This window comes from Allobosea sp. P5_A5, from assembly GCF_056400625.1.
In genome coordinates, this window is the sequence record NZ_JBFUKY010000018.1 from 1 (window position 1) to 44,720 (window position 44,720).

Annotated in this window: 43 protein-coding genes; 8 read left to right on the top strand and 35 right to left on the bottom strand. The window is 66.2% G+C overall.

The window, feature by feature from the left end; genetic code table 11:
• A partial coding sequence (locus AC1DR6_RS22070) for a transposase (protein ID WP_476831038.1) occupies positions 1 to 177 on the bottom strand: 177 nt, incomplete at its 3' end.
• Between the two features lie 106 nt (positions 178 to 283).
• On the opposite strand from AC1DR6_RS22070, the gene AC1DR6_RS22075 reads away from it, so the two are divergent.
• Positions 284 to 955 (top strand): ABC transporter permease, encoded by a 672-nt coding sequence (locus tag AC1DR6_RS22075; protein ID WP_476831422.1) that lies wholly within the window; start codon positions 284 to 286, stop codon positions 953 to 955.
• A 66-nt stretch (positions 956 to 1,021) separates the two neighbouring features.
• On the opposite strand, the gene AC1DR6_RS22080 is transcribed toward AC1DR6_RS22075, so the two are convergent.
• The 10 genes from AC1DR6_RS22080 to AC1DR6_RS22125 all read right to left on the bottom strand — a co-directional run bounded on the left by AC1DR6_RS22080 (position 1,022) and on the right by AC1DR6_RS22125 (position 10,909).
• A complete protein-coding gene (locus AC1DR6_RS22080) occupies positions 1,022 to 2,455 on the bottom strand; it encodes an NAD-dependent succinate-semialdehyde dehydrogenase (RefSeq protein WP_476831423.1) in 1,434 nt (477 codons plus the stop codon).
• 141 nt (positions 2,456 to 2,596) lie between these two features.
• Positions 2,597 to 3,406, bottom strand: a complete 810-nt coding sequence (locus AC1DR6_RS22085; protein ID WP_476831424.1) for an aspartate dehydrogenase — start codon at positions 3,404 to 3,406, stop codon at positions 2,597 to 2,599.
• 2 nt (positions 3,407 to 3,408) lie between these two features.
• A complete protein-coding gene (locus tag AC1DR6_RS22090) occupies positions 3,409 to 4,536 on the bottom strand; it encodes an alpha/beta hydrolase (protein WP_476831425.1) in 1,128 nt (375 codons plus the stop codon).
• Positions 4,523 to 5,224 carry an ABC transporter ATP-binding protein gene (locus tag AC1DR6_RS22095; RefSeq protein ID WP_476831426.1) on the bottom strand — a complete coding sequence of 234 codons (702 nt, stop codon included), beginning with the start codon at positions 5,222 to 5,224 and terminating at the stop codon, positions 4,523 to 4,525. The genes AC1DR6_RS22090 and AC1DR6_RS22095 overlap by 14 nt, the downstream gene beginning before the upstream one ends.
• On the bottom strand, positions 5,224 to 5,979 hold the full coding sequence (locus AC1DR6_RS22100) for an ABC transporter ATP-binding protein (RefSeq protein ID WP_476831427.1): 756 nt from the start codon (positions 5,977 to 5,979) through the stop codon (positions 5,224 to 5,226). Before AC1DR6_RS22100 ends, AC1DR6_RS22095 begins: the two co-directional genes overlap by 1 nt.
• On the bottom strand, positions 5,976 to 7,004 hold the full coding sequence (locus AC1DR6_RS22105; RefSeq protein ID WP_476831428.1) for a branched-chain amino acid ABC transporter permease: 1,029 nt from the start codon (positions 7,002 to 7,004) through the stop codon (positions 5,976 to 5,978). Before AC1DR6_RS22105 ends, AC1DR6_RS22100 begins: the two co-directional genes overlap by 4 nt.
• The gene (locus AC1DR6_RS22110; protein WP_476831429.1) at positions 6,997 to 7,911 is read right to left on the bottom strand and encodes a branched-chain amino acid ABC transporter permease; all 915 of its coding nucleotides are present in this window, start codon (positions 7,909 to 7,911) and stop codon (positions 6,997 to 6,999) included. The genes AC1DR6_RS22105 and AC1DR6_RS22110 overlap by 8 nt, the downstream gene beginning before the upstream one ends.
• 146 nt (positions 7,912 to 8,057) lie before the next feature.
• Positions 8,058 to 9,227 (bottom strand): ABC transporter substrate-binding protein, encoded by a 1,170-nt coding sequence (locus AC1DR6_RS22115; protein ID WP_476831430.1) that lies wholly within the window; start codon positions 9,225 to 9,227, stop codon positions 8,058 to 8,060.
• A gap of 119 nt (positions 9,228 to 9,346) precedes the next feature.
• Positions 9,347 to 9,898, bottom strand: a complete 552-nt coding sequence (locus AC1DR6_RS22120; RefSeq protein WP_476831431.1) for a 3-hydroxyanthranilate 3,4-dioxygenase — start codon at positions 9,896 to 9,898, stop codon at positions 9,347 to 9,349.
• A gap of 30 nt (positions 9,899 to 9,928) precedes the next feature.
• Positions 9,929 to 10,909: a dihydrodipicolinate synthase family protein gene (locus AC1DR6_RS22125; RefSeq protein ID WP_476831463.1), complete on the bottom strand. Its 981-nt coding sequence runs from the start codon at positions 10,907 to 10,909 to the stop codon at positions 9,929 to 9,931.
• A 200-nt stretch (positions 10,910 to 11,109) separates the two neighbouring features.
• On the opposite strand from AC1DR6_RS22125, the gene AC1DR6_RS22130 reads away from it, so the two are divergent.
• Positions 11,110 to 12,027, top strand: coding sequence for a LysR family transcriptional regulator (locus AC1DR6_RS22130; protein ID WP_476831432.1), 918 nt, complete (start codon positions 11,110 to 11,112; stop codon positions 12,025 to 12,027).
• A gap of 88 nt (positions 12,028 to 12,115) precedes the next feature.
• Here the strand turns inward: AC1DR6_RS22130 and AC1DR6_RS22135 are convergent, their stop codons facing one another.
• The 11 genes from AC1DR6_RS22135 to AC1DR6_RS22185 form a co-directional block, all read right to left on the bottom strand.
• Positions 12,116 to 12,487, bottom strand: coding sequence for a hypothetical protein (locus AC1DR6_RS22135; protein WP_476831433.1), 372 nt, complete (start codon positions 12,485 to 12,487; stop codon positions 12,116 to 12,118).
• Positions 12,480 to 13,355 (bottom strand): undecaprenyl-diphosphate phosphatase, encoded by an 876-nt coding sequence (locus tag AC1DR6_RS22140; RefSeq protein ID WP_476831434.1) that lies wholly within the window; start codon positions 13,353 to 13,355, stop codon positions 12,480 to 12,482. Before AC1DR6_RS22140 ends, AC1DR6_RS22135 begins: the two co-directional genes overlap by 8 nt.
• A 181-nt stretch (positions 13,356 to 13,536) precedes the next feature.
• Positions 13,537 to 15,015 (bottom strand): alkaline phosphatase family protein, encoded by a 1,479-nt coding sequence (locus AC1DR6_RS22145; RefSeq protein ID WP_476831435.1) that lies wholly within the window; start codon positions 15,013 to 15,015, stop codon positions 13,537 to 13,539.
• Positions 15,012 to 15,953, bottom strand: coding sequence for a sugar phosphate isomerase/epimerase family protein (locus AC1DR6_RS22150; protein WP_476831436.1), 942 nt, complete (start codon positions 15,951 to 15,953; stop codon positions 15,012 to 15,014). The genes AC1DR6_RS22145 and AC1DR6_RS22150 overlap by 4 nt, the downstream gene beginning before the upstream one ends.
• A 33-nt stretch (positions 15,954 to 15,986) precedes the next feature.
• On the bottom strand, positions 15,987 to 16,859 hold the full coding sequence (locus tag AC1DR6_RS22155; RefSeq protein ID WP_476831437.1) for an ABC transporter permease: 873 nt from the start codon (positions 16,857 to 16,859) through the stop codon (positions 15,987 to 15,989).
• Between the two features lies 1 nt (position 16,860).
• Positions 16,861 to 17,796: an ABC transporter permease gene (locus tag AC1DR6_RS22160; RefSeq protein WP_476831438.1), complete on the bottom strand. Its 936-nt coding sequence runs from the start codon at positions 17,794 to 17,796 to the stop codon at positions 16,861 to 16,863.
• Positions 17,796 to 18,803, bottom strand: coding sequence for an ABC transporter ATP-binding protein (locus AC1DR6_RS22165; RefSeq protein ID WP_476831439.1), 1,008 nt, complete (start codon positions 18,801 to 18,803; stop codon positions 17,796 to 17,798). The genes AC1DR6_RS22160 and AC1DR6_RS22165 overlap by 1 nt, the downstream gene beginning before the upstream one ends.
• Positions 18,800 to 19,798 (bottom strand): ABC transporter ATP-binding protein, encoded by a 999-nt coding sequence (locus tag AC1DR6_RS22170; RefSeq protein ID WP_476831440.1) that lies wholly within the window; start codon positions 19,796 to 19,798, stop codon positions 18,800 to 18,802. Before AC1DR6_RS22170 ends, AC1DR6_RS22165 begins: the two co-directional genes overlap by 4 nt.
• Positions 19,799 to 19,802: 4 nt before the next feature.
• Positions 19,803 to 19,943, bottom strand: coding sequence for a hypothetical protein (locus AC1DR6_RS22175; protein ID WP_476831441.1), 141 nt, complete (start codon positions 19,941 to 19,943; stop codon positions 19,803 to 19,805).
• A gap of 104 nt (positions 19,944 to 20,047) precedes the next feature.
• Positions 20,048 to 21,688: an ABC transporter substrate-binding protein gene (locus tag AC1DR6_RS22180; protein ID WP_476831442.1), complete on the bottom strand. Its 1,641-nt coding sequence runs from the start codon at positions 21,686 to 21,688 to the stop codon at positions 20,048 to 20,050.
• Between the two features lie 108 nt (positions 21,689 to 21,796).
• A complete protein-coding gene (locus AC1DR6_RS22185) occupies positions 21,797 to 22,930 on the bottom strand; it encodes an NAD(P)/FAD-dependent oxidoreductase (protein WP_476831443.1) in 1,134 nt (377 codons plus the stop codon).
• A 183-nt stretch (positions 22,931 to 23,113) separates the two neighbouring features.
• On the opposite strand from AC1DR6_RS22185, the gene AC1DR6_RS22190 reads away from it, so the two are divergent.
• Genes AC1DR6_RS22190 through AC1DR6_RS22205 form a run of 4 tightly spaced genes read left to right on the top strand, consistent with a single transcriptional unit; the run spans position 23,114 to position 28,885 of the window.
• Positions 23,114 to 25,183, top strand: coding sequence for a hydantoinase/oxoprolinase family protein (locus tag AC1DR6_RS22190; RefSeq protein ID WP_476831444.1), 2,070 nt, complete (start codon positions 23,114 to 23,116; stop codon positions 25,181 to 25,183).
• A 5-nt stretch (positions 25,184 to 25,188) separates the two neighbouring features.
• The gene (locus AC1DR6_RS22195) at positions 25,189 to 27,177 is read left to right on the top strand and encodes a hydantoinase B/oxoprolinase family protein (RefSeq protein ID WP_476831445.1); all 1,989 of its coding nucleotides are present in this window, start codon (positions 25,189 to 25,191) and stop codon (positions 27,175 to 27,177) included.
• Positions 27,174 to 27,479, top strand: a complete 306-nt coding sequence (locus AC1DR6_RS22200; RefSeq protein ID WP_476831446.1) for a (2Fe-2S)-binding protein — start codon at positions 27,174 to 27,176, stop codon at positions 27,477 to 27,479. The genes AC1DR6_RS22195 and AC1DR6_RS22200 overlap by 4 nt, the downstream gene beginning before the upstream one ends.
• A complete protein-coding gene (locus AC1DR6_RS22205) occupies positions 27,476 to 28,885 on the top strand; it encodes an FAD/NAD(P)-dependent oxidoreductase (protein WP_476831447.1) in 1,410 nt (469 codons plus the stop codon). Before AC1DR6_RS22200 ends, AC1DR6_RS22205 begins: the two co-directional genes overlap by 4 nt.
• On the opposite strand, the gene AC1DR6_RS22210 is transcribed toward AC1DR6_RS22205, so the two are convergent.
• From AC1DR6_RS22210 to AC1DR6_RS22235, 6 genes are all read right to left on the bottom strand, one after another.
• Positions 28,860 to 29,762 carry a LysR family transcriptional regulator gene (locus AC1DR6_RS22210; protein WP_476831448.1) on the bottom strand — a complete coding sequence of 301 codons (903 nt, stop codon included), beginning with the start codon at positions 29,760 to 29,762 and terminating at the stop codon, positions 28,860 to 28,862. The genes AC1DR6_RS22205 and AC1DR6_RS22210 overlap by 26 nt on opposite strands.
• A gap of 60 nt (positions 29,763 to 29,822) precedes the next feature.
• Complete coding sequence (locus tag AC1DR6_RS22215) at positions 29,823 to 31,139, bottom strand: NAD(P)/FAD-dependent oxidoreductase (protein ID WP_476831449.1); 1,317 nt, start codon at positions 31,137 to 31,139, stop codon at positions 29,823 to 29,825.
• Positions 31,140 to 31,150: 11 nt separating this feature from the next.
• On the bottom strand, positions 31,151 to 31,885 hold the full coding sequence (locus AC1DR6_RS22220; RefSeq protein WP_476831450.1) for an amino acid ABC transporter ATP-binding protein: 735 nt from the start codon (positions 31,883 to 31,885) through the stop codon (positions 31,151 to 31,153).
• Positions 31,882 to 32,538 carry an amino acid ABC transporter permease gene (locus AC1DR6_RS22225; RefSeq protein WP_476831451.1) on the bottom strand — a complete coding sequence of 219 codons (657 nt, stop codon included), beginning with the start codon at positions 32,536 to 32,538 and terminating at the stop codon, positions 31,882 to 31,884. The genes AC1DR6_RS22220 and AC1DR6_RS22225 overlap by 4 nt, the downstream gene beginning before the upstream one ends.
• A 21-nt stretch (positions 32,539 to 32,559) precedes the next feature.
• Entirely contained in the window at positions 32,560 to 33,306 is a 747-nt protein-coding gene (locus tag AC1DR6_RS22230) for an ABC transporter substrate-binding protein (protein WP_476831452.1), read from the bottom strand.
• 129 nt (positions 33,307 to 33,435) lie between these two features.
• Positions 33,436 to 34,761: an NAD(P)/FAD-dependent oxidoreductase gene (locus AC1DR6_RS22235; RefSeq protein ID WP_476831453.1), complete on the bottom strand. Its 1,326-nt coding sequence runs from the start codon at positions 34,759 to 34,761 to the stop codon at positions 33,436 to 33,438.
• Positions 34,762 to 35,014: 253 nt separating this feature from the next.
• Between AC1DR6_RS22235 and AC1DR6_RS22240 the strand changes: the two genes are divergently transcribed.
• The gene (locus AC1DR6_RS22240) at positions 35,015 to 35,497 is read left to right on the top strand and encodes an Lrp/AsnC family transcriptional regulator (protein ID WP_476831454.1); all 483 of its coding nucleotides are present in this window, start codon (positions 35,015 to 35,017) and stop codon (positions 35,495 to 35,497) included.
• A gap of 7 nt (positions 35,498 to 35,504) precedes the next feature.
• Here the strand turns inward: AC1DR6_RS22240 and AC1DR6_RS22245 are convergent, their stop codons facing one another.
• The 7 genes from AC1DR6_RS22245 to AC1DR6_RS22275 form a co-directional block, all read right to left on the bottom strand.
• Positions 35,505 to 37,169 carry an ABC transporter ATP-binding protein gene (locus AC1DR6_RS22245; protein ID WP_476831455.1) on the bottom strand — a complete coding sequence of 555 codons (1,665 nt, stop codon included), beginning with the start codon at positions 37,167 to 37,169 and terminating at the stop codon, positions 35,505 to 35,507.
• Entirely contained in the window at positions 37,169 to 38,020 is an 852-nt protein-coding gene (locus AC1DR6_RS22250) for an ABC transporter permease (RefSeq protein ID WP_476831456.1), read from the bottom strand. Before AC1DR6_RS22250 ends, AC1DR6_RS22245 begins: the two co-directional genes overlap by 1 nt.
• Before the next feature lie 2 nt (positions 38,021 to 38,022).
• Positions 38,023 to 38,973: an ABC transporter permease gene (locus AC1DR6_RS22255; protein ID WP_476831457.1), complete on the bottom strand. Its 951-nt coding sequence runs from the start codon at positions 38,971 to 38,973 to the stop codon at positions 38,023 to 38,025.
• 116 nt (positions 38,974 to 39,089) lie between these two features.
• A complete protein-coding gene (locus tag AC1DR6_RS22260; RefSeq protein WP_476831458.1) occupies positions 39,090 to 40,703 on the bottom strand; it encodes an ABC transporter substrate-binding protein in 1,614 nt (537 codons plus the stop codon).
• 63 nt (positions 40,704 to 40,766) lie between these two features.
• Complete coding sequence (locus tag AC1DR6_RS22265) at positions 40,767 to 41,483, bottom strand: HAD-IA family hydrolase (protein WP_476831459.1); 717 nt, start codon at positions 41,481 to 41,483, stop codon at positions 40,767 to 40,769.
• Between the two features lie 269 nt (positions 41,484 to 41,752).
• Complete coding sequence (locus tag AC1DR6_RS22270) at positions 41,753 to 43,129, bottom strand: aminotransferase class III-fold pyridoxal phosphate-dependent enzyme (protein WP_476831460.1); 1,377 nt, start codon at positions 43,127 to 43,129, stop codon at positions 41,753 to 41,755.
• A 73-nt stretch (positions 43,130 to 43,202) separates the two neighbouring features.
• Positions 43,203 to 44,048, bottom strand: a complete 846-nt coding sequence (locus AC1DR6_RS22275) for a GNAT family N-acetyltransferase (protein WP_476831461.1) — start codon at positions 44,046 to 44,048, stop codon at positions 43,203 to 43,205.
• Positions 44,049 to 44,366: 318 nt separating this feature from the next.
• On the opposite strand from AC1DR6_RS22275, the gene AC1DR6_RS22280 reads away from it, so the two are divergent.
• The coding region (locus tag AC1DR6_RS22280) for an HAD family hydrolase (protein ID WP_476831462.1) at positions 44,367 to 44,720 on the top strand (354 nt) is incomplete at its 3' end.

Here is a 44,720-nt window from a genome sequence, read left to right on the forward strand (position 1 = left end):
GCGCGGCCCGTAATCGGGCGGCGCATCGATCCAGCGCCCGCCTGACTTGAGGACATGGACGATCCCGCTGATCACCCGGCGGTCATCAACACGCGGTTTGCCACGCGTGTCCGTCGGCAAATGCGGTGCGATCCGCGCGAATTGCGCATCCGTGAGCCAGAAACGATCCCGATTCATCCGGGCCTCCTCCGGGAAGCCGTGAATCATACAGAGCCAGCGGTGCCAACCTCTTTATGGGTCCGAGCCCTACGTCAAGTTCTTCACCGACCCTTACTATCTCAACGTGCTCACGCGCACGGTCAGGGTCGCCGTAATCTGCACGATCGCCTGCCTGGTGATGGGCTTTCCCCTGGCCTATGTGCTGGCCCGGACGCAAAGTCGGTTCAAGAACCTGCTGGTCATCGCAGTGGTGCTGCCGCTTTTCGTCGGCAACGCCGTGCGGGCGGCCGGCTGGATGACCGCTTTCGGCAGCCGTGGCGCTCTCAACGCCTCGCTGATGGGGATGGGGCTGATTGACCATCCCCTCGAGATCATGTTCACCGAGACGGCGGTGCTGATCGGCATCGTCGCAGTCAACCTGCCATTCATGGTGCTTTCACTGCAGAGCGTGATCGAAGGCATCCCGCGCAATGTCGAGGAGGCCGCGTTCAGCCTCGGCGCCGGGCCGGGCGCGATGTTTCGCCGGGTGCTCTGGCCTCTGGCACTGCCGGGTATTCTGGCCGGGACCATCCTGACCTTCATCCTGGCGATGAACGCCTATGCCACGCCGGTCCTGCTCGGCGGGCCGAAGTTCCAGATGATGGGGCCGCTGGTCTACGGGCAATTCGCCCAGCAGAACAACTGGCCCTTCGGCGGCGCGATCTCCTTCATCCTCATGACGGCGACGATCCTGCTGACCGCTGTTGCCCATATGATCGTGCAGGGTCGTTATAGCCGGAGCCGGGAAGGGGTCTGACGAGACCCTCGCCGGCTGGAGGCTCACGCCGGCTAGAGGCTCATGCCAGCTAGAAGCTTATGCCAGCTAGAAGCTTATGCGGTGCGAGACCGTCTTGACCGCCATGTAATGGTCGAGGCCTTCCGCGCCGCCTTCGCGGCCGTAACCGCTGTCCTTCACCCCGCCGAAGGGCACCTCGGCGACCGAGGCCTCCAGCGTGTTGATGGAAACGTTGCCGGCTTCGATCCCTTGCGCGATCAGGTCGGCGCGCGCGGCGGAGTGGGTGAAGCTATAGGCCGCGAGCCCGAAGGGCAGGGCGTTGGCCTTGTCCAGCGCTTCCTCCACGGAACGCACCGGGTTGATGATCGCCATCGGGCCGAACGGCTCCTCGCGAAGCGCCCGCGCATCGTCCGGCAATTCCGCCAGCACTGTCGGCGGAAAGAAATAGCCGCGATTGCCGACGCGCTCGCCGCCCGTCAGCACGCGCCCGCCGCGCGCGCGCGCATCGCTGGCCAAGGCTTCCAGCGCCTCGATGCGGCGGTGATTGGCGACCGGCCCCATCTGCGTGCCGGCATCCAGACCGTTGCCGACCACGATGCTGCGAGCCTTTTCGACGAAACTGCGTGTGAACTGCTCGAAGATGGCTTCCTGAACGAAGAAACGTGTCGGCGAGGTGCAGACCTGGCCGGCGTTGCGCATCTTCCGTGCGGCCGACAGCTCGGCGGCCAGTACCGGATCGACATCGTCGCAGACGATCACGGGCGCATGGCCGCCCAGCTCCATCAGCACCGGTGTCATGTGGCGCGCCGCCAGCTCGGACAGATGTTTGCCCACCGCCGTCGACCCTGTGAAGGCGACGAGGCGGGTCTGTGCCTTGGGGATCAGATAGCTTGAGATCGCCGCCGGCACGCCGAAGACGAGGTTCAGCACGCCCGGCGGCAGGCCGGCATCGTGCAACGCCCGCGCGATGTGAAACGCGCCTGCCGGCGTCTCCTCCGCCGCCTTGATGATGATCGAGCAGCCGGCAGCCAAGGCACCCGCGATCTTGCGGGCGGGTTGGCTCATCGGGAAGTTCCAGGGCGAGAAAGCCGCAACCGTGCCGACAGGCTGGCGGAGCACGACATAGCGGATGCCCGGCTCGCTCGGCACGACCCGGCCATAGGTCCGCTGGCCCTCGGCCGCATCCCATTCGAAGAATTCGCAGCCGCGCACGACTTCGAGGCAGGCCTGGTCGAAGGGTTTGCCGTGTTCCAGCGTGATCGCGTAGCCGATCTCCTCGGCGCGAGCGCGCATCAGCGCGGCCGCCTTGAGCATGATCTCGCCGCGCTGCCGAGGCGAGACGCGGCTCCAGACCTTGAAGCCCTCGGCAGCCGCGGCCAGCGCATCGTCCAGATCGGCATGGGACGCAACGGGCACGGCGCCGATCACAGTCTCATCGGCCGGATTAAGGACCGGCAATTCCTCCGCGGTCTTGCGCCACGCACCGCCGATATAAAGCTTGAGATCGGGATAAGCGGTCATGAAGCCCTCGGCTGGCTGCTCTTTCAGCGGGTTTGCGAGATCAATCCGCCGTTCTCGCCAACGATAGAGGGCGCCGCATTGTGCGATCCAGTCGGCTAAATCCGATAAATTCAGACCGGTTAGGTTATGAATGCGGGATCGTCAGCACACCAAGGTCCGTGCGCGATTTTCGATCAGCCGTACCAGGCCGAGCGCCGTCATTTCGGACGATTTCGGGTTCGCGGCCAATGGCCGGTTCTCGATGGCGATCTCGAGTTTGCCGAAAGCGCCCCGCGCGCTGAGTTGGTGGCCGTTGCCGGTGGCGGCGGGGTCGGCGACAAGCTCGACTCGTGTCCGGTCGAGCCCGATGCCGGCCAGCGCCGAGATTACCGCGACATTGGCGTTCTGCGGGAAGCGCGCTGCTGCCTCCCTTGCCGTCCCCCGGAAAAAGGCTGTCGCTTCGCCCAGGCCGTCGAGGTCGACCAGAGCCTCTGCCGGGGTGCCACGCCACGCGGCCGGTGGCTTGACGATGCGGTGGACGACCTCCTCCAGCGGCAGGAGAGAGGCGGCGGCAATGCCGTCGATCCCGGCCAGCGCGCCGGGCGGGATCAGAATCTGGCTGCCGTGATCGTCCGCAACGGCGACAAGCCGGTTCAGCATCGCGTCGTCGCAAAAGGCGCTGGTCGAGGCGACCGCGAAGGCCTTGGCATGTTCGAGCGCCGACGGACCCCAGATCCCGACGGCGTCGCGCCCAGCAGCTTCGACCACAAGGTCGAGTTCGAACCCGCCGAGATCGTCGGGCGCTGTGATCCATCTTGCGCCGACCGGTCCGTCATGGGGGGCGGCGAGAGTGCGTACGGCCACCGCCACAACGGTGATGTCGCCTTGCCGCTCGCTCAGCAGTTCGGCCACGCGACGATTGATGGCGCCCCAGCCGATCAAGGCGATGCGCAAGGGCTTCCGACGAGGCATGCTCAGCGGCCTTCCGCCGTCTGCAAGGCGAATTCGAGCAGGGCGCCTCCGTTCAGACCTTCGAGCATGCTGAAATGGTGCCCGGGGCAGACCAGCGGTGCCGGCATCTGCCATGCCTCGGCCAGCGCTGCCGATTGCGCCTTGAAGGCATCGCTTTCACCGTCGCCAACCGCGAAAGCGACCCGTGTGTTTTGCGGACGCGGTTGGGCGATCGGGCTCAGCCGGATCGACCGCTCGACATCGTCCAGACCCAGCAGGCGCCCGAGCGGAAGATGGCCGAGTGGTTTGAGATCGAACAGCCCCGACAGCAGCAAGGCCGACGCTATGGGCGGGGCATCCCGCGCGCTGAGCACCATCGCGGCGAGGTGACCGCCGGCGGAATGGCCGCAGATATGCAGCCGGGTGGGATCGAGGCCAAGCGCCCTGGCCTCGTGCACCAGGAAGTTCAGGGCTGCCACGCTTTGTGCGATGCAGGTCTCCAGCGCCGTGTCGGGCGCCAGCCCGTGATTCGGCGTGGCCACGGCATAGCCGGCCTGGAGCAGGCCTTGCGCAAACTGGCTGTGCTGGACCTTGTCGGAGGCCTGCCAATAGCCGCCATGGATGAAGACAAAGATGGGAGCGGCTTTTGCGCCCTGCGGCCGGTACAGGTCGAGCGTCTCGAAGCGGCCGGCGCCATAAGCCAGATCGACGCCGTTGTGAGCCGCGCGGAACGCCTCGCCTTCCCGGCTCCAGCGACGAAACAGCGCCTTCATGTCGGCTTGCAGCCTCGGGCTGTATTGCCGCCCGAGTTCCCGCAGCGCGTAACCGTCGACCATGATGTCGGGCAGCGGCTGCGGGCCGATGTGACGGGCGCGGATGGTCAGGCCCGGCTCTGCCTTCGGTCGGAGGGTTATCGACGGCCGGAAGCCGGCGAAAACCTCGCGATAGGCCAGCTCGACCGCGTGGCGCGACAGATGAAAGGCTTCGGGCTTGTCCGCTTCCCAGATCATCTCGCGCAGGTGATGGGGGCCGCAACCGGCCGCGATCAGCCCGTTCAGGATTTCGGTCAGGACATCGCGGATGGCTTCGATCGGATCGGGATCGGCGCTGCTTGCGACGATCTCGGAGAGTGGCTGTTCAGACGCCGACATAGCGATGGACCAGTTCCGCATTGGCCGCGAGATCCGAGCTGGAGCCAGACCAGACCGTGCGGCCCTTCTCGATGATGTAATGCCGATCCGCGATGCGCTTCAGCACGTTGATGTTCTTGTCGATCAGCAGGATCGACTGGCCCTGCGCCTTCAAGGTCTCGATACAGCTCCAGATCTCGGCTCGGATGACCGGTGCGAGGCCTTCCGTGGCCTCGTCGAGGATGAGCAGCTTGGGATTGGTCATCAGCGCGCGGCCGACTGCTAGCATCTGCTGTTCGCCACCAGAGAGGGTCCGGGCCGACTGGCCAGCGCGCTCTTGCAGACGAGGAAAGAGCGCGTAGACCCGCTCTAGGGTCCATGGCGAGGAGCGCTTCAGGCGGTTCGAGGCGGTGGCCACCAGATTTTCGCGAACGTTCAGGGTGGGGAAGACGTGGCGGCCTTCCGGCACCAGGCCGATGCCGCAGCGTGCGATTTTCTCGGGTGCGATACCGCGGACATCGCGGCTTTCGAAGCGAATGGAGCCGTCCCTGGGCGCGAGCAGTCCCATGATGGAGCGGACGGTCGTGGTCTTGCCCATGCCGTTGCGCCCGAGCAGGGTCACGACCTCGCCCTCGGCGATATCGAGTTCGACATCGAACAGGACCTGGCTTGCGCCATAGGCGGATTGGAGCTTGCGGACGCTCAGCATCACGCGTCTCCCTCGCCGAGATAGGCGCTGCGCACCTCGGGATTGTCGCGGATCTGCGCGGCCGTGCCGGTCGCAATGACGCGGCCATAGACCAGGACGGAAATCCGGTCTGCGAGCGCGAAGACCGCGTCCATGTCGTGCTCGACCAGCAGCATCGTCACGCGGCCCTTCAGCGCCGACAGCATCGTCACCATCTGCTCGCTCTCGGCGTGACCGAGGCCGGCCATCGGCTCGTCCAGCAGGAGAAGGCGCGGCTCGCAGGCAAGCGCGATCGCGAATTCGAGCTGTTTTTGCTCGCCATGGGAGAGGTCGGCGACCTTGGTTTCGGCGCGATGGGCGATCCCGGCCTGTGCGAGATACTGCCGGGCGCGCGCTCGCAGCGGCTCGTCTTGCCGCGCAGGGCGCCAGAACCGGAAGCTGTGACCCTCATGCGCCTGTACGGCGAGCGCGACATTGTCGAGCATCGTGAGATCGGGCAGCAGCTGATTGATCTGGAAGGTGCGCGCAAGGCCGCGCCGGACGCGCTTCGCCGTCGGGAGCATGCCAATCTCCTCGCCTTCGAGCAGGATCGCGCCTTCGTCATGGCTCAACTCGCCGAAAAGCTGGGTGATCAGCGTGGTCTTTCCGGCTCCGTTGGGTCCGATCAGCGCATGGATTTCGCCTTTGCGGATGTCCAGATCGACGCCATCGGTGGCGACAAGGCCGCCAAAGCGCTTGCGCAAACCACGCACGGAGAGGAGCACTTCGCCGCTCATGGCCCGCCCTTGCCGAGACCGAGGCCAAGACGAGAGACGAGGCCGTTCAATCCGCCCTGCGTGAACAACACCACGAGAAGCAGGATCGGCCCGAGCACGAGCTGCCAGTGTTCGGTCCAGCCGGTCAGCACGGTCTCGAGGATCACCAGGGCTGCGGCGCCGAGCAGCGGGCCCAGCAGCGTGCCGACGCCGCCGAGGATGACCATGATCATCAGCTCGCCGGATTTCGTCCAGTGCAGCATGTCGGGGCTGACGAAGCGCAGATAGTTCGCCATCAGCGCGCCGGCGAGCCCGGCGCCCATGCCTGACATGGCGAAGGCGGCGAGCTTGTAGCGATAGGGCGCGATGCCAATCGCGGCCATGCGTCGCTCGTTCTGGCGGATGCCGGTCAGCACCATGCCGAACCGGGAGCCGACGATGCGCCATAGCACCAGGAAGACCAAAGCGGTCAGGACGAGGCAGATGAAATAGAACGTCGTGTCGTCGCGCGTGTTGAGTTCGAAGAGCGCATTGCGGCGCCGGATCGTCATGCCGTCATCGCCGCCATAAGCCTTCAGCGAGACGAAGAGGAAGAACAGCATCTGCGCGAAGGCGAGCGTGATCATGATGAATTGCACGCCGCTCGTGCGCAGGCACAAGGCCCCGATCAGCAGGGCGACAAGGCCGGCGACGAGAATGGCGGCCGGCAGCGTCACCAGGAGCTGGTCGGTCCCCGGGACGAGGCCCAGAAAGAGGCCGTCGTCGACCATCGTTCGATAGAGGATGCCGACGACATAGCCCCCGACGCCGAAGAAGGCGGCATGGCCGAAGGAGACCATTCCGCCGAAGCCGAGCGCCAGATTGAGCGAGCCCGCCGCGATGGCATAAATCAGGACGCGCGTCGCCAAAGGGATCAGCGCGGGCTGCCCGATGGCCTGCATAAGGAAGGGCAGGGCGATCAGCGCCACGGCCAGCGCCGCCAGGGCCAGCGCCCGGCCCGGATGCGGCGTTACCGAACCGATCGGGGTGGCAGCTTCGTCAGACATGGGCGGGAAACAGTCCCTTGGGCCGCACCAGCAGCACGATCGCCATCAGCAGATAAATCCCCATCGAGGCGAGGCCCGCGCCGAGCGCATCCGCGTCGGACGCGCTCATGACCTGCCGCAGCAGTCCCGGCGCAAAGGCCCGGAGCGAGGTGTCGACAAGGCCAACGATCAGCGCGCCGAAAAAGGCGCCGCGAACCGAGCCGACGCCGCCAATTACGACCACGACGAAGGTCATGATCAGGATCTGCTCGCCCATGCCGACCTGCACAGCGAGGATCGGGCCGGCCATCAGCCCCGCGAGGCCCGCCAGCAGTGCGCCGAGCCCGAAGACGGCGGTGTAGAGCAGGCGGATATCCACGCCGAGCGCCCGGACCATCTCGCGATGGGTGGCGCCGGCGCGGATCAGCATGCCGATGCGCGTGCGGTTGATCAGGAGATAGAGACCAAGCGCGACAAGCAGGCCGACCGCAATGATCGCAAGGCGATAGACGGGATAAATCAGGCCGGGCAGGAGCTGGACCGAGCCGTTCAAGGCCGGAGGCACCGAGACGAACAGCGGCTGTCGCCCGAACAGGATGGTCACGCTCTGGTTGAAGATCAGGATCAGGGCGAAGGTCGCCAGCACCTGATCGAGATGGTCGCGCGCATAGAGCCGGCGCAGCACGACGAGTTCCATCACCATGCCGATCAGCGCCGCTGCCGCGAGGCCGGCGAGCACCGCGATCAGGAACGAGCCGGTCTGCGCGGCGGCAAATGCCGCAGCATAGGCGCCGACCATGTAAAGCGAGCCATGGGCCAGGTTGATGACGCCCATTATGCCGAAGATGAGAGTCAGCCCGGCCGCGAGCAGGAACAGCATCACGCCGAACTGCAGGCCGTTGAGCAGTTGTTCGAGGATAAGCGTCATCGTGGCTGAGGCCGGATTTCTCTAGGTCGGATCCAAACGCTGCCGTCACTCCGGAACTCCGGGTGACAGCAGGCGTGGATGGTCGGGACAAGCCCGACCATGACGGTGACGTCAGCGTGCGCGGACTATGGCCCGGGTTTACCGGCTCAGAGCTTGCAGTCCTTCGCGTAGACGTCGGTGTGATTGCTCAGCACCTTTCCGGTCGTCTTCAGGATCGGGGTTCCATCGGCCCCCTTCTCGACGGTCAGCGCGTACCAATCCTGCACCGGGTGCTGGTTCGTGCCGAACTTGAAGGCGCCACGGACGGACTGGAAATCCGCCTTGGCGAGTGCGGTTCGCAGAGCCGGAACATCGGTCTTGCCGCCGGTCGCCTTCAAGGCGGAGGCGATGGCGAGTGCCGTGTCGTAACCCTGGCTCGCATAGTAGGTCGGCACGCGATTGTAGGCCTTGGTCCAGGCCTCGACGAATTTCTTGTTGGCCGCGTTGTCGAAATCGGTGTTCCAGTGGGCGGTCACGCTCAAGCCGAGGGCGGACTCGCCGACCGCCTTCAGCGTGGTGGCATCGAGCGAGGGCTCGGCCAGCACCATCGGCACCTTTCCGAGCAGGCCGGCCTGCTGATACTGGCGCAGGAAGGCGATGCCCAGGCCGCCCGGGTGGAACTGGAAAACGACGTCGGGGTTGGCCGAGCGGATCTGCGCCATCTCAGGCGCGAAGTCGGTCTGGTCGAGGCGGGTGTAGACCTCGCCGGCGATCTCGCCCTTGAACATGCGCTTGAAACCGGTCAGCGCGTCCTTTCCAGCCTGGTAGTTGGGCGCCAGGATGAAGGCCTTCTTGTAGCCGAGATTGGTGGCGTACTGGCCGGCGCTCTCATGCAGGCTGTCGTTCTGCCAGGACACGACGAAGTAGTTGGCGTTGCATTCCTTGCCGGCGAAATTGGACGGTGCCGCATTGGGGCTGACGTAGAGCGCGCCGGAGTCGACGATATCGGGCACGGTCGCGCCTGCGACGTTGGAGAACACGATGCCGGTCATGATCTTGATGCCGTCCGTCTTCAGCATCTTCTCGGCGATCTGCTTGCCCTGACCGGGCTTCAGCGCGTCATCCTCGACCACGAGCTCGACGGGCACGCCGCCGAGCTTTCCGCCCTCCATATCCATTGCGAGCTTGAAGGCGTCGCGGATGTCCTGGCCGAGGTAACCGCCTGGGCCCGAAAGCGTGGTGATCATGCCGATCTTGACCGGCTGCTGCGCCAGCGCCGGCAAGGCGACGGAAGCCGCCAAGATCAGTCCCAGGCCTAGTGATTTACGGTGCTGCATGGTTCCCCTCTTCCGATCGTTGAGCGTCGGATTGGTTGAATTATTTTAAGCTTAAAGCAATCTCGGATCGGCGCGCAAGTGGCACGAAGGCGCCGCGAAAGCGACGCCCTCGTCGGCGCTCAGAGTGCGACCCAGCCGGCCGGGGGCTTGCGGCCGGGATGCAGCGCGCCGCAATGCTTGCAGGTGCGGGCCTTCTCATCGGCGAAGAAGGCTTCGTAGAGCGGCGGCAGGTCCTTGACGAGGTCCTTCACCTGCAGCTCGATGCGGTGGACGAGGCCCTGGCACTCAAAGCAATACCATTCGAACCCGTCGACCTGGTCGGGGTGGCGGGCAGGTTCGACGACGAGGCCGATCGAACCCTCCTGCGGGCGCTGCGGGGAATGCCGCACATGGGGCGGCAGCAGGAAGACGTCTCCCTCTCGGATCGTGACATCGTAATGCTTGCCGTCATCAACGAGCTTCAGCATCATGTCGCCCTTGAGCTGATAGAAAAACTCTTCTACGGGATCGTCGTGATAATCGGCGCGCTGGTTGGGGCCGCCGACGACCATCACGGTCATCTTGCCGTCGTCGAACACCTTCTTGTTGCCGACGGGCGGTTTGAGCAGATGCTCATGCTCCGCGATCCACGCCTTGAAGTTGAAGGCCTTGAGCCGTCCTTCGGTCGCCATGTGATGCACCTCTTCCCGTGATGATCGCGCTCAGCCGGCCTTTGCTAACGGCGCCGGATCGCGCTTCAAGCCGCAGCTTTCGAAGGCGGCACGCGTTGCCGCCTTTTCGCTTTCGGTCAGTTCCAGCATCGGCGCGCGCACCCGGCCACCGACCTGGCCGAGCAACTCCTGCCAGTATTTCTGGTGCGCGTGCGGCTTTTCACTGGGACGCGTGCCACGCAAAGCCTCCCGCACCGGGTTCAGGCTGTCGCGGATGGCGCGCGCCTTCTCGGCTTCACTGCAAAACGCGAGGTCGGTGTATTCGCGCATGCGCAAATCGTTCGCGGTCTGGATCAGGTAGGGCGGCGATGAGCAAAGGTAGAGCTGCCAGCCGAGCTCGACGATATTGTCCAGCCACTCTTCCTCTGAGGCGGTGCTGACGAGGATGCGGTCACCGGCAAGACGCGTCAGCTCGGCATACATCGGGCGGGGCACGCTGTATTTGATGGCGACCACATTCTCGATATCGGCGAGCCGATTGCAGAGCTGGGGGCTCATCAGATAGCCGGAATCGGGGTGGCTCCAGAGCGCGATCCCGATATCGACCTTCTCCGCGATGGTCCTGTAGTACGCGAAGACCGTCTCGTCCTGCGCCTTGAAGAAATGCAGCATCGGCGCATGGACGACGATATAATCGGCGCCGACCCGCTGAGCATGGCGGGCAAGGTCGATGACCACATCCATGTTCTGATCGGAGCAGGACATGATGGTCTGGCCGCGCCCGGCCGAGGCCTCGACGGCCAACTCGAAGCTGCGTTTGCGCTCCTCGATCGACATCGAGAAGAATTCGCCCTGCTTGCCGGCGATGAACAGCCCGTCGATCTTGAGATCGTCGAGCCAGTGCCGGATGTTTGCTGTGAAACCGTCCTCGTCGATGGCGAGCGTATCGGTGAAAGGGGTCAGCGCCGCGGCCCAGATGCCCTTCATATGGGCGCGGGCGTAAGCCTTTGCGTCCTTTTTGGCGTATTTCATCCCAACGACCCCGAGCTCGGTCACGGGCAGAGCACCGAGGACGCCGTCGGACATGGCCGATCTTCGACGCCGTCACGTTCCGCTGCCGGACCCGCCACGCAGACTGTGGCGATAAGAGATGATGGCACGATCGGCGGGGTATACGGCAACTCGTTACATTCCTATGAATTGGGAACCTGTCCTTATAAATCGGCTGCGCGATGGCGATCACTCTGCGTCAAGTCCAAGCTTTCCTCGCGGTGACCGAGCAGGGCACCTTCACTAAAGCGGCAGAGCGCCTGCACATGGCGCAGCCCGCCTTGTCACAGCTCGTGCGGGATCTGGAGCGGGAACTCGGCATCCGCGTGCTCGACCGGACAACGCGGCGTGTGGAGCTGACCGAGGGCGGACGGGAGTTTCACGGCGCGGCGCTGAAGATCGTGCAGGACCTGGATACCGCGGTTCAGAACGCCAATGGCCTGGCAGAACGCCGGCGCGGCCGTATCGTCGTGGCCCTGCCACCTTTGCTTGCCGCCGTGATCATTCCGCCGACGATTGCTGCGCTCAACGCGAAGCATCCTGGCTTGCAGGTGGCGATCATCGATGCCCGCAACGATCTGGTGGTCGACGCCGTGCGGTTCGGGAAGGCGGATTGCGGTGTGGGCACGTTTTCCGCGCTGGAAGACAACATCGAGCGCTCGCCGCTGGCGCGCGACAGCCTGATGCTGTTCTGCGCCAAAGTCAGCCGGTTCGCCGGCCAGCGCGGCGCGATCTGGGGTGATCTCGCGGACGAGCCGCTGGTCACGCTCACCCGCGACAGCGGTATCAGGCTGCTGGTCGAGGTCGGTTACGAGACGGCCGAGATCGCACTCAAGCCGGCCTACGAAGTCTCCCAGATCACGACGGCGCTGGCCCTGGTCGCGGCCGGGCTGGGCATTGCCGTGCTCCCGACCTATGCCCGCGCGATCGCGCCGGCAGGGGTGATCGCGATGCCTCTGAGCCAGCCCTCGATCACCCGTGAGATCGTCATGATCCGCCCAAGCGGCCGCTCGACTTCCCCGGCGCTCGCGGCTTTCGAGACCGTGCTCCGCCGCAATGTGAGGGGGCTGGTGCCGAGCGACGACAGCAGCGAGACCTAGCGCCGTCTGAACGTCGCATCCGCCTTTCCAAGCCAGTTCACGGCGAGGCGACCGTGATTTCACGGTTACGGCACGACGCCCGTCGCAGTCAGTGTGCCAGTGCCGGCCAGTCGAGATCGCTCGGGGTTCTCCCGGCATGGGTGTTGTAGTCGGCGGCGTCCCGCATCACGGTTTCGATGCCGATGCGCGAGCCGCTGCGCGGGCAGCCATAGGCCTCGTCGGGCAGGCCCTGCTGCCGCAGCCAACCGACGAATTGCTCCTCGATGGTGTGAAGCGAAGCCTCCGCCCGAAAAGCGCGCGACATCTGGAAGATGTGGCGCTCGTCGGCACCGACATAGCAGTATCGCCAATCCTCGGCGCGCGCGGTGGCCGGCAGCATGAGAGCGGCCCATGCAAAGCTGAGCAGGAGAGTTTTGGGAGCGGCGCAGATCAGCATGCGGTTGCCGCCGCTCTCAGGCAAGCCAGCCGCCCGCCACGGCTGCCAGGAGGAACAGACCCATCGCCGCCCGATAGATCACGAAGGCCCAGCTCGACATCTTCTCCAGGTAGCGCATCAGTCCCCAGATCGCCGCGAAGGAAGCGATCGAGCCGGCGATCAATCCAACCGCGAGCAAGGAGACGGCATGGGCGCCGATTCCCACCTTGGCGATTTCATAGATTTCCTTCAGCCCGGCGAGCGCGATTGCAGGCAAGCCGAGCAGGAAGGAGAGGCGGGCGGCTTCCGCCCGCTTGAAGCCGAGACCGAGCGCTGCGGTCAGCGTCGAGCCGGAGCGGGATACACCGGGGATGAGCGCGCCGACCTGCGCAAGGCCGACGAGCACGAAGTCCAGGGCGCCCGCCTGTTCGACCCGCAGCCGATGTTTGGCGAGCCATTCCGTCGCCGCCAGCAGCAGCGCCATCACCAGCGAGGCCGCGCCGATAACCCAGAGCGCCCGAAGGGGAGAGCCACAGCGATTGAGCAGCGGGGCCAGCAATACGCCGGCGATGACGATCGGGATCGTTCCGAGCACGATGCCCACCGCGATCCGTGCACGGCTGCTCGCCACGCGTCGCGTCTTCACGACCTCAAGCGCGCCGAGCGTGATCTCCGCCACGTCGCGGCGGAAATAGCTGATCACGGCGGCCAGCGCAGCCAATTGCATCAATGCCGAAAAGGCGGAGCCGGGATCAGGCCAGCCGAGCAGCGCCGGGACGATCCTCATATGCGCGGTCGAGGAGATCGGCAGCAACTCGGTGATGCCCTGGACGATGCCGAGGACAACCATCTGGCCATAATCGAGCGCGGCGAAACCGGTGTCGAGCCCGGCGGAACAGGCGGAGGCGGCCATGGCGAAGCTCCGAATCGTCAGGATCATGGCTTAGCGCGCAGGACGCCCGCAGCGCCACCGCCATCAGCGCGAATGCAGGCGAAAAGCGTTCATGCCGCGCGAACCCGTCATCCGGTCGGACGCCCTCTGCACGGCGGGCTCGAAGATCCGTCCAATCAAACGTTCAAGGTCTGCCCTCGCCTCAGTCGACGCGCCTGCCCTGAAGCAGGATGCGGGAGCCGTCGCGTTCCGCGAGCTCGAGCCTCTGGCTGAAGCTTCCCCGGCCCGCCTCGCAGATCCTTGCGGCCTCCGGTTCCGGTGCAGCGCCGAGCAGCGAGCGACCCGTCATCGTTGCAGCCGGTGCGAGGCCAAGCGCCGCGAGAACGGTCGGCGCGATATCGATGATCCCCGTGGGACGCGCGTCGAGCAGCCCGGTTGTCAGACCGGCGCCGCGCATGATCAGGGTGGTGTTCAGCTCGTACCTGTTCAGGCCGCCATGCATGCCGCCGCCGATCGGCACATCACTCTTCGTCATCAGGCCGAGGCCTGAATTTCCAAACGGATCGGGGTCGTCGTTCGAGCGAAGCGTGAAGACGAGTTCCGGCGCCCGCTCATGGTCGAGGTCGACGAGTGAGAGAGAGAACGTGCCGGGCAGCTCGCCTTCGATGCCGTTTCCGCCGGGTGTGAACAGCATGCCGGTGAAGTCCTGCTCCATCAGCCAATGCGCGATGGCGTCGCGACGGGCCGTGCCGCCCTCCAGGATGCGGATTTCACCCATGTCGCCGCCTGTCATGGCGAAGCTGGCGCCTTCGAGGGTGCGTTCGGCGGCGCGTCGGCCGTGATGGCCCGCTTGCCGCAGGAGTTCGGACAGCGGCAGCGCGTCGTTCATGGTGATCTGGCCATGATCGGAAGCGGCAATCACGGTATAGCGCTCTGCGTCCGGCTGCGTGTCGATCCAGGTGAGAATGCGGCCGAAGGCGTCGTCGACCGTGCGGATCACGTTCAGCGTCTCGGGCGTGCCGAGGAAGCGGTAGTGGAACGAGGTATCGGGCTCGTTGAACCAGATCAGCGCGACATCCGGCTTAAGCCGCTCCAGCACATGTTCGCGGAAGACGCGCTCGGCATAGTCCGTCTCCTCGAAGCGTGGCAGGCGGCGCGGCGGCAGCGGGCCAAAACGCGCGATCACCTCGTCGACGGCCCCCGGCGTGCGGGTGTGCTCGCGGCCGAGGAGAGAGAACGTCCAATGTCCGTTCTCGCGGACGTTCGGATTGATCAGGTAGGCGGACCCTGCCGAGCCGGTATGGACCACCGCCATGCGCTTGCCGGCGCGGGCCAGCACATCGCCCATCGGTTCGGCCGTGACGAAGCGCCCGCCGGTGGCTTCGATCGCCAATGAGATATCGTCCCAGCGACTGAGATCGAGCGCGTGCGCCTGCGTCGCTTTGGGAAAGTAGAAGGCATTGCCGACGATGCCGTGGACGCGCGGATGCGCGCCCGTGGCGACCGAGGTGGTCGCGACGCGCGTCATCGACGGAAAGACGCTGCGCGCCTCGCGGAACCAGGTGCCCTGTCCGGCGAAGCGGGCGAGGTTCGGCATGCGCTCGGGCGTCACGAAATCGGGCCGCAAGCCGTCGAAGACGCAGATGACGACGCGATCGGCGGCGGCTTGCGGGGTGGTCATGCCGCGGCCTTCAGGGTCTGCGTGCGCGCCTTGGCGGCGAGCGCCTTGGTCGTCGCGATGCACTCGTCGACGGCGTACCAGTAGCGCTGGTTGAGCTCGATGTTGAACATCACGCCTTCCGGGAAGATGCAGGCCGCCATCAGTTCGTCCCACGGAATGGCGCCCCAGCCGACCGGCAGGTGCAGATCGCCATGGCCGAACGCGACCTTCTCGCTCTCGTGATACATCCAGATCGCATCGGCCCGGCCGAAGGAATCGTGCATGTGGAGGTGGCTGGCGAAGGGGGCGAGCGCCGCGATCTCCGCAACGAATTCCTCCGTGCCGAATCCTTCCGTGCCCTGGAAGCCGGCGCGCAGGAAGCAGTGGCTGAAGTCGAGCGTGGCGCGGATATGGCTGTGGTCGATCGCCGCGAGTTCCTGTGCCAGCCGCTTCGGCGAGGAGCAGTGCACAAGGCCCTCATGGCCGCCGAACAGAGTCTCGACGCAGACCAGCGGACCGAGATCGGCCGCGACGTCACCGGCCTTGGCGAGCCATTCCCGCTGGCGGGCATAGGCACCTTCCAGCACCGGGGCCTCAGCGACCGGGTGCAGGCCGGAATGGAGGACGTAGTTCACCGCGCCGACTTCCGCCGCGATTTCGAGCGAGGCTTTGAGCACCTCGAAATGGCGCGGCAGGCGGGCGGGGTCGTCGAAGAAGTTGATCGAGAGCGGCCCATGCACCGAATAGCGCACCGAACGGCCGGCGCAGGCGCGCTTCAGCATCTCCAGATGCGGACGGTGGATGCGCGCGCCGATGATGAGGTCGGCCGAGAAGGTCGGCAGTTCGATGGTCTCGACGCCGAGCGCTTCGACCCGGTCGAGGATCGCCGAGAAATCCGAGAGGTCGCCCTTGGGATAAGGGGCAGAAATGCCGGTGCCGAGGACGCCGTTGGGCAGCATGGGACTATCTCCGCAGGTTAGCGCAAGCAAAGGTTAGCGCAAGGTGGGGTCGAGCTTGTCGCGCAGCCAGTCGCCGACGAGGCTGACGGCCAGCGTGGTCAGGACGATGGTGCAGGCCGGCGCCAGCATGATCCAGGGGGCGCGGGTAAGGTATTCGCGCCCATAGCCGACCATGTTGCCGAGCGAGGTCATCGGCGGCTGAACGCCCAGCCCCAGGAACGAGAGCCCGCTTTCGAGTAGGATCACTTCCGGGAAGGTCAGCGTCATCGAGACGATCAGCGTCGAGGCGATGTTGGGCAGGATGTGGCGCAGATAGACCCGCGCCGGCGAGGCGCCGATCTGGCGCACGGCCCCGGCGTAACCTTGCGCGCTGGCCGAGATGGCGAGGCCGCGCGCGATGCGGGCATAGCGCTCCCAGCCATAGAGCCCCATCAGGCCGATGAAGAGTGTCAGCCCGTTGCCGAAGAACGCTAGCACCGACAGCGCCAGGATCAGGAAGGGCATCGCGGCTTGGAAATCCGCCAGCATCAGCACGATCTGCTCGACCCAACCGCGGAAATGCGCCGCCAGAAACCCCACCGTCGTGCCCAGCACCGACGAGATCAGCGTCGCGCCGAAGGCGACGAGCAACGAGATGCGGACCGAGACGATCAGACGCGAGAGCACGTCGCGGCCGAGTTCGTCGGTCCCGAGCCAGTGCAGCGGGTGGAAGGGCGGCGCCAGGCGGTTGCGCAGGTCGTAGGACGTAAAGCGGTAGGGCTGGATCCAGTCGGCCGCGAGCGCGACGACCAGAATCAGCACCAGCCATGCCAGCGCGATCCAGACGAAAGCGGGGATGCCCGGCCGTGACGCGGGCTGTGCCGGGTTTCCAGCGACGACGACGGACGAGGCTGGCACATCTGCCATCTCAATGCGCTCCGGCCTTGGCGCCGCTGCGCAGACGCGGGTCGAGCACGCCGTAAAGCAGGTCGACGATCAGGTTCGAGGAGACCATGGTGACCGCGACCAGCAGCAGGATGCACTGAACAACCGCGAGGTCGCGATTCGCGACTGCGACGACAAGCAGTCGTCCGACGCCCGGCCATGAGAAGACACTCTCGACCACCACGGCACCGGCGATCAGACTGCCGACCATGAAGCCGACGATGGTCACGGTGGGGACCGCCGCGTTCGGCAAGGCGTGACCGCGCACGACACGCGCCCAGGGCACGCCTTTGGCACTGGCGGCGCGGATATAGGGCTGTCCCAGAACCTCGAGCATCGCCGAGCGGGTGAAACGCGCAAGGATCGCCGCGCCGCCGACGCCGAGCGTCACGACGGGCAGGATCGCGTGGCGCCAGCTCTCCTGGCCGCCCGAAGGCAGCCAGCCGAGCTGCACCGAGAACACCAGCACCAGCACCAGCCCGAGGACGAAACTCGGCACGGTGAAGCCCGCGACCGCCGTCACCATGACGACCCGGTCCATCAGGCTGTTGCGGTGGAGCGCCGCGTAGATGCCGGCGGGGATGCCTATGCCCAGTTTCAGCGCCAGCGCCGGCAGTGTCAGAGCCAGCGTTGCCGGAATTCGCTCCAGCACGAGTTGGAGTGCCGGCCGGCCGTCGCGCATCGACTGGCCGAGTTCGCCCTGACCGATCGCGGAGAAGTAGCGCAGATATTGCAGCCAGATTGGGTCGTCGAGCCCCCACGCCTTGCGGAAGGCGGCGATCGCTTCCGGCGGGGCATCGACGCTCATGATGATCAGCGCGGGGTCGCCCGAGAGCCGCAGCACGATGAAGGCGAAGGTGACGACGAGCGCGACCGTCAGCGCCGCCCGGCCCAGCCGGATCAGGAGGAAGCGCAGCATCAGCTCGCGGCTTTCAGGAAATGCGCCTGGTCGTGCGCGACATGACAGGCGGCGAGCCGGCCATCCGGCAGCGGGAGCAGTGCCGGCATCTCGACCTTGCAGCGCTCGCGTGCCGCATGGCAGCGCGGGTGAAAGGCGCAGCCGGAAGGCCGCGCTGCCGGGTTGGGCGGGTCGCCCTGCAGCACGATGCGCGGTCGCGCCCGGCGGCCCGGCACGGGCGAGGCGGAGACCAGGGCCTCGGTATAGGGATGGGCCGGGGCGTGAAGCAGCAGGTCGGCCTCGCCCTCCTCGACGATGCGGCCGAGATACATCACCGCGACGCGGTGGCTGACCTGCCTGACGACCTTGAGGTCGTGGCTGATGAAGAGCAGCCCCAGGCCCAGCTCCGCCTGGAGATCGACCAGTAGGTTGACGACCTGCGCCTGGATCGAGACATCGAGTGCCGAGACCGGCTCGTCGCAGACCAGCAGATCCGGCCCGGTGGCGAGTGCACGGGCGATGACGGCGCGCTGCCGCTGGCCGCCCGAAAGTTCATGAGGATAGCGGCCGCCCTGATCGGCGCGCAGCCCGACCGACTTCAGCAATGCGAGGGCTTGTTCGCTGCGCTCGTTTGGCACTCCGATCCCATGCACGTCGAGCGGCTCGCGGACCTGATCGAGGATCGGCAGGCGCCGGTCGAGCGCGCTGAGCGGGTCCTGATAGATCATCTGCATGCGCGAGCGCATCGCCCGCCACGCCGCCGTGCCGTCCTTCGGCATGGCCGAGCCCCTGAACAGCACGTCGCCGCGATCCGGTAATTCCAGCCCCAGAGCGAGCCGTCCCGTGGTGGATTTGCCCGAACCGGATTCGCCGACGACCCCGAGCGTGCGCCCTCGCTCCACGGTGAGCGACACGCTGTCGACCGCATGCACGGCCGTCGCACGCCCGAGCAGGCCCTGACGCATGGTATAGCTGCGGCTGACATCGCGCAGCGCGAGCAGGGTTTCCTGCGGCACAGGTCCGGTCATGCGAACACAGGCTCGCGCTGGGCCGGAAGTTCGGCCGGCGTCACGCGGATGCAGGCGGCGCGGCGCAGCAGTGCCTTGTCGGCCAGCGGTGGTGCACCCTCGTCGCAGGCAGAAACGGCGCGCGGGCAGCGCGGCGCGAAGGAACAGCCCGGCGGCAGATTCCAGGGCTCCGGCACATTGCCGTCGATCGGCGAAAGCCGGCGGCGCACGCCTTCGAGCGGCGGCAGCGCCTCGATCAGCCCTTGCGTGTACGGATGCAAAGGTCGCTCGAACAGCAGCTCGGCCGGCGCGGTCTCGATGATGCGGCCCGCATACATCACGCAGACGCGCTCGCAGGTTTGCGAAATCACGCCGAGATCGTGACTGATCAGCACCAGCGCCATCCCGGTCTCCTTCCGGATCCGCGTCAGCAGTTCGAGGATCTGCGCCTGGATCGTGGCGTCGAGCGCTGTGGTCGGCTCGTCGGCGACGAGCAGGTCGGGATTGCCCGCAAGCGCCATCGCGATCATCACGCGCTGGTTTTGCCCGCCCGAGAGTTCATGCGCGAAGGCGTCGAGCCGGCGGGCGGCATCGGGAATGCCCACGAGTTCGAAGAGCCGCTTCGCTTCGGCCCTGATCGCCGAACCCGATAGACCCCGATGCAGCGCCAGCGCCTCGCCGACCTGCTTGCCGAGCTTAAGCACGGGGTTGAGCGCGCTCGCCGGGTCCTGAAAAATCATGGCGATGCGTCCGCCGCGCACATCATCGAGGATCGGAGGCGCGGCGCCCAGTAACTCCTGGCCGCCAAGCCGGACGCTGCCTGTCACCTTGGCCTTCTTCGGCAACAAGCCGAGCGCGGCGAGCCAGGTCACCGACTTGCCGCAGCCAGATTCGCCGACGAGCCCGAGCGCCTCGCCAGGCGCCACCGTCAAATCGATGCCGTGCAGCGCGCGCACGCCGTCGAAGGAGACGGCGAGGTCCTTGATGGAGACGAGGGTTTCCGGTTTTGTGACCATGGCCTCAGACTATGTTGCCGGCGGCGATCTCGCGGCCCGCCATGCCCCTGATCGTCGGCAATTGGTTGGACGAACCGTCGGCGATGAACAGCGCCTTGCCGGTGGCGGGCAGAATGGCGCCGAGGCGGGTCATCGAAACGGACATTTTCGGTCTTTCTCGCTCCGAAAGGAGGCCCGGCCCTGTCACCGAGGCGGCGGCAGGGCCTAATGCGAAAAGCGCTGTGGGCGCCTGGCGGCTCTTCGGCAGGCTCAGCTGCGGCCGCCCCAGTTCTCGGCGCGGAAATCCATCGCGAAGGCGGGCGACGCCTTCCAGGGAAGCGCTTTCGGCTTGGCAGTGAAGGTCGCGTTCTGGTGGAGCACCGTGTAGGCGGGGTCTTCGCGCTCGGCGATTTCCAGCATGCGGCGGAAGACCTGCTTGCGCCGGGCCTGGTCCATCGAGGTTTCCAGCTCGACCGAGAGGCGGTTGAGCTCGTCGTTGGTCCATTCGCCGATCTGCTGCTGCTGCCCGTTAGGTCCGTGCTGGCTCACCATCGATGAGACCGGGTCGTTGAACGGCGCGGAGTTCGACCAGTCGCGGACCCCGCGGGTCGGTGTGCGCTCCAGCACCTGCTGCCAGTTTTCCTTGACCTGGATGTCGACGTTGAGCCCTGCCTCCTTCCACATCTCGACCAGCACCTGTGCCGTCGGCACCTGGTTGGTGTAGTAGTTGTTGAGCAGGCGATACGGGATCGGATCCCCCTTGTAGCCGGACTGCTTGACGAGATCCTTCGCCAGCTTGAGATCGAAGGTTGGCACCGACCAGTCCTCGACGAACATGTCGCCGTAATAGGGCCATTGCAGCCCCTTCGGCACGACCGTGCGCCCGGCCCAGAGCGAGTCGACGATCGCCTGCCGGTCGATCGCATGCGTCATCGCGCGGCGCACCAGCGGGTTCGCGAGCTGGGCGTGGTTCTTGTCGAACACGGTGAGGCGGTGGTTCAGGATCGTGCCGCCCTGAACCTCAAAAGCCTTGTTCTGCTCGATCTGCGAGATCTGGTCGGGCGGGATGTCGCATGCGAACTGATATTGGCCAGAGAGCAGGCCAGCGATGCGGGCGGCCGTCTCCGGCACCTCGACGAAGCGGATCGATTTCAGCGGCGGCCGGCCACCCCAATACTCGTCATGCGACTCGAGCAGCAGCGAGACGTCGGGGCGGTAGTCGGCGACGCGATAGGGACCGGTCGTGACGGGCTTAGTGGCCCAATCGGAATAGGTCTTGGCCTCGTCGAAGGCGCGCCGGTTCATGATCTCGCTGCCGTAGCGCGAGATGCGGCCCTCCATCGTGATGTCGGGCGTGCCGTTGACGAAGCGCACTGTGTACTTGTCGACGATCTCGATGCCGAGGAGCGAGGGCCAGTTGCGCCGGGCGACCGCGGGAACCTCGCCCGGCAGGTCCTTGGAGGCCCGGCCGCCGCCGATCGAGAAATCGGCCGCGATGGTCTTGCCGGCGTTCGGTTTGGTGTCGCCGAACATGCGCTCCTTGCCGAAGGAGAAGGCAACATCCTCGGCCGTCAGCTCGTCGCCGTTGTGGAACTTGACGCCGCGGCGCAGCTTCAGCTCCACCGTGCGATCGTCGATGCGCCGCCATTCGGTGGCTAGGCCCGGCATCGTTTCGAGCTGGCCGAGCCAGTTGCGGCCGATCAGCCCTTCCCAGAGCGAGGAGAAGAACACCCGCTCGCCGACATTGGACTGCTCGCGCAGGACATCGAGCGTGTTGGTGTTCGAGACCTTCTGCACGGCCACCGTGATCGAGGGCCGGTTGTCGGCCTGCGCGACCGCGAAACGTGGCAGGATGAGGGAGGTGGCACCGCCGGCAAGAGCCTGCCGACGCGTGATCGAAAACCCAGCCATGGAATGCCTCCGCCGCTTCGTGATGGCGGGGAGCGGTAGGACCGGCGGATGAAGCTCTTGTGACCGTTCGCCTGAGCTTCCGTGACATTCGTGGCGGCGATAGCCGGCTCAATTCTTTCGTTTTGAATCAGGTGCCTGGAAGCGGTCGATACGAAAATCGTTGAGCGGAATGTCGGTGTGGCCCGTGGCGATCAGCTCGGCCATGGTCTCGCCGACTCCGGGGCCGACCTGGAAGCCGGCGCCACTGAAGCCAAAGGCGTGAAACAGGCCAGGCGTCGTCATCGAGGGTCCCATGACGGGCAGCATATCCGGGAGATAGCCCTCGCAGCCGGACCAGGTCCTGATCACCGAGACGTTCGCCAGCGCCGGCAGCAGCCGCACCAACGCGCGCAACTGGTTCGGCAGCCGGGCCGGGTCGGCCTTGGCATGGCCGGGGTCGAGATCGACGGCGACACGCTCGGCCGCGCCGCCGAACACGATGTTGCCGCGCTCCACCTGCCGGAAATACCCGTCGGCGCCGTGCTGGCGGCTCCATATGCCGACCACGGGCAGGATGCGATGCGGAAGCGGTTCGGTCACGCCCATCTGCGGCCCGCGGGGCGTGAGCGGCACCGGCTCGCCGAAGCGGGCGGCGACGCGCGCCCCCCAGGCGCCCGCGGTGTTCAGCAGGCGCTCCGATTCGAAGACGCCTTTCGCGGTGGTGAGCCGAAAGCCGGCCGGCGTCGTCGCGATGTCCGTGACCTCGCCATCCTCGACGATGGTGGCCCCGAGCCGCCCGGCGGCATCGGCAAAGGCCGGCGCGATCAGCCTCGGATTGCCCGAGCCATCCTGCGGCGAGAAGGAAGCGGCGATGGCGCCCGGGCCGAGGCCCGGAAAGCGCGCCCGAATCTGGTTGGCGCCAAGCTCCTCCAGATCCAGCCCCCAGGGCTGCGCCGCCTGCGCATAGGCGCGCATGTCGGCGAGCGCATCTTCCTCGAAGATCAGGCGCAGGTGACCGGTGGCTCGAAATTCGACGTCCCGTCCGAGCATGCGCTCGGCCTCGCCCCAGATGGCGCGGGAGCGATGGGCCAGCGGCAGCTGCGTGAGATGGCGATTGGTGCGGCGGATGTTGCCGAAAGACGCGATCGTCGCGCCGGAGCCGACGCGGTGACGCTCGATCAGCGTGACCTTGAGCCCGCGTTTCGCCAGAAAATAGGTGGCGGCAGCCCCCATCAGGCCGCCGCCGAGCACGATCACATCCATATCCGCCCCTGGCCGCAAGGCGGCCCATCATTGGTCGGCTCAAGCTGACGTGGGTGGCGATGAAGGTCAAAGATGCGATGGCAGGAGGCCCATAAGCCCAGCCTATGGGTTTGCCCGGCATGTCTCTTGGACGATGGCATGGCGGCCATGCGAGCCTGCGTTCAGAACAGGAGAGACATCGACATGGCAGGGGCAGCAGCGCCGGGCGCGACCGCGGATTGGAAGATCGGCGTCGATATCGGCGGCACCTTCATCGATTTCTGCGCGCTGGAAACGAAGAGCGGCCGCGTCGCGTCGTTGAAGGTGCTGACCACGCCGGACGATCCCGGCGCCGAGCTGATGACGGGGCTGTCCCTGCTCGCCGAGCGCGAGGGGCTCGATCCGACCGCGGTGACCCGCTTCGTCCATGGCACGACGGTCGGCGTCAATACGATCATTCAGCGCAAGGGGGCCGTGCTGGCGCTGTTCACCAATGCCGGCTTCGAGGATGTCATCGAACTGGCGCGCCTGCGTATGCCGGAGGTGTATTCGCTGTTCTGCTCACGCCCCGAACAGTTGATCTCGCGCGATCGGGTCTTCGGCATTCCCGCGCGGATGCGCTCGGACGGACGCGAGACGGTGAAGCCCGATCTCGCGATCGTTGCCGAAGCCGTCGCTTCGGCCAAGGCGCGCGGCGCGGTCGGGATAGTCGTCGCCTTTCTCCATTCCTGGCGCGACAGCGCCCAGGAGGAGGTGGTCAAGGCCGAGATCGCTCGGCTTGCGCCGGAGCTTTTCGTGTTCACCTCGGCCGAGGTCTGGCCGGTCATCCGCGAATACGAGCGCACGACGACCGCGGTCCTTAACGCCTATGTCCACCCCCGCATCGCCGGCTATCTGACGGCGCTGGAAGAGCGGCTGGCCGGGCGCGGCGTACCGGCGCGCTGCCTGCTGACCAAGTCGAATGGCGGCGTGATGAACGCGACGGAAGGCAAGCGGGCCTGCGTCTCCATGCTGCTCTCGGGCACGGCCTCGGGTGTCATCGGCGCGGCCTGGTTTGCCCGGCAGGCCGGCGAGAAACGCGTGCTGACGCTGGACATCGGCGGCACATCCGCCGATTTCGCGCTCATTATCGATGGCGAGGCGCAATACGGCACCGGCGAGATGATCGGCGAGTTTCCGCTCTACATTCCGTCGGTCTCGGTCAGTTCGATCGGCATCGGCGGCGGCTCGATCGCCTCCGTCGACGGGCAGGGCGTGCTGCGCGTCGGGCCGGAATCGGCCGGCTCCACGCCTGGCCCGGCGTGCTACGGACGCGGCGGCGAACGGGCGACCGTCACCGACGCCATGGTGGTCTGCGGCTGGCTCGGCCACACCGAGATGGCCTATGGTCAGCTCCGGATGGACGCCGCACTGGCGCGAGCCGCCGTCGCCGATCTCGCCGAGACGCTCGGTCGGCCGGTGGAGGAGACGGCTCAGGCGATCCTCGACATCGCAGTCTCCGAAATGTTCGTCGAGGTCGAGAAACTGTCATCGCGCGCCGGCGTCGATCTCAGGGATTTCGTGCTGATGCCGTTTGGCGGCGGTGGGCCGATGCTCGGCGCCTTCCTGGCGCGTGAACTTGGCATGACACGGCTGATTGCGCCTCGGCGGCCGGGAGTCGTCTCGGCGCTGGGCGGGCTCGTCGCCGATCTGCGCGGCGACTTCGTGCGCACGCTTTTCGCGCATCTCTCGCCCGAGGTGCTGCCGCAACTCAGCGCGGCCTTCGCCGCGATGGTGCGGGACGGGCGGGCCTGGCTCGCGGCGCAGGGACACCACGGTCCCGCCGATCTCAAGCTGTCCGCCGACATGCGCTATATCGGCCAGAGCTACGAAATCGAGGTGCCGCTCCAGCCGGCCTGGCTCGAGAGCGGCAATACTGAGGCGATCGCGCGCGAGTTCCACGAGACGCATCGGCGCATCTATGATTTCGATGATCCCGATGGCCGGGTCGAGATCGTCAACCTGCGCCTTTCAGCTGTCGGCGCGGGACCGACTTTGAGCTTTCCCGCGCTGGACGAAGCCGAAGAGTGGGCAAGGCCCGAGCGCGAGATCGAGGTCCATACCGGCGGCGCCCATCGGGCCGTCGGGCTTTACAGCCGCGCCGACTTCCGGCCCGGGAGCCGTTTCGAAGGCCCCGCCGTCGTGGCGCAGGAGGACACCACCGTCGCGATCCCGGCCGGCGCCAGCGCACGGGTCGACCGCTATCTCAACCTTCACCTGACCTTCGCGGAGTGAGCCCCATGTTCGACCGGATGAAGCTTCAGGTCCTCGCCAACCACTCCCGCGCCGCGGCCGAGAACATGGCGCACACGCTGCAGCGCACGGCGCATTCCGCCTTCGTCAAGGAGACGGAGGATTTCACGGTGATGCTGATCAGCCGGCGCGGCGACACCTTCGCCGTGCCGATGGAGCTGGGCGCGACCTGGTATCCCGGCCTGTCCTGGGCACCCGCCATCGCCATGGTCGAGGACTACAAGCCGGGCGATGTCGCCTTCACCAACGACCCCTATGCCTGTTTCGTCGCCACCCATGCTCCCGACACCCACCTCTGGAAGCCGGTGTTCTACGAGGGTGAGATCGTCGCCTGGACGGGCGGGCACATCCACAACACCGACATGGGCGGCGCGGTGCCGGCCTCGCTGTCGCGGGCTCTGACCGAAATCCATCAGGAGGGCATTCGTTTCCCGCCGATGAAGCTGGTCAACGAAGGCGTCTTCGACGAGCAGATCCTGCGGATCATGACCACCAACGTCCGCAAGCCCGATCTCAACATCGGCGACATCAAGGCCCTGGTCGGCGCGCTCAATACCGGCGAGCGCAAGGTACTGGCGATGATCGAGAAATTCGGCAAGCAGGCGTTTCTCGACGGGGTCGATGCCCTGCTCGACCATGCCGAGGCGCAGGCCCGCGAGGTGCTGCGCGGCATGCCGGACGGTACCTGGGAATTCGCCGACTATGCCGACGAGGACTCGGTCGAGGCCAATCCCTGCCGGCTGAAACTGAAGCTGACCATCCGCGGCGACGAGGCCGTGCTGGATTTTACCGGCACCGATCCGCAGCTGGCCTCCTCGCTCAACGTGCCGACCGGCAGTAATCCGCGCCACACGCTCCTGCTCGTCGGCGTCTATTACGTGCTCTACACGCTGAACCCCAAGATCCTGCTCAATACCGGGCTGACCCGGCCGTTCACCTGCATTGTGCCGGAGGGCACCGTGCTGAACCCGGTATTCCCGGCAGCGGTGGGCATGCGTTCGCTGACCTGCGCCCGGTTGCGCTCGGTCATCTTCGGCGCCTTTTCGCAGGCGGTCCCGGAACGGTTGCCGGCCGCGCCTGCCGGAAACAACTGCATCCTCAACGTCATGACCACCGACGAGCGCACCAGCCGGACGGTGATCGCGGCCGTCAATCCGGTGGTCGGCGGCGGCGGCGGCATGCCCCATCGTGACGGCACCAACGGCTCGGGAGCCGATGCCGCCTATCTTCGGAACACGCCGATCGAGATCACCGAGACCGAAACGCCGGTCGAATTCGTCAAATACGGGTTGGCCAAGGACACCGGCGGCGCCGGGCGGTGGCGCGGCGGGCTCGCCACCGAGATGGCTTTCCGCGTTTTCGCTCCTGACAGCCGCATCACCGCACGCAATCGGGACCGCAGCTTTTTCCGGCCCTGGGGCGTGCTCGGCGGGCGCGCGGCGGGGCTTTCGGACATGGTCGTCAATCCGGGCCAGCCCAATGAGCGGCGCCTTGGAAATATCGATACCGCGGTGCTGCAGCCGGGCGACGTGCTGGAGATTCGTTCGGCAGGCGGCGGCGGACGCGGCCATCCCTATGATCGCGAGGCTTCACGCGTCGCGGCCGATGTCGCCGGCGGCTACGTTTCGGCCGAGGCTGCCGAGCGCGATTATGGCGTGGTCATTCGGGACGGTGCGGTCGACGAGGCGGAGACGCAGGCGCGGCGCGCTGACCGGGCGCCTGTCACCAGCCATTTCCATTTCGGGCCCGAGCGGGAGGGCTACGAGGCGCAATGGACCCTGGACGCTTATGACCGCCTGACAACGATCCTCGCGGGGTTGCCGATCCACTGGCGCTTCTTTGCCAAGACGGAAATCTTCCGCCGCATGAAGGGTCGGACGGGCGAGGCGGGTGTCGCTCAGGCTTTTGCGGAGGCGCGCATTCGCTTTCCGGAAATGCCGGCAGGCGGCGCGGCGCTTGCACGGGCCGCCGAGTGAGCGCCTCGGCAGGGCGGCTGGTGCGGCTGGCGGAGACGGACCGGCCGGTGGTCCGTTTCCGGCTCGATGGGACCGAGCGGGAAGCGCTTGCTGGCGATACCGTGCTGAGCGCCATTTTATCGGTGGCGCCTGACTTGCGGCATTCCGAGTTCGGGCTGGAAAGCCGGGCCGGCTTCTGCCTCATGGGGGCGTGCCAGGACTGCTGGGTCTGGCAGGAGGCCGGTCCACGTATCCGCGCCTGCTCGACGCCGCTCCTTGAGGGTATGCGGCTCTTGACCGACGCGCCGGGAGAATGGCCGTGACAGCGAACGCGCCAGCGCGCATCGTCATCGTCGGGGCAGGAGCGGCCGGCATCCGGGCGGCGGAAACGCTGGTCGCCGCCGGCCTTTCGCCGGTCGTCGTGGACGAGGGAGACCGCGCCGGCGGGCAGATCTATCGTCGGCCACCGCAAGGCTTCACGCGACAGCCCGATGTGCTCTACGGCTCGGAGGCGGCAAAGGCCGTCGCGCTTCACAGCCTGTTCGACGGCATGGTCGCCACCGCCCGGCTTGTCCATCACCCCCGCAGCTCGGTCGCCTCGCTCACTGATGGGCGCCTGCAGGTGATCGGGCCGGATGGTGCCCACTGGATCGCCTACGACCGCCTGATCCTTGCGACCGGGGCGATGGACCGCATCATGCCGGTGCTCGGCTGGGAGAATGCGGGCGTCTACGGGCTCGGCGCGATGCAGATCGCCTTGAAGGCCCAAGGTGCCGCACTGGGCCGTGGGATCGTGCTCGCCGGCTCCGGCCCGCTGCTTACCTTGCTGGCGGTGCAACTGCTTAAGGCGGGCGGAAACGTCGTGGCTGTGCTCGATACCACGCCGATGCGGCGGCAACTTGCCGGATTTGCCGGGCTCGCAGCGCGGCCGTTCTTCGCCCTGCGAGGTCTGGCGATGCGGGCCCGTCTCGGCCGGCTTTATCAGGCCGGCGTTCGGCTCGACCGTATCGAGGTTGATGAGAGGGGACCGGTAGCCGTCTGCTGGCGCGATGCGGATGGCAACGAACGCCAGACCGCCTGCGATGCGGTCGGCCTCGGCTGGCATCTGCGCTCCGAGACGCGGCTTGCCGATCTCGCCGGCTGCGGCTTCGGCTATGACGAGATCTGGCATCAGTGGCTCCCGACCGCCGACGAGATGGGGCGGGCCGGGCCCGGCGTCTATCTCGCCGGCGATGGCGTGCGCATCCTCGGCGCTGACGGAGCAGAGGTCGCGGGCCGCCTTGCCGCCATCGCCTGTCTGCAGGATCTTGGGTTACGGGCGCCCGATCCCATGCCCGATCTGCGCCGCCTGCGGCGGTCCGCACGCTTCGCGCGCGGCATCGCGCAATCCTTCCCATGGCCAGCGGAGACCGCCCGCGAATTGCCCGACCGAGCGGTCATCTGTCGCTGCGAGGGCATCACGGCCGGCGCGTTGCGCGAAAGCGTCGATCTCGGCGGTGGAGAGGTCAATCGGGCGAAATCGCTCGGTCGCGTCGGCATGGGGCGCTGCCAAGGGCGCTATTGCGAGCTGGCGGCGACCGAGATCGTCGCGGCCCATGCACGGCTCGATAGCGCCCGCGACGCCGGCAGACTGCGCGGGCAGGCTCCGGTCAGGCCGGCGCCCATTGGCGCCTTGATCGCGGAGGCGCGAGAGGACAGCCGGGTCAATCCCGGTCCGATATCCGGCTGAGGCCCCGGCTCGCGACCCGCAGGCAGTCGCGCATCCATTCATGGCTGGCCGAAAGCGGCCTGTCCTTGCTGGTGACGATGGCGATCGGCACTTCGATCCGGGGCGTGAACGGGCGGGTCACGATGCCGTTGAACTGCTGCCAGGGCGAAAGCCCGTCGACGACGGCGAGGCCCAGGCCATCGCGTACGAAGGGCAGGGCGGTGATCGACAGGTCAATCTCGATCGCCGGGGAATAAACCAGATTTGCGCTCTCGGCCGCCACCGCCAACAGCCGCCCCTGCAGCGTGTCGGCGCGATAGGAGATCAGCGGTTCGCCGCCGATATCGGCGAAGCCGATCCGGTCGAGCGCGGCAAGGCGATGGCCTGTAGGCAATACGCAGACCAGATCGGCATGACCGACCGTCTCGACGGCAAGGCCTCTCTGAGGCAGGTCGTTCATGGTGATGCCGAGCGAAACCTCGCCCTTGCGCACCATGTCGATGATGACGCTCTGCGAGGCGATCAGCGAGCGCACGACGATGTCGGGATGCGCCTCCCTGAAGGCGACCATGGCACGGGGCACGATCGACATGGAGGGCGGTGAAGAGGCCGCGAGCCTGACGAGGCCGGTGCGCCCATGCCGCATGTCGACGGTGCGTCGCCGCAGCGCGTCGAGCTCCCCGAAGATCGGCTCGGCCTGGGCGAAGAGCTCCTCTGCCTCCTGCGTCGGCACCAGCCGACCGCGCACCCGGTCGAACAGCTTGAAGCCGAGCTGGTCCTCGGTGTGGAGCAGGATCTGGCTCAGCGCCGGCTGCGAGATGTTCAGCATCGCGGCGGCGGCCGTGACGGTGCCGCTGCGCATCAACGTGCAGAAGACTTCGAGTTGGCGAGCCCGCATCGGTCATTCCAGCGTCGGAGCGGCAGGCATCTGCGCCCGCCGCCCGGAAGTCCAGCCCGCCTATCGCTGGTCCCAGCGGTCGAGCATGCCGTAGAAGGCAACGGCGAAGGGCAGGAACCAGGGCTTGCCGCCGCGATAGAACGCACGCGAGGGGAATGGCAGGTCGGCGTAGACGCTGCCGCCGTCCGCCTGCCCGAGCATCTGCTGCGCGACCTTGTGGCCGAGCCAGCTGGAGCGCGCGACGCCGGTGCCGCTGTAGCCGCAGGCATAGAACATGCCCTCGGTCTGCCCGACATGGGGGAACTTGTCGAAGGTGAAGCCGAGCGTGCCGTGCCAGTAATGGCTCACCTTGCGGCTCTCCAGCTCCGGGAAGACCCGAAGCATGAGCCCGCGCAGATAGGCCGCATTGGCGCGCGAGACCGTCTCGTCGGGCTTGGTGTTCAGGACCCGACCGCCGAAGACAACGCGCGTTCCGTCCGGCGACGGCCGGTAATAGGTCACCACGCGCTGGCTGCCAGCGAGCATCCGGCGCTTCGGCATCAGCCGGTCCATGACCTCGGCGGGGAGGGGCTCGGTGGCGATGATGCCGCTTGCGACCGGCATGATCCGCCGCTCGAGATAGGGCGAGAGCGAGCCGGTATAGCCGTTCGTGGCCAGGAGCACCTGCTTGGCGGAAACTTTACGGCCGCGGACGGAAAAGCCGAACCCGCCGGCCTGGGCCTTGAGGTCGGAGACGCGCGCCCGGCTGAAGATGGTCGCGCCCGCCCGCTCGGCCGCCTTGGCGAGGCCTTGCACATACTTCGCGGGATGGATGCCGCAATAGCCGGGCATGGCGATGCCGCCATGGTAGAGCTCGGTGCCGACCTCTCCCTGCTGCTCGGCACGAGGAACGAGATACGCATCGCAAGGCATGACGGCCTTGATCCTGTCGATATAGCGGCCGAGCCCATCATAGATGCGCGGTGTCATGGCACCGCGGAAATACCCGACCTCCTTGAGGTCGCAGTCGATCTGCTCGCGCGCGACGATGTCCTTCACATGCTGGAGCGATTGGAAGCTCTCCTCGATGATCGCCCTGGCCTTCTCCGGCCCGTGCGCCATCCCCCCGTCGAAGAAGGCCCAGCCGGGTCCGAGCAGCCCGCCATTGCGCGAGGACGCGCCCCAGCCGGGGGCCTCTGCCTCGAACACCGCGACCTGCTTTCCGGCCTTCGCCAGGGTCAGAGCCGCATTGAGGCCGGTGAAGCCGCCGCCGATGATGGCGACTTCGACCCGCGCCGGGAGGTCGGCTTCCGCCACCGGGACGGGCTTTGCGGCTTCCCACCAATAGGGCGTGTCGACAGCGTCGGCTGTGAAGAAGGAACCGGTCAGGCGGGCCATCTGCGATACTCTCAGGAGGGCAGGATGCGGCGCAGGAAATCCTGCGTGCGAGGGTTCTGGGGCCGGCCGAGCACCTCGTCCGGGGGGCCCTGTTCGACCAGCACGCCGCCGTCGAGGAAGAGGACGCGGTCGGCGACTTCACGCGCGAAGCCCATCTCGTGGGTGACCACGATCATGGTCATGCCCTCGTCGGCCAGCGAGCGCATCACCGCGAGCACCTCACCGACCAGCTCCGGGTCGAGCGCCGAGGTTGGCTCGTCGAACAGGATGGCGTCCGGCCGCATGCCGAGCGCGCGGGCGATCGCCACGCGCTGCTGCTGCCCGCCGGAAAGCTGCGCCGGATAGGAGTCCATCTTGGCGCCGAGCCCGACCCGTTCCAGCAATTGCCGCGCCTGGGCCAGGGCTTGCGCGCGTGGCTCCTTCTTCACGAAGATCGGGCCTTCGGCGACGTTCTCTAGCGCCGTGCGGTGCGGGAAGAGGTTGAAGCGCTGGAACACCATGGCGACCCGCGTACGCATCTGCCGGATATTGCCGGCCTTGGTGTCGACCCGGTCGCCATGGACGGTGATCTCGCCGCCCTGATAGGTCTCCAGCCCATTGATGCAACGCAGCAGCGTCGATTTGCCGGAGCCGGACGGCCCGATGATGCAGACGACCTCGCCTTTCTCGACGGAGAAGGAGACGTCGTGGATGACTTCGAGAGGTCCGAAGGATTTTCTGATGTTGCGCAGTGCGACGATGCTCATCGACCGGCTCCCAGACGGCGTTCTAGCCAGGCGTTGAACGCCGTCAGCGGCAAGCTCATGGCGAGATAGATCAGGGCGACCATCGTGAAGATCGCGGTGTTCTCGAAGGTCGAGGACGCCAGCAGCTTGCCTTGCAGCGAGAGCTCCGCGACCGTGATGGTCGAGGCCAGCGAGGAATCCTTCAGCAGCATCACCATCGTGCTGCCATAGGGAGGCAGCGCCACGCGGATCGCCTGCGGCAGGATCACGCGACGCATCGTCAGGCCCCAGCCCATGCCGATGGAGAGCGCGGCCTCGGTCTGGCCGCGATCGATGGCCTCGATGCCGGCCCGGAAAACCTCCGCCATATAGGGCGAATAGGCGATACCGAGCCCGATGATCGCGGCTTGCATTGCCGTCAGCGAGAGGCCGAGATCGGGCAGCACGAAATAGATGTAGAACAGCGTGACGAGGCCGGGGATGCCGCGGACGATGACGATGATCGTGCGCGCCGTCCAGGCGAGCGGCGCGATGCCGCTCACCCGCATGAAGGCCCAGAGCAGGCCGAGCGCCGTCGCAAGCACGAAGGCGCCAAGCGTGACCAGGATGGTGAGGTAGACGCCCTGCATCAAGATTGGCAGGTAAAGCGGCACCTGGCTCAGGAAATGGCTCATGACGAGATCAGGAAAGCTCGCTCAGAGACCCCATTTCTTCAGGATCGCGTCGAGCCGGCCGTCTTTTTTCATGCTCGCCAGACCGGCATTGATCTTGCCCAGCAGCTCGGTGTTGCCCTGCTTGACCGCGATGTTGATCGGCCCCGGCACCGAGGGCTTGTAGGACTTCACCAGCCGCAGCTGCGGAAAGCGGCCCTGCGCGAGGTTGTAGGCGAGGATCGGATAGTCGCCGATGCCGGCATCAAGGCGCCCGTTGGACACGTCGCGGAGGATGTCGGGCAGGCTGTCATAGGCGCTGACCTCGGCCGGCGCGCCGGACGCCTTGAGCGCGTCGATATAGCGGGTGCCGATCTGGCCACCGACCTTCTTGCCCTTGAGGTCGTCGAAGCCGACGTAGTCCTTCTCGTCCTTGGCCGACACGACCAAGCCCTCGCCATAGGAATAGACGTCCTGGCTGAAGTCGACGACCTTGGCGCGCTCGGGCGAGCCGTACATGGCAGCCGAAATGATATCGATCTTGCCGGAGGTCAGCGCGGCGATCAGCGTCGAAAACTGCAGCGCCTGGATCTCAATTTTGAAGCCTTGCTCCTTGCCGATCTCCCCGATGATGTCCACCATCATTCCTTCGACGGTGTTGGTCTTGGCGTCGAGGAAGGTGAAGGGCGTGCCCGTCGGCGTCGAACCGACCTTGTAGACCGTCTGCGCCTGCGCCGTCGCGCTCGCTCCCAGCATCGCGAGCGCTGCGACCGCCGTCCTGAAACCGATCATTGCCCAATCCCCTTTTTTGAAAAACATGTTGCTGATCCCCCGATCTGGCAGTGCAGCATCGTCATGGCCGCGGTGAACGACAAGACGAATTTATGACGAGCCCATAAGCCTGGCTTATGGGCGCCGGCATCAGAATTCGGCCACCCTGCCAGCGGCCGACGCTTCGAGGCGCTGGGGCCTGTAGGGCACCGGATCGACGATCGGCTTTGCATCGGTGATGAGGTCGGCGATCATATGCCCGGCGCCGGGGCCGATGCCGAAGCCGTGCCCGCTGAAACCGGCCGCCAGGATGAAGCCGGGCAGGCCGGTCACCTCGCCGATGGCCGGCACACCGTCCGGCGTCGAGTCGATATAGCCGGCCCAACGCGCCTGAACCGCCACGTTTCGCAAGGACGGCAGGAGCTTTTGCGCTCTGGCGTGGGTTTCGGCGATCTGCTTCGGATCGGGCGTCGGATCGAGGATGCGGTTGGCTTCCATCGGCGTCGGCTCGTCGAGGCGCCAGCGCTTCAGGGTCTCGTGACCGGCCTTCCACGCCTGCAAACCGCCGAGCGAGAGGCTGCGCCAGCGCCGCTGGAACATCGGCACGAACTGCCGGGAATAGCGCAGCTGCTGCGGCGTCGGGTCGACACGCGCGCCGCCGCTGATCGCCAGCGTATAGCCGCCGTCGCCCCGGCGCGTCACCGAAACCTCGGTCGTATGGAGCGCGTCGGGCAAGCCTTCCACACCGGGTGCCAGCGACAAGATCGACGAGCGTACCGAGGATTGGGGAAAGCGGATGCCATATTGGTTGAGGAAGGAAGAGGCCCAGGCGCCGCCGGAGTGAACCACCGTCCCGGTTCGGATCGAGCCCTTCTCGGTAATGACGCCGCTGACCCGGCCGCCTTGCGTTTCCAGCCCGCGCGCGGCGCAAAACTGGTGCACGGTGCCGCCGGCCTTGATGATGCCTTTGGCGATGACGGGGGCGGCGCGCGAGGGGTCGGCGGTGCCGTCGCTGGGCGAGAACACGCCTCCCTTCCAGCGCTTGCCGGTGGCAGTGCCGCGTGCCGAGGCTTCGTCCGGCGAGAGCATATGCGTCGTCACGCCCTGGCCGATCGCGAAATCGCGCCATTTGGCCCAGCCCGCGATCTGCGCCTCGTCATCGCTGAGATACAGCAGCCCGCAACGCCTGAAACCGACATCCTCGCCGATTTCGGCGGCGAAACGGTCCCACAAGGTCAAGCTCTCCGTCGCCATCGGGAGTTCGCGCGCGTCGCGGTTCTGCTGGCGGCACCAGCCCCAGTTCCGGCTCGACTGCTCGGCTCCGATACGCCCCTTCTCCACGAGCGCCACCTTCACTCCGCGCTGCGCGAGATAATAGGCGGTGCAGACGCCGACGATCCCGCCGCCGATCACGACGACGTCGGCGCTTTCGGGCAGAACCGGGCTGGTTTCGATCTGTAAGAGCGGCGCCGGCATCATGGTCTCCTTGACGATGCAGGAGATTAGCGGCACCCGCCTCGACGCATGTACCGCAAATCGGCGGCTGGCGGCATTTCATGTCGAAGGCAGCGCAAAATTCCGTCACGTTCTTCGTCGGAGCGCGTATAAAGAAGGGCCATGGCGACGGCATCATATGCCGTGCGATTGCGGTCCATGCCCGCTTCCGGCACGATCTTCGCATCGGCATGGGACTGCCGAGGATGGCACGACCGACCCCGTAGAGGCGCCCATGAAGCTCGACCAGATCGACATCAAGATCCTCTACGAGCTGCAGAAGAACGGCCGGATCACCAATGTCGAGCTGGCCGACCTGGTGAACCTGTCGCCGAGTCCATGCCTGATGCGGGTCAAGAAGCTGCAGCAGGAAGGCTACATCACCGGCTATTCGGCGCGCATCAATATCGGCAAGCTTGGCCAGACATTGACGGTCTTCACCGAGGTCACGCTGAAGAACCACCGGCAGGTCGATTTCGCCCGCTTCCTGGCGGCGGTCGAGAAGCTCGACCAAGTGGTCGAGTGTCATCTCGTCTCGGGCGGCTACGATTATCTGGTCAAGTTCGTGGCCAGCGGCATCATCGAGTACCAGACGCTGATGGAGCGGCTGATCGATCTCGATATCGGCATCGACAAGTATTTCAGCTTCGTCGTGCTCAAATCCCCGATCGTCAAACCGCACATGCCGTTGACGAGCCTGTTTCCGGCAACGGCCTGACGCGCCTTCAGCGCTTCGCGAAGGCCGCGACCAGCTCCGGGTCGCGTTCCAGCTTGTCCAGCCATGTCGGGTCGAGTTTCGGGACGGAGGACATCAGCAGGCGCGAATAGGGGTGGCCGGCGGCGCTGCCAACCTTGTCGGCGGGCAATTGCTCGACCTTGACGCCTTGATACATCACCGCGACCTCGTCGCAGATCGCCTGCACCGTCGTCAGGTCATGACTGATGAAGACGTAGGAAAGGCCGAGTTCGCGCTGGAGCTCCTTCAGCAACTCGATGATCGCGGCGGCGACGACCGTGTCGAGCGCCGAGGTGATCTCGTCGCAAAGGATGAGCTCGGGATCGGCGGCCAGTGCGCGGGCCAGGTTGATGCGCTGTTTTTGCCCGCCCGAGAGTTCCGCCGGCAGCCTGTGCTTCAACGCGCGGGGCAGGTGAACGAGGTCCAGCAGCCTGTCGATGCGCGCCTCGCGCGCCTGGCCGCGCAGGTCGTGGTAGAACGCCAGCGGCCGCCCGAGGGTGTCCTCAATCGACTGTGCCGGATTGAGCGCGGTGTCGGCCGACTGGAAGACGATCTGAAGTTTGCGGAGATCGTCGCGCGAGCGCCTGGCGGCCAGTGGCGCCATCGGGTGCCCGTCGAACAGGATCGAGCCGGAGGAGGGCGCGATAATGCCGGCGATGGTGCGTGCCAGGGTGGACTTGCCGCAGCCGGATTCGCCGATGATGCCGAGATTACGACCGCGCTCCAGCGTGAAGCTGACCGCGTCGACGGCGAGCATCAGCGGCTTGCCGTCCTTGCCCTTGCCATAGCCGGCGCTGACGGCGTCGAGCTGGAGCACGGGCACGGGCGGGGTCGTTGCTGCTGCGGCAGGTTCGGCAGGCGAACGAAGCTTTGGCGTGAACGCCGCCAGCAGCTCGCGCGTGTAGGGGTGTTGCGGCGCGGACAGGATCTGCTCGGTCGTGCCGACTTCCTGGATCTCGCCGCTCTTCAGCACGACAATGCGATCGGCGATCTGGGCGACGACGGCGAGGTCGTGCGAGACGTAGACGCCGGCCATCCGGCTCTGCCGCATCACCGATTTGAAGGCCCGCAGAACCTCGATCTGGGTGGTGACGTCGAGCGCGGTGGTCGGCTCGTCGAAGACCACGACCTTGGGGTCGGCGATCAGCGCCATGGCGGCCGAAAGGCGCTGGAGCTGCCCGCCTGAGACCTGGTGCGGATAGCGCGCGCCGATCGTCTCGGGCGAGGGCAGGGACAGCGCCTTGAACAGCTCGATCGCCTTGGCCTGTGCCTCCGCGCGCGGCATCGTGCCATGGATGCGGGTGATCTCGATCACCTGATCCATGATGCGCTGCGCCGGGTTGAACGCGGCAGCCGCGCTCTGCGGCACATACGAGACCACGCGGCCGCGCACCTTGGCGCGCTCGGCTTCCGAGAGCTTCGTTACGTCGTGTCCGTCGATGGCGACGCTTCCGCCGGCGATCCGGCAGCCGGGACGCGTATATCCCAGCAGCGTCAGCGCGATCGTCGTCTTGCCCGAGCCGCTCTCGCCGATCAGCGCGACGATCTCGCCTTGCGCGATGTCGATGTCGACACCCTTGATGATCGCGACGCGCCGGCCCGCATCGGTGGTGGCCTCGACCTCGAGGCCACGGATTTCGACGAGGTGCTTCATCAGGCGCTCCGGTCGCGGATCTTCCGCGGCAGGTTGTCGATCAGCATGTTGACCGCGATCGTCAGGCTGGCGATGGCAAAGGACGGCGCCATCACGGCCGGCGCGCCGAAAGGCAGGCCGCCGATGTTCTCGCGCACCAGCGCGCCCCAGTCGGCCTCCGGTGGCTGCACACCGAGGCCCAGGAACGACAGGCCTGACAGCAGCAACACGATGAAGACAAAGCGCAGACCGACGTCGGCCAGCACGGGGCCGATGATGTTCGGCAGGATTTCCTTCCGGATCAGATAGCTCAGCTTCTCGCCCCTCAGCCGCGCCACGATGACAAACTCGGTGGTGTTGACGTTAACGGCAAGCGCACGAGCGAAGCGGTAGGAACCCGGCGTGTAGATCACGCTGAGCGCGATCAGCAATGCCGGTATCGATGAGCCGATGCCGGCCACGATCAGGAGGCTGAACAGCTTGCTAGGGATCGAGCTCAAGGCGTCGAGAAAGCGGCTCAAGGCCGCGTCGAACCAGCCTCCGGTGACCGCTGCGGCCATGCCGAGCGCCACGCCCATGGTGCAGGCGATCAAGGTCGCTGCGAGCGAGATGCCGACGGTGTAGCGCGCTCCGAACAGGATGCGCGAGAGCATGTCGCGACCGAGATAGTCTGTGCCGAGCGGAAATTCGCGGCTGAGCGGACCGAAATAGTCGAGGTCGACGATGTCGCCGACGCTGTGGGGCGTGATGTAGGGCGCCAGGATCGCGATGACCGCCCATGTCAGCACGACGGCGAGGCTGATCCAGCCGACGAGGTTGAACCGGTAACCCGGCAGCAGCGTCTTCTTCAAGGTGGGGGCGTCGGTTGCCATGATCAGCGCAGCTTCGGGTTCGACAGGATGGCGACCACGTCCGCCGTGGTGATCAGCAGCAGGTAGACGAAACAGAAGATCATCGCGCAGCTCTGGATCAGCGGCAGGTCGCGCGTCGCGACCGCATCGACCATCAGTTTTGCGATGCCCGGATAATTGAAGATCGTCTCGACGATGATGACGCCGCCGAGCAGATAGGACAGCGACAGCGCGACCGCATTGACGATGGGGCCTAGCGCGTTCGGCAGCGCATGGCGCAGCACGACGCGCGCGCGGGACGCGCCCTTCAGGCGGGCCATCTCGACATAGGGCGTGCTCAATGTCTCGACGACGGCGGCGCGGGACATCCGGATCATCTGCGCGGAAATGACGAAGCTCAGCGTGAACACCGGCATCGCGTAGGTGCGCAGCAATTCACCGAAGGAATGCACGTCACGGCCGATCGAGAGCGACGGCAGCCATTTCAGCCAGACGGCGAAGACCAGCACGCCCGAGGTCGCGACCATGAACTCCGGCACCGAAATCACCGCGATCGTCGCGAAGGTGACAGTGCGGTCATACAGCGAGCCACGCAGCATGGCCGAGGTGATGCCCAGCGTCAGCGCGATCGGCACGGCAAAGATCGCGGTGGCGGCAGCCAGTTGCAGCGAGTTGACCAATCGTCCGGAGATCAATTGCGCGATCGGCCGGTTATTGGCGTAGGAGATGCCGAGATCGCCGGTGAGCAAGCCGCCGATCCAGCGAAAAAAGCGCAGGATCGCGGGGTCGTTGAGATGCATCGCAGCCCGCAGGCCCGCCACGGCCTCCGGCGTCGCCGCCTGGCCTAGCAGTACCTCGGCAACGTCGCCGGGCAAGATCTGCGTCGCGCAAAACACCACGAAGCAGACGATCAGCAGCGTCACCAGCGCGACCAGCAGGCGCGCGCCGAGAAGCGGGAGGATATGCGAATTCATCGGCGCTCCCGGGAACGGCACCTAAAGGCGCCGCTCCCGGGAACGGCACCTGAAGGCGGAGTGTGACATGTTGGTGGGGCCGGGCAAGGGGCCCGGCCCTGTGCGGGCGAAAGCCTTCAGCCTTCGAGCCAGACATACTCCGCGAAGGCGTAGCCCATCTGGCCGCCGAGCGGGTTCGGCTGCAGGCCCTTGAGCTTCTTCGACAGCGCATCGACGTTGGAGATGTAAACCGGGATCGCGGTCCCTGCGTCCTCGGCCACCATCACCTGCATCTCGCCATAGATCTGCTTGCGCTTGGGTTCGTCGAGCGAGCCACGAGCCTCGATGAGCATCTTGTCGAACTTCTCCGACTTGAAGCGGCTCTCGTTCCACGGCGCATCGGAGGCGTAGAACAGCGAGAACAGGATGTCGGGGGTCGGGCGCGGGTTGACGTTGCCGAAATGGATCGGCGCCTTGAGCCAGTAGTTCGACCAGTAGCCATCTGACGGCACGCGCTGCACATCGAACTTCATCCCGATCGCGTTGCCGGCCTGCTGCACCAGCAAGGCCATGTCGACGGCGGAGGTCGGGGCCTCCGACGTGATGATCGGAACCGTCTGGTTCAGGACACCGGCCTTATTGAAGTGGAACTTGGCCTTCTCGGGGTCGAACGCCTTCGGCTTCAGCTCCTTGTTGTGGTAGATGCTGGCCGGCGAGATCGGTTGGTCGTTGGCGATTTCGGCCAGGCCACGGAGCGCGGCGGTCTGGATCTGCTGGCGGTTCAGCAGGTATTTCATGCCGGTCACGAAATCCATCTTGTCGCCCGGAGCCATGTCCATGCGCATGTTGAGGTTCGTGTAGTTGCCGGCGGTCGTCTTCGAGAGGGCGACGTTGGGCTGGCTGTCGACGAGGCGCATCGACCGCGGATTGATCGAGGCCGCAAGCTGGATGTCGTTGGCGATCAGGGCGTTGACGCGGGCCGAATCGTCCGAGATCGCGAAGTACTCGAAGGAATCAATATTTGCGCCGCCTGCCTTGAAGTAATTCTTGTTCTTCAGGCCGATCGAGCGAACGCCGGGCTCGAAGGATTCGCAGGTGAAGGCGCCGGTGCCATTCGCCTTGGTGAAGTCCTTGGTCCCATCCGACAGGATCATGAAGTGGTGGAGGGACAGGATCGTCGGCAAGTCGGCGTTGGGAGCCTCGAGCGTGACTTCCGCCGTCAGATCGTCGATGGCCTTGAAGCCAATCATCTGCTTGGCGATGGCGGCGACTTTCGAGCCGACCGCCGGATCGAGATGGCGCTTCAGCGAGTAGACCACGTCGGCCGAGGTCAGCGGCTTGCCGTCATGGAAGACGACGCCCTTCTTGAGCTTGATCGTCCAGACCTTGGCGTCCTTGGTCTCGATCGATTCAGCCAGCTCCATCTCCGCCACGCCATTCTGCGGCAGGAAAGTGAGGCGGTTGTAGAAGGCGCAGCAGCGCACATAGTCGGTCGAGAGGGAGGCCTTGGCCGGGTCGAGCGTGTCGGCGGTCGAGGAGGACCAGCCGGCCGCCTTGAGATTGCCGCCCTTGACCGGTGTCGCGGCGAGCGCGGAATCGGCACGAGCGAGAACGAGGCCACTGGTGGAAGCGGCAAGGCCGCCGGCCATTAGCATCTGCATGAGATCGCGACGGCTGGCGCCGCGGCGGATGGCGTTCTCGACGAAGGCGTCGTCAGCGCTTGTCCAGTTGGAAACGGTCTTGTCGGTCATCGCATTCCCCTGTTTTCTGGTTTTGCCGGCGCGCCGGCTCGTCGTTTCGTTGCCCCGGCGTCTTCAGGCAGCCGGGCTTTGCTCGACGGCATCGGCAAGGCCGGCCATCGAGGTGAAGTGAAAATCGGGCTTGGTGAACTGCTCGGGCTCGATCGTGCCGCCATAGCCGGGTTGCGCATGGCGCCGCTCGATCCAGCAATTGCTCAGGCCAAGCCGGCGCGAGATGCCGATATCGTGGTACTGGCTTTGGGCTACGTGCAGGATCTGGCCGCGGGTCCCGCCGTCCTTCTCGACGAAGGCAAGGACCTGCTCGAAGAACGCCGGATCGGGCTTTTCCGTGCCGGTGTCGTCGACCGTGAAGCCGGCATAGAACGGCTCGCCCAAGGCACGGGCGAAATGGTCGAAGGCCCAGCGCTGGGCATTCGTCATCGCGATGAGCTTGTAGCGGGTCGCCAGCCGGGCGAGCGCATCGGCGCTGTCGGGAAACGGGCGCCAGTCCTTCACCGAGTCGCGCAGTCTCGCACCATAGATCGCCCCGGTCGGGAGGCCGAGCTGCGGCGCGATCACGCCGTAAACGCGCGCCAGATCGTCGGGAAAATGCTGGACATCGGGCATGTAGCGAGCGGCGCGATAACGGCTCAGGGCGTCCTCACCGTCGAGGGGGATGCCTGCTTCGTCGGCGATCGCCTTGAGGCAGGCGACGAGCCCGCCTTCGAAGTCGATCAGCGTGCCGACGACGTCGAAGCTCAGATACCGGAATTCGCCCAAAGCTGTTGTCATCGTCTCTCCGCCCGGCCGTTCGCGAGGCGGCGCATCCGCGCCAGCCCGTCGTGAAGCCTTGTCGCTGCTGCGACGGTTGCGTTGTGTTCCCCGGCCGCATCTGTGTCGGCTCGCAAGCACTGTCGCACGGTCAGGTCGGCGAATTCACCGAATGTCGAAAACGAAGCGGCACAAAATTCCGAATTCGCGGAGTTCGCGGAATATCGGCTTCTGCGCGGGCGAGCGCGCGGAGAACCTCGCACCCGCTCCTGTCTCGACCGCGCCGGCGCTCAGGCCATCGCGGCCCGCACATCCGGATCGGCCAGCGTCTCGTCGAGCGTCTTGCGCGTGCGCTCGACGATCGCGTCGATCTCGGCGTCCGTGCAGCACAGGGGCGGGGCGTAGCCGAGGACACCGTTGCCGAAGGCGCGAATGACCAGGCCGTTGCCCCAGGCCCGGTCGAAGATGCGTTGAGCGGGCAGGGAGGCCGCCGGCAACGGCGTCTTCCTGGCCTTGTCGGTGACCAGTTCGACCGCTGCCAGCATGCCGCGGCCGCGAACTTCGCCGACAAGCGGATGGTCCGAAAGGCCCTGCAGACCGGACATCAGCCGCGCGCCCGCCTTGCGGCCATTTTCCAGAAGGCCGTTATCATAGAGGCGCAGGACCTCCAGCCCGACGGCGGCGCTGACCGGATGGGCGGAGTAGGTATAGCCGTGGCCGATCGCGGCCGAACCGGAGCCGTCGGCGATGACGTCGTAGACCTTCTGCGACATCAGCACGGCGCCCATCGGCACGTAGCCGGAGGTCAGCCCCTTGGCGATGGTCATCAGGTCCGGAACGATGCCCTCATCCTCGCAGGCGAAGAGCGGACCGGTGCGGCCGAAACCCGTGATGACCTCATCTGCGACAAACAGGATGTCGAGCTCGGCACAGAGGTCGCGCATCGCCTTGACCCAGCCGGGTGGCGGCACAAGCACGCCGCCCGAGCCCTGGATCGGCTCGCAATAAAACGCCGCGACCCGCTCAGGCCCGCCGACCTCTTCGACCTTGGCCTTTAGCGCGGCGAGCGAAGCCGCGATCACCGCTGCCGGATCGGAACCGGCCGGATTGCGATAGGTGTAGTGCGACGGAATCTTGTGCTGCCAGTCATAGGGCACGCCGAAGCCCGCATGGAAGACGGGCAGGGCGGTGAGACCGGCGCCGACCGTCGAGGAGCCATGATAGCCCTGCTCCAGCGAGATGAACTGGTCCTTCTCCGGCTTGCCGCGCGCACCCTGGTAATAGCGGATGAAACGCACGGTCGAGTCGACCGCGTCGGAGCCGCCGAGCGTGAAATAGACGCGGTTCAGGTCGCCGGGCGCACGCTCCGCGAGCTCGGCCGCAAGTCGGATCGCAGGTTCTGAGCCCAGCCCGAAATAACCGGTGGCGTAGGCCAGCTCGCGCATCTGGTTGGCAGCCGCCTCGACGATGCTCTCATGCCCGTAACCGGCGTTGACGCACCACAGACCGGCGAAACCGTCGATCAGCTGGCGTCCCTCGGCGTCCGTGATGGTCGCGCCCTTGGCCGAGCGCAGCACGCGCACGCCGGCCTTCTCATGGCCGCGATAGGAGGCGACCGGGTGGATCCAATGGTCGCGATCGAGTTCGATCAGCGAATTGCTCAACATGATGCTTCTCCGGTTGGAGCATCGACCCGAAACATCAAGCGGTTCCCGGGGATGCCGATGCGAAATCAAGGATCTAGCCGAGCGCCTGGCTGGCGAGGGCGAAGGGTTTTGCCGGTCCGGCGGCGTCGGGCGCCTTCCGGCCGCGGCGCATCGCGATGCCGCCGCCGACATCGAGCAGGCCGCGTTCGACGAGCCAGGCCGAAAGGCCGGAGGCAACCGGCGTATCGACCCGCAGGAATGCGCCCGGCCGCTCCGCGATGAAGAAGGAAAGCAAAGCCTGCGCGTCCACATCGGTCTCGGTGATGACGGGGCCGATGACTTCGCCGCGCCCGAAGTCGCGCAACGCCCCATAACCGACGACGCGACCCTCCTTGCGCAAAATGGCAAGCCGACCGCGCTGGCTCAGCAGTTGCAGCAGCGGCCTCCGATCGAGTCCGAGCGCAAGCCGATCGAGTACCAGGATGGCGGTGAGATCCCCGGGCTCGGCCCAGCTGATATCGGCGCTGGAAGCAGCAGGGCTCGCAGCCGCGACGGTCCCCTGATGCTGTTTGATTTTGTGGGTGCGCTCGAAGCCCAGCTTCTCGTAGAGCGGCAGGCCGTCCGACGTGGCCACGAGCCGACATTCGCGTGAGCCGGCGGCGGCAAGAGCTGTATTCATCAGTCGACGGCCGAGCCCGCGGCCCCGCGCTGCCTCGGCAACGATCACCATGTTGATGGTGGCAGCGACATCCGCGAAGGGCGTCATGAGCGCCGTGCCGACGACATCGTCGCCCTTCGTCGCGACAAATCCCTGGCTCAGCGCAAGCGCCATCTCCCAATCCTCGCGCCGATGCGGCCAACTCGCTTCGCGCGAGAGCAGCAGGGCGCCGTCGAGATGGGTGTCCTCGAAGGCAACGAGGTCGATCGTATCCTGATCCATGTGCGCAAACCCGCTCCGTTGCCTCATTGATAACCCGGCAGCGGGCGCAGTTCGTCCCGACGATCATCGCCGCGCGATATCTTCGACCGAAGGAGTGCGTGGCCACCGCACGGAATGCCACGGCGGTCGTGCGGCTCGGTTTTCGCGTGGGAACGGGGAGGGCGTCGGAAAACGGCGCGCAATTCTCAGCCTGCGACGCGAAGGCTTACGGCAGTTTGTGCTTCGCCCGGCAGGCAATCCGGTGCCCGCATCGGGGGCGGACCTGGCTATGATGCATCCGGGAACGACCACGCCGTTTCACCAATCGAGGACTGCGCCATGAGCGTCATCAAGCCGAAATACGTCACCTTCGACTGCCATGGCACGCTGATCTATTTTGCGATGGATAAGGCAGCCCGCTCGCTTTACGGCAACAAGCTGGAGGAGCCGGCGATGAAGACCTTCATCGCCGACTTCTCGGCCTATCGGCTCGACGAGGTGCTCGGCGCCTGGAAGCCTTATGCGGATGTCGTGCACAATGCGCTCGAGCGCACCTGCAAGCGCAACGGCGTCGCCTTCCGCCCCGAGGATGCGGCCTGGGTCGCCGAGCAGGTTCCGACCTGGGGTCCGCACCCGGACGTGCCCGAAGGCCTTGCCAAGGTCGCCAAGGAAATCCCGCTGGTCATCCTCTCC

Excerpts from the sequence above, each read along its gene's own strand:
- AC1DR6_RS22080 (WP_476831423.1), bottom strand. The coding sequence starts at position 2,455 with ATGACCGCTTATCCCGATCTCAAGCTTTATATCGGCGGTGCGTGGCGC.
- AC1DR6_RS22085 (WP_476831424.1), bottom strand. The coding sequence starts at position 3,406 with ATGCCTCGTCGGAAGCCCTTGCGCATCGCCTTGATCGGCTGGGGCGCC.
- AC1DR6_RS22090 (WP_476831425.1), bottom strand. The coding sequence starts at position 4,536 with ATGTCGGCGTCTGAACAGCCACTCTCCGAGATCGTCGCAAGCAGCGCC.
- AC1DR6_RS22095 (WP_476831426.1), bottom strand. The coding sequence starts at position 5,224 with ATGCTGAGCGTCCGCAAGCTCCAATCCGCCTATGGCGCAAGCCAGGTC.
- AC1DR6_RS22100 (WP_476831427.1), bottom strand. The coding sequence starts at position 5,979 with ATGAGCGGCGAAGTGCTCCTCTCCGTGCGTGGTTTGCGCAAGCGCTTT.
- AC1DR6_RS22105 (WP_476831428.1), bottom strand. The coding sequence starts at position 7,004 with ATGTCTGACGAAGCTGCCACCCCGATCGGTTCGGTAACGCCGCATCCG.
- AC1DR6_RS22110 (WP_476831429.1), bottom strand. The coding sequence starts at position 7,911 with ATGACGCTTATCCTCGAACAACTGCTCAACGGCCTGCAGTTCGGCGTG.
- AC1DR6_RS22115 (WP_476831430.1), bottom strand. The coding sequence starts at position 9,227 with ATGCAGCACCGTAAATCACTAGGCCTGGGACTGATCTTGGCGGCTTCC.
- AC1DR6_RS22120 (WP_476831431.1), bottom strand. The coding sequence starts at position 9,898 with ATGGCGACCGAAGGACGGCTCAAGGCCTTCAACTTCAAGGCGTGGATC.
- AC1DR6_RS22125 (WP_476831463.1), bottom strand. The coding sequence starts at position 10,909 with ATGAAATACGCCAAAAAGGACGCAAAGGCTTACGCCCGCGCCCATATG.
- AC1DR6_RS22130 (WP_476831432.1), top strand. The coding sequence starts at position 11,110 with ATGGCGATCACTCTGCGTCAAGTCCAAGCTTTCCTCGCGGTGACCGAG.
- AC1DR6_RS22140 (WP_476831434.1), bottom strand. The coding sequence starts at position 13,355 with ATGGCCGCCTCCGCCTGTTCCGCCGGGCTCGACACCGGTTTCGCCGCG.
- AC1DR6_RS22145 (WP_476831435.1), bottom strand. The coding sequence starts at position 15,015 with ATGACCACCCCGCAAGCCGCCGCCGATCGCGTCGTCATCTGCGTCTTC.
- AC1DR6_RS22150 (WP_476831436.1), bottom strand. The coding sequence starts at position 15,953 with ATGCTGCCCAACGGCGTCCTCGGCACCGGCATTTCTGCCCCTTATCCC.
- AC1DR6_RS22155 (WP_476831437.1), bottom strand. The coding sequence starts at position 16,859 with ATGGCAGATGTGCCAGCCTCGTCCGTCGTCGTCGCTGGAAACCCGGCA.
- AC1DR6_RS22160 (WP_476831438.1), bottom strand. The coding sequence starts at position 17,796 with ATGCTGCGCTTCCTCCTGATCCGGCTGGGCCGGGCGGCGCTGACGGTC.
- AC1DR6_RS22165 (WP_476831439.1), bottom strand. The coding sequence starts at position 18,803 with ATGACCGGACCTGTGCCGCAGGAAACCCTGCTCGCGCTGCGCGATGTC.
- AC1DR6_RS22170 (WP_476831440.1), bottom strand. The coding sequence starts at position 19,798 with ATGGTCACAAAACCGGAAACCCTCGTCTCCATCAAGGACCTCGCCGTC.
- AC1DR6_RS22175 (WP_476831441.1), bottom strand. The coding sequence starts at position 19,943 with ATGTCCGTTTCGATGACCCGCCTCGGCGCCATTCTGCCCGCCACCGGC.
- AC1DR6_RS22180 (WP_476831442.1), bottom strand. The coding sequence starts at position 21,688 with ATGGCTGGGTTTTCGATCACGCGTCGGCAGGCTCTTGCCGGCGGTGCC.
- AC1DR6_RS22185 (WP_476831443.1), bottom strand. The coding sequence starts at position 22,930 with ATGGATGTGATCGTGCTCGGCGGCGGCCTGATGGGGGCTGCCGCCACC.
- AC1DR6_RS22190 (WP_476831444.1), top strand. The coding sequence starts at position 23,114 with ATGGCAGGGGCAGCAGCGCCGGGCGCGACCGCGGATTGGAAGATCGGC.
- AC1DR6_RS22195 (WP_476831445.1), top strand. The coding sequence starts at position 25,189 with ATGTTCGACCGGATGAAGCTTCAGGTCCTCGCCAACCACTCCCGCGCC.
- AC1DR6_RS22210 (WP_476831448.1), bottom strand. The coding sequence starts at position 29,762 with ATGCGGGCTCGCCAACTCGAAGTCTTCTGCACGTTGATGCGCAGCGGC.
- AC1DR6_RS22215 (WP_476831449.1), bottom strand. The coding sequence starts at position 31,139 with ATGGCCCGCCTGACCGGTTCCTTCTTCACAGCCGACGCTGTCGACACG.
- AC1DR6_RS22220 (WP_476831450.1), bottom strand. The coding sequence starts at position 31,885 with ATGAGCATCGTCGCACTGCGCAACATCAGAAAATCCTTCGGACCTCTC.
- AC1DR6_RS22225 (WP_476831451.1), bottom strand. The coding sequence starts at position 32,538 with ATGAGCCATTTCCTGAGCCAGGTGCCGCTTTACCTGCCAATCTTGATG.
- AC1DR6_RS22230 (WP_476831452.1), bottom strand. The coding sequence starts at position 33,306 with ATGATCGGTTTCAGGACGGCGGTCGCAGCGCTCGCGATGCTGGGAGCG.
- AC1DR6_RS22235 (WP_476831453.1), bottom strand. The coding sequence starts at position 34,761 with ATGCCGGCGCCGCTCTTACAGATCGAAACCAGCCCGGTTCTGCCCGAA.
- AC1DR6_RS22240 (WP_476831454.1), top strand. The coding sequence starts at position 35,015 with ATGAAGCTCGACCAGATCGACATCAAGATCCTCTACGAGCTGCAGAAG.
- AC1DR6_RS22245 (WP_476831455.1), bottom strand. The coding sequence starts at position 37,169 with ATGAAGCACCTCGTCGAAATCCGTGGCCTCGAGGTCGAGGCCACCACC.
- AC1DR6_RS22250 (WP_476831456.1), bottom strand. The coding sequence starts at position 38,020 with ATGGCAACCGACGCCCCCACCTTGAAGAAGACGCTGCTGCCGGGTTAC.
- AC1DR6_RS22255 (WP_476831457.1), bottom strand. The coding sequence starts at position 38,973 with ATGAATTCGCATATCCTCCCGCTTCTCGGCGCGCGCCTGCTGGTCGCG.
- AC1DR6_RS22260 (WP_476831458.1), bottom strand. The coding sequence starts at position 40,703 with ATGACCGACAAGACCGTTTCCAACTGGACAAGCGCTGACGACGCCTTC.
- AC1DR6_RS22265 (WP_476831459.1), bottom strand. The coding sequence starts at position 41,483 with ATGACAACAGCTTTGGGCGAATTCCGGTATCTGAGCTTCGACGTCGTC.
- AC1DR6_RS22270 (WP_476831460.1), bottom strand. The coding sequence starts at position 43,129 with ATGTTGAGCAATTCGCTGATCGAACTCGATCGCGACCATTGGATCCAC.
- AC1DR6_RS22275 (WP_476831461.1), bottom strand. The coding sequence starts at position 44,048 with ATGGATCAGGATACGATCGACCTCGTTGCCTTCGAGGACACCCATCTC.